The sequence below is a fragment of the Pseudomonas sp. BRG-100 genome (genome assembly GCF_000737955.1).
Classification (GTDB): Bacteria; Pseudomonadota; Gammaproteobacteria; order Pseudomonadales; family Pseudomonadaceae; genus Aquipseudomonas; species Aquipseudomonas synxantha_A.
On record NZ_JPRX01000001.1, the window covers coordinates 3288636 to 3345138 of the forward strand.

A 56503-nucleotide genomic window follows, 5' to 3' on the forward strand; every position below is an offset into this window, starting at 1 on the left:
TGTCACCAACGATTTTCATCGGTTCCTGTGGCACACCGTGGACGTAAGTCTGTTCCCAGATCTTGCCGCTACGGCGAACGGTGAGAATCAACTCTTCGGACAGAGCGTTCACTACCGACACACCTACACCGTGCAAACCGCCGGATACTTTATAGGAGTTGTCGTCGAATTTACCGCCGGCGTGGAGCACGGTCATGATGACCTCTGCCGCCGAAACGCCTTCTTCTTTGTGCACGTCTACCGGGATGCCACGACCGTTGTCACGCACGGTAATGGACTCATCCGGGTGGATGATAATGCTGATGTCGTCGCAGTGACCGGCCAGAGCTTCGTCGATGGAGTTATCGACCACCTCGAACACCATGTGGTGCAGACCGCTACCATCATCGGTGTCGCCAATGTACATACCGGGACGTTTGCGTACGGCATCCAAACCTTTCAGCACTTTAATGCTGGTCGAGTCGTACGTGTTTTCTTCGCTCATGCCTTCACTCCCGATGGTCGTGGGTCTGGGTGATACGGCCTTGTTCCACGTGGAACAAAGCGACTGGCGTTTCCGTCTGCCAGCCTTCCCTCAATAATTCGTGGTCTACACAGGTAATGAATACCTGGCAGCGTAAGTCTTCCAACAAGCGGCATAGCGAACGGCGGTGCTGTTCGTCGAGCTCCGACGGCAAGTCATCCACCAGATAAATACACTGACCGCGCCTTGCCTGGCTAACCAAGTGCCCTTGCGCAATACGCAGCGCACACACCACCAACTTCTGCTGGCCGCGGGACAAAATATCCGCAGCATTATGTGCACCTAATCTAAGGCGCAAATCAGCGCGTTGGGGGCCGGCCTGGGTGTGTCCGATTTGCTGATCCCGCTGCAGGGACGTCGCAAGCACAGCACTGAGCTCACGGTCTTTATCCCAACCTCGGTAGTAACTCAGCGTCAGCCCCTCGAGGTCCAACAACTCGCTCAAGGTCTGCTCAAAGACTGGTTTCAAGGCTTTGATATAGGCACGACGGTACTCATCTATTTCGTCGCTGGCCAGGCATAGCTCTCGGTCCCAGGCTGCTTGCGAAGCGGCGTCAAGTGTACCATGCCGCAGCCATGAGTTCCGCTGCCGCAGGGCCTTCTGCAGGCGCTGCCAAGTGGCCATGAAGCGGGGTTCCACGTGGAACACACCCCAATCCAGAAATTGGCGGCGGATTTTCGGTGCACCTTCCAACAGGCGGAAGCTGTCGGGGTTGATCAACTGCAACGGCAGAATTTCTGCCAGTTGTGCGGCACTGCGCGCATTTTGCCCGTCGATACGAATCTGAAACTCCCCGCCGCGATCGCGGGATATCCCCAGTGCACTCTGACCACCTTCCGCCAACTCGACTTGGCCAAACACTGTACACGCCAACTGTTCGTACTGAATCACCGGCAACAGGCGGGCACTGCGGAAGGAACGGGCCAGCCCCAACAAGTGGATAGCTTCCAGCACACTGGTTTTGCCACTGCCGTTGGCGCCATGGAGGATATTGATGCGGGGGGAAGGGGAGAAGGTCACCGGGTGCAGATTACGCACCGCGGTGACAGAGACGCGACTAAGGGACATCTAGCTTCTGCTGAGCATGATTACAGGCGCATCGGCATGACAACGTAAGCCGAGTCGTCGTTATCGGATTCTTGCACCAGAGCGCTGCTGTTGGAGTCCGACAGGATCAGGCGAACCTGTTCGGTAGTCATGACGCCCAGCACGTCCAACAGGTAGCTCACGTTAAAGCCGATTTCCAGAGAGCCGCCGTTGTAGTCGACGCCCACTTCTTCTTCTGCCTCTTCCTGCTCCGGGTTGTTGGCCTGGATTTTCAATTGGCCGTTGGCCAATTGCAGGCGAATACCACGGTACTTTTCGTTCGACAGAATCGCAGTACGGCTGAACGCTTCACGCAAGGCCTGGCGATCGCCAATCACCAGCTTGTCGCCACCTTTAGGCAACACACGCTCGTAATCCGGGAACTTGCCGTCAACCAATTTGGAGGTGAAGGTGAACTCACCAGTGGTCGCGCGGATATGGTGCTGACCCAACACGATGCTGACATTGCCGTCCGGCTCGGTGAGCAAGCGCGCCAACTCAAGGATACCTTTGCGCGGAACGATCACCTGGTGACGATCAGGCTGGCCGATATCGGCACGCATCGAGCACATCGCCAGACGGTGACCGTCAGTGGCAACCGCACGAATGATGCCTTCGGATACTTCCAGCAACATGCCGTTAAGGTAGTAGCGCACGTCCTGCTGGGCCATGGCGAAGCTGGTGCGCTCGATCAAGCGACGCAGCTTGCTTTGCTCCAGGCTGCACGTCAGCGAGCCTGGCCCTTCTTCTACGGTTGGGAAGTCATTGGCCGGCAAGGTCGACAGAGTGAACCGGCTACGGCCAGCCTTGACCACCAATTTTTGCTCATCGACCTTGATGTCAATCAGCGCATCGTTGGGCAGGCTTTTGCAGATGTCCATCAGCTTGCGCGCCGGCACAGTGATTTCGCCGGGTTCGGCGGGCTCTTCAAGCTGCACACGACCAACCAGCTCGACTTCCAGGTCGGTACCGGTCAAGGACAACTGCTGGCCTTCGACCACCAGTAATACGTTGGAGAGCACCGGCAAGGTCTGTCGGCGCTCGACGACGCCTGCGACCAGTTGCAGGGGTTTCAACAGGGCTTCGCGTTGAATGGTGAAATGCATGGTCTAGTCCCTTGCCTTAATAAGCTGCGCTGGTGTCATCACGTAGTCAGTGTACGCAGCAGGTTCTTGTAGTCCTCGCGAATATCCGCGTCGGATTCCTTAAGTTCGTTGATTTTGCGGCAGGCGTGCAAGACCGTGGTGTGGTCCCGACCGCCAAACACATCGCCGATTTCCGGCAGGCTGTGGTTGGTCAGCTCCTTGGAGAGAGCCATAGCCACCTGACGCGGGCGTGCAACCGAGCGCGAACGGCGCTTGGACAGCAGGTCGGAAATCTTGATCTTGTAGTACTCGGCCACGGTGCGCTGGATGTTATCCACACTCACCAACTTGTCCTGCAGGGCCAACAAGTCTTTCAGGGATTCGCGAATCAACTCGATGGTGATATCACGGCCCATGAAGTGCGAGTGAGCGATGACCCGCTTGAGCGCGCCCTCCAGCTCACGCACGTTGGAGCGAATGCGTTGGGCAATAAAGAAGGCAGCGTCGTGAGGCAGATCAACCTTTGCCTGATCGGCCTTCTTCATCAGGATCGCAACCCGGGTTTCCAGCTCCGGCGGTTCCACCGCAACGGTCAGGCCCCAGCCGAAACGCGACTTCAGGCGCTCTTCCAAGCCTTCAATTTCTTTCGGGTAACGGTCACTGGTCAAGATGACCTGCTGGCCACCTTCGAGCAGGGCGTTGAAGGTGTGGAAAAACTCTTCCTGGGAACGTTCCTTGCGAGCGAAGAACTGAATGTCATCGATCAGCAAAGCATCAACGGAGCGGTAGAAACGCTTGAACTCGTTGATCGCATTGAGCTGCAGGGCCTTGACCATGTCAGCCACGAAGCGCTCCGAATGCAGGTACACGACCTTGGCGTTCGGGTTCTTCTTTAATAGGTGGTTACCTACGGCGTGCATCAAGTGCGTCTTACCCAAGCCAACGCCACCATAAAGGAAGAGCGGGTTGTAACCGTGCTTGGGGTTATCGGCGACTTGCCAGGCAGCTGCACGGGCCAGCTGGTTGGACTTGCCCTCGACGAAGTTCTCGAAGGTGAAGGTGCGGTTCAGATAACTGGTGTGCTTGAGCCCACCCTCAACCTGCACAGTGCGCTGTTCGGCACGAACGGGAGCCTGCTGGGAGCTGGCGCCTGCCATCGGATCGAAGCTGTCGCGAGACGGTTCTTCATGCTCTGGCGCATTTTTTTGCGCAGAGGATTTGGACGACGTTGCAGCAGGTGCAGTAGAAGCAGCAACCGGTGCCGCTGCCGCCTGGGCTTGCGATGCCGCTGCAGCCAAAGGCGCGTTCGGCGCAGCACGGGGTGCTGAGCTACGTTTGCTGCCTATTAATAAGGAGAGCACGGGCGCGAGGCCATTGCCATGTTCATCGAGCAATTCGAGAACGCGGCTCAGGTACTTCTCATTGACCCAGTCGAGAACAAAACGATTGGGTGCGTAGACACGCAACTCGTCGCCTTCGGCTTCGACCTGTAGCGGACGGATCCAGGTGTTGAATTGCTGGGCAGGCAGCTCATCGCGCAAAAGCTCCACGCACTGCTGCCAAAGTTCCACTGACACGGATATCCCCTAAGTTGAAAGCCGGTGAGGCAAAAACAGCCGCCATTGTAGCGACCAGCCGCCCACTTATCCACATGTAGGTTGCTCACAGGGCACCCAAAATCAATGTGTTAACCGCAGAAAAGGCGACCAATGGTCTGTGCATAAGCTCTGTGGATAAACCACCCTGAGCTCGTTGCACAAGTGGGGGCAAAAGTCTGTGGGTAACCGGCCTGTGGATAACAACCCATTCCACGCACAGCTTATCCGATAGCGCAGCACAGGCAGAGCACTGCTTCTCCCCCGTGTTGTCATTCTCTGTACAGCGCGCAGAATAAGGGCTAAAGGCAGTTATCCACAGATGATCGCCTGGCTAGCTTTTATAAGCTTTACAGAAAAGCTTTAAATAACTTCCTTCTTTATTTTTATATCTATGGCATGGCGGATGAAAGCAGAACGGCTCGGAAGGCGGCAAAGATCTAATTGAAGGAAAAGCTGGTTGGAAATTGACCTAGAGGCTTGCTTTCTCTAGAATCGCCGGTCTCTTAAAACGGGGGCCATTCCGGCCCGTTGTGGACGAACCAGGTAACAACGCCATGAAACGTACTTTCCAACCAAGCACCATCAAACGCGCCCGTACTCACGGCTTCCGTGCTCGCATGGCTACCAAGAACGGCCGTGCTGTCCTGTCGCGTCGCCGCGCCAAAGGTCGTGCGCGTCTGGCAGTTTGATAATCCGGTACTGGTGGTGAGTCAGGACTTCAGTCGGGAAAAGCGTCTGCTTACCCCCCGGCATTTCAAGGCAGTCTTTGACTCCCCCACCGGCAAGGTTCCGGGGAAAAATCTCCTGCTCCTTGCGCGTAACAACGATCTTGATCACCCCCGTCTCGGGCTGGTGATTGGCAAGAAGAGCGTCAAGCTCTCCGTTGAGCGCAATCGCCTCAAGCGTCTGATGCGCGAATCGTTTCGCCTCCACCAGGACACTCTGGTTGGTTGGGATATTGTTATCGTCGCGCGCAAAGGCTTGGGTGATGTAGAAAACCCCGAATTGATTCAGCATTTCGGCAAGCTCTGGAAACGTTTGGCTCGTACCCACAAGCCAGCACCAGCAGTCAGCACCGAAACTGTAGGGGTAGACAGCCTTGATGCGTAAACTGGCAATCGTTCCGATCCAGTTTTATCGCTATGCCATTAGTCCTCTGATGGCCAGCCACTGTCGTTTCTACCCCAGTTGTTCCTGCTACGCGTTAGAGGCCATAGAAAATCATGGTCTTCTGCGCGGTGGCTGGCTGACCTTTCGTCGTTTAGGTCGCTGTCATCCGTGGAATCCCGGTGGTTATGACCCGGTTCCACCTATCCCTACCTCCCGTTCTTCTTCGATGGCCGAGTAATCATGGATATTAAACGCACAATCCTGATCGTCGCCCTGGCAATCGTGTCCTATGTCATGGTCCTTAAATGGAACCAGGACTACGGCCAGGCTGCCCTGCCGACTCAGAATGTTGCTACCAATCAGGCTGCGCCGGCTATTCCGGACACCCCGCTGGGTAAAAATGCGTCCGCGAGTGCCGATGTTCCCAGCGCGAATGGCGAGACAAGTGCCCCGTTAGAAACGCCAGTGGTCACCAACAAAGACCTCATCCACGTGAAAACGGATGTGCTCGACCTGGCTATCGACCCACAAGGTGGTGATATTGCACAGCTGAAGCTGCCGCTTTATCCACGTCGCCAGGATCATCCGGATGTTCCGTTCCAGCTGTTCGATAACGGCGGTGAACGTACTTATCTGGCGCAAAGCGGCCTGACCGGCACCAATGGTCCGGATGCACGTGCTACCGGTCGTCCGGTTTATTCGACCGAGCAAAAGACTTATCAACTGGCAGACGGCCAGAACCAGTTGAACGTCGACCTGAAATTCAGCCTCGACGGCGTCAACTACATCAAGCGTTTCAGCTTTACCCGTGGTTTGTACGATCTGAAGGTCACTTACCTGATCGACAACACCAGCGACAAAGCCTGGAGCGGCAACCTGTTTGCCCAGCTCAAGCGTGACGCCAGTTCCGATCCGTCTTCCAGCACCGCCACCGGCACCGCGACTTACCTGGGCGCCGCCCTGTGGACAAGTAACGAGCCGTACAAAAAAGTGTCGATGAAAGATATCGACAAGGGCACGCTGAAAGAAACCGTCCAGGGTGGCTGGGTAGCGTGGCTGCAGCACTACTTCGTGACCGCCTGGATTCCGAACAAGGGTGACGCGAACCTGGTTCAAACCCGCAAGGACAGCCAGGGCAACTACATCATTGGGTTCACTGGCCCGGCGTTGACCGTCGCTCCAGGTGCCAAGGCTGAAACCAGCGCTACCCTGTACGCCGGTCCTAAAAGCCAGGCCGTATTGAAAGAGTTGTCCCCAGGTCTGGAACTGACTGTGGATTACGGCTTCCTGTGGTTCATTGCCCAGCCGATCTTCTGGCTGTTGCAACATATCCACAGCATCGTCGGCAACTGGGGCTGGTCGATCATCTTCCTGACCATGCTGATCAAGGGGATCTTCTTCCCACTGTCGGCAGCCAGCTACAAGTCGATGGCGCGTATGCGTGCCGTTGCCCCGAAACTGGCGGCACTGAAAGAACAACATGGCGATGACCGGCAGAAAATGTCGCAGGCCATGATGGAGCTGTACAAGAAAGAGAAGATCAACCCGCTGGGTGGATGCTTGCCTATTCTGGTACAGATGCCGGTGTTCCTGTCGCTGTACTGGGTACTGCTGGAAAGCGTGGAAATGCGCCAAGCGCCGTTCATGCTGTGGATAACTGACCTGTCGATCAAGGACCCGTTCTTTATCCTGCCGATAATCATGGGCGCGACCATGTTTATCCAGCAGCGTCTGAACCCAACCCCGCCGGATCCGATGCAGGCCAAGGTAATGAAAATGATGCCAATCATCTTCACCTTCTTCTTCCTGTGGTTCCCTGCTGGCTTGGTACTGTACTGGGTGGTCAACAACGTGTTGTCGATCTCTCAACAGTGGTACATCACACGTAAGATCGAAGCGGCTACCAAAAAAGCCGAGGCGTAATTTACTCTGTGGATAACCACTCAAGACGCCCCCTAGTGGGGCGTTTTGCTTTCCGTCACTTTTGTTCTGGAACCTGCTGATGAGCGCACCTCGTGAAACCATCGCTGCTGTCGCCACCGCTCAGGGCCGAGGCGGAGTCGGTATCGTTCGAATTTCCGGCCCCTTGGCGGGCGTTGCGGCCATGGCAATCAGTGGCCGAGAGCTGAAACCCCGTTATGCCCATTACGGCCAGTTTCTGGATGCTGACCAAAGCGTATTGGACGAGGGCTTGGCGATCTATTTTCCGGGACCCAACTCTTTCACCGGTGAAGATGTCCTGGAATTACAGGGGCACGGTGGTCCTGTGGTCCTGGATATGCTCCTGCAGCGTTGCTTGCAACTGGGTTGCCGCTTGGCACGGCCTGGGGAATTCAGCGAACGGGCATTTCTGAACGACAAGCTCGATTTGGCCCAAGCCGAAGCGATTGCGGATTTGATCGAAGCCAGTTCTGCACAGGCTGCACGTAACGCTTTGCGCTCATTGCAGGGGGCTTTTTCCCTGCGTGTGCATAACTTGACCGAGCAATTGATCAGCCTGCGTATTTACGTCGAAGCGGCGATTGATTTTCCCGAAGAAGAAATCGACTTCCTCGCGGATGGCCATGTGTTGGCGATGTTGGATAAGGTCCGTGAGGAATTATCCACAGTCCTGCGTGAAGCCGGGCAGGGCGCGTTGCTACGCGATGGCATGACGGTGGTGATTGCCGGGCGGCCCAATGCCGGAAAATCCAGCCTGCTCAACGCCCTGGCAGGGCGCGAGGCGGCGATCGTCACCGAGATTGCCGGCACTACCCGGGATATCTTGCGCGAACATATCCACATCGACGGCATGCCGCTTCACGTCGTCGACACCGCCGGGCTGCGCGACACCGACGACCAGGTGGAAAAAATTGGTGTGGAACGCGCGCTCAAGGCTATCGGGGAAGCCGATCGTGTGTTGTTGGTCGTCGATGCCACGGCACCGGAAGCTGTGGATCCTTTTGCGCTGTGGCCAGAATTCCTTGAGCAACGGCCTGACCCGGCCAAAGTCACCTTGATTCGTAACAAGGCCGACCTGACGGGTGAAGCGATTGCCCTGCAAACCAGTGAGGATGGCCATGTCACTATCAGCCTGAGCGCCAAAGCGGCAGGTGACGGCCTGGAATTGCTGCGTGAGCATCTCAAGGCCTGCATGGGCTATGAACAGACCTCGGAAAGCAGCTTCAGTGCACGTCGCAGGCATCTTGAGGCACTGCGCCATGCCAGTGCCGCCTTGGAGCACGGCCGGGCGCAGCTGACCTTGGCGGGTGCTGGGGAGCTGCTGGCTGAAGATTTACGTCAAGCACAGCAACTGCTGGGAGAAATTACCGGCGCGTTCAGCTCGGACGATTTGCTGGGCAGGATCTTCTCCAGCTTCTGCATCGGTAAATAGACCTTCGTTGTCCACAGACAGGCCATTCGCGCCTGTCTGTTCAGCCCGTTTCAGGGCAACCCAATCCATTTTTTGACTGACTCGCCGAGCAATCGGTGTTTTTCCGTGCGCGCTATTCGCCTCGGCTGGTACTTTTCTGTGGATTAAACCCTGTGAGTAACCGCGCCTGTGCCCAGTTGATAACAGGGCTTGAAACCTGAGTAAAAACCCGTCTGTGGATAACCATCACTTTAATCCACAGGCTTAAAGCACTTATCCAAGGGCCTCATTGGCACATGACCACAGACTTTTGAATCGCTGTACACATTGAATATAAAGGGCTGTAGAGATCTATCCACAGAAACGTTGCTCAGTAGAAATAAACATAAAAACAAAGATTTAATAAATTTCTCTCTTTTAATTTCTATTGTCTGTGATTCATCCACAGCTGGTTAAATTTTGTGCAAAGGGTTCTTTAGGAAGGGCGAAGTCCCTATACTTGCCGTCATAGCTCTAAAACTCTTTCAACAGACAATTCCTGATTACCTACATAAGCAGGCACGAGGTGCGTGGTGGATTTCCCTTCCCGTTTTGAAGTGATCGTCATCGGCGGCGGTCATGCCGGTACCGAGGCAGCACTGGCGTCAGCACGCATGGGCGTAAAAACCCTGTTGCTTACGCACAACGTGGAAACCCTCGGTGCCATGAGTTGCAACCCCGCTATTGGCGGGATTGGCAAAAGCCATCTGGTCAAGGAAATCGATGCCCTTGGCGGTGTAATGGCGATGGCCACCGACAAAGGTGGTATTCAATTTCGCGTGCTAAACAGCCGTAAAGGCCCGGCCGTAAGGGCTACCCGAGCCCAGGCCGACCGCATCCTGTACAAGGCAGCGGTGCGCGAAACCCTGGAAAACCAGCCGAACCTGTGGATATTTCAGCAGGCTGCCGATGACCTGATCGTCGAGCAGGACCAGGTACGCGGTGTCGTCACGCAAATGGGTCTGCGTTTTCACGCAGATTCGGTAGTACTGACCACAGGGACGTTCCTCGGCGGACTTATCCACATCGGTATGCAAAATTATTCCGGTGGTCGCGCTGGTGATCCTCCGTCGATTGCCCTGGCAAAACGTCTGCGTGAACTGCCGCTGCGCGTCGGCCGCTTGAAAACCGGTACCCCGCCACGCATTGACGGGCGCTCTGTGGATTTCTCGGTGATGACCGAGCAAGCCGGCGATACGCCGATCCCGGTGATGTCGTTCATGGGTTCCAAAGAACAGCACCCCAAACAGGTCAGTTGCTGGATTACCCACACCAACGCCCGTACCCACGAAATCATTGCCGCGAACCTTGATCGTTCGCCGATGTATTCCGGAGTAATCGAAGGCATTGGCCCGCGGTATTGCCCGTCGATCGAAGACAAGATCCACCGCTTTGCCGACAAGGAAAGCCACCAGGTCTTTATCGAACCCGAAGGCTTGACCACTCACGAGCTGTACCCCAACGGGATTTCCACCTCGCTGCCGTTCGATGTGCAGATCCAGATCGTGCAATCGATTCGCGGTATGGAAAATGCGCACATCGTGCGTCCCGGCTACGCCATCGAGTACGACTACTTCGACCCGCGTGATCTGAAATACAGCCTGGAAACCAAGGTGATCGGGGGTTTGTTCTTTGCTGGCCAAATCAACGGGACCACCGGTTACGAAGAAGCCGGCGCCCAAGGTTTGCTGGCCGGAACCAACGCGGCATTGCGTGCACAAGGCAAAGACAGCTGGTGCCCGCGTCGTGATGAAGCGTACATCGGCGTATTGGTCGATGACCTGATCACCCTGGGCACCCAGGAACCGTACCGCATGTTCACTTCCCGCGCGGAATACCGTCTGATCCTGCGCGAAGACAACGCCGATCTACGCCTGACTGAAAAAGGTCGCGAGCTGGGCCTGGTCGATGACGCGCGCTGGGCTGCCTTCTGCAAAAAACGTGAAAGCATTGCGCTTGAAGAGCAACGCCTGAAAAGTACCTGGGTTCGCCCAGGCACCGAGCAGGGCGACGCGATCGCGGAAAAATTCGGCACGCCGTTGACCCATGAGTACAACTTGCTCAACCTGCTTTCCCGTCCGGAAATCGACTACGCTGGTCTGGTTGAAGTGACAGGCCAGGGCGCAGAAGACCCACAAGTCGCCGAACAGGTGGAGATCAAGACCAAGTACGCCGGTTACATTGATCGCCAGCAGGACGAAATCGCTCGCCTGCGCGCCAGTGAAGATACCAAGTTACCTGTGGATATCGACTACACCGGGATTTCCGGGCTGTCGAAAGAAATTCAAAGCAAGCTGGGGATAACTCGGCCTGAAACACTCGGGCAGGCTTCACGTATCCCTGGCGTGACCCCAGCAGCTATTTCGCTGTTGATGATTCATTTGAAAAAACGCGGCGCGGGCCGTCAGTTGGAGCAAAGCGCTTGAGTTCGTTGGTCACCTCGCAACACGCCGAAGAGTTATCCACAGGGGCGCGCCAGTTGGGCGTAGCGTTGACCGAGGTCCAGCATGAGTTACTGCTGGGCTACCTGGCCCTGTTGATCAAATGGAACAAGGCCTACAACCTGACCGCGGTGCGTGATCCAGACGAAATGGTCTCGCGCCATCTGCTCGATAGTCTCAGTGTGATGCCGTTCATCGAAAACGGTCGTTGGCTGGATGTCGGCAGCGGCGGCGGGATGCCTGGTATTCCGCTGGCCATCCTGTTTCCCGAGTCGCAAGTGACCTGCCTGGACAGCAACGGCAAGAAAACCCGCTTCCTGACCCAGGTCAAACTCGAACTCAAGCTGGACAACCTGCACGTTATCCACAGTCGCGTCGAAGCCTTTACGCCTGAACAGCCTTTCCACGGAATTGTTTCCCGGGCGTTCAGCAGCATGGAGAACTTCAGCAACTGGACTCGCCATCTAGGCGATCGCGACACGCGCTGGCTGGCAATGAAGGGCGTCCATCCAAGCGACGAGCTGTTAGCATTGCCGGCAGACTTCCACCTCGATAGCGAACACGCCTTGGCCGTCCCCGGTTGCCAAGGCCAACGCCATCTGCTGATACTGCGCCGCACGGCATGATTGGGAACACAAGCAAGAATGGCTAAGGTATTCGCGATTGCGAACCAGAAAGGTGGTGTGGGTAAAACCACCACCTGTATCAACCTCGCAGCATCCCTGGTCGCCACCAAGCGTCGGGTGCTGTTGATCGATCTCGATCCACAGGGCAACGCCACCATGGGTAGCGGTGTGGATAAACACGGCCTTGAAAACTCGGTCTACGATTTGCTGATTGGTGAATGTGACCTGGCCCAGGCCATGCACTATTCCGAGCACGGTGGTTACCAACTGCTGCCGGCCAACCGCGATTTGACCGCGGCGGAAGTGGTGTTGCTGGAAATGCAGATGAAAGAAAGCCGTCTGCGCAGCGCCTTGGCACCTATCCGCGAGAATTACGACTACATTTTGATCGACTGCCCACCGTCGCTGTCGATGCTCACACTCAACGCGCTGGTTGCCGCCGATGGGGTGATTATCCCCATGCAGTGTGAGTACTTTGCCCTTGAGGGCTTGAGCGACCTTGTGGATAACATCAAGCGTATCGCCGAGTTGCTCAACCCGAACCTGAAAGTTGAAGGCTTGCTGCGGACCATGTATGACCCGCGCCTGAGCCTGATGAACGATGTCTCGGCGCAGCTCAAGGAACATTTTGGCGATCAGTTGTACGACACCGTGATTCCACGCAACATCCGCCTGGCCGAAGCACCAAGCTATGGCATGCCCGCGCTGGCGTACGATAAATCCTCGCGTGGTGCCATTGCCTACCTGGCGCTGGCTGGCGAGATGGTTCGTCGTCAACGCCGCAATTCACGCACCGCTGCAGCCCAGCCAACTTAAGGAATCCCCATGGCCGTCAAGAAACGAGGTCTCGGACGTGGACTGGATGCACTCCTGAGTGGTCCGACCGTCACATCGCTTGAAGAACAAGCGGTGCAGGCCGACGAGCGCGAGCTGCAGCACTTGCCCCTGGACCTGATCCAGCGCGGCAAATACCAGCCACGCCGGGACATGGATCCCCAGGCGCTGGAAGAACTGGCCAACTCGATCAAAGCCCAGGGCGTGATGCAACCGATTGTGGTGCGCCCAATTGGCAGTGGTCGCTTTGAGATCATCGCCGGTGAACGTCGCTGGCGCGCGAGCCAACAGGCTGGCAAGGAAACCATCCCGGCGATGGTGCGTGATGTGCCGGATGAAACTGCCATCGCCATGGCGTTGATCGAGAACATCCAGCGTGAGGACCTCAACCCGATCGAAGAAGCGATCGCGTTGCAGCGTTTGCAGCAGGAATTTCAGCTGACCCAGCAACAAGTGGCCGAGGCGGTCGGAAAATCCCGTGTCACGGTTTCCAACTTGCTGCGTCTGATCGCCTTGCCGGAAGTCATCAAGACCATGTTGTCCCATGGCGATCTGGAAATGGGCCACGCTCGTGCTTTGCTGGGTTTGCCGGAAAATCAACAGGTTGAAGGGGCGCGACACGTTGTCGCACGAGGGCTCACCGTTCGTCAGACCGAGGCCCTGGTTCGCCAGTGGCTCAGCGGTAAACCTGCACCGGTTGAAACCACCAAACCTGATCCGGATATCGCGCGCCTCGAGCAGCGCCTGGCCGAGCGGCTAGGCTCTGCGGTGCAAATTCGCCACGGCAAGAAGGGCAAAGGCCAACTGGTCATCGGATATAACTCTCTCGATGAGCTTCAGGGCGTCCTTGCCCACATCCGCTGAAACATTTGCTTATGTAGCGCGTGATCGGAAATCACTACCCGACAGTTGAATAGGGGCAGAACCGCCCCTATACTCTGCGCGCATTTTGTCGGCACAAATTATGCCAAGTTATTGATTTCCGGCAGCCGACCATTGAGGAGCAAGAGTGATGGAAACCCGCACGCCAAACACGTTGCCGTTCCATCGCTTGGCTGTTTTTCCGGTTTTGTTGGCTCAATTTGTCATTTTGCTGATCGCCGCTTTGGCGCTTTGGTACTGGCATGGAGTCGTAGCCGGATATTCAGGACTCTGCGGAGGCCTGATAGCCTTGCTGCCCAATATGTATTTTGCTCACAGGGCCTTTCGGTTTTCCGGCGCCCGAGCAGCCCAGGCTATCGTGCGGTCTTTTTATGCCGGCGAAGCAGGGAAACTGATTTTGACGGCAGTGCTGTTTGCACTGACCTTTGCAGGTGTGAAGCCATTGGCGCCGCTGGCTGTATTCGGCGTCTTCGTGTTGACCCAACTGGTCAGCTGGTTCGCTCCCCTGCTAATGAAAACAAGACTTTCGAAACCTTAGGGCGTTTGAGGCAACCATGGCAGAAACAACCGCTTCGGGCTATATCCAGCACCACTTGCAGAACCTGACCTTCGGTCAGCTTCCTAATGGCGGCTGGGGCTTTGCCCACACCGCAGCAGAAGCCAAAGAAATGGGTTTCTGGGCTTTCCACCTGGATACTCTGGGTTGGTCGGTCGCATTGGGTCTGATCTTCGTCCTGATTTTCCGCATGGCGGCAAAGAAGGCGACTTCCGGTCAGCCAGGTGCTTTGCAGAACTTCGTTGAAGTATTGGTCGAATTCGTCGATGGCAGCGTGAAAGACAGCTTCCATGGCCGTAGCCCGGTGATTGCACCGTTGGCACTGACCATCTTCGTCTGGGTATTCCTGATGAACGCCGTCGACCTGATCCCGGTGGACTGGATTCCTCAGTTGGCCATGGCGATCTCCGGCGATCCGCACATCCCATTCCGTGCCGTATCCACCACTGACCCGAACGCTACCCTGGGCATGGCCCTGTCGGTGTTCGCGTTGATCATTTTCTACAGCATCAAGGTCAAGGGCATCGGCGGCTTCATCGGCGAACTGACCCTGCACCCGTTCGGCAGCAAGAACATCTTCGTTCAAGCCCTGCTGATCCCGGTGAACTTCCTGCTGGAATTCGTGACCCTGATCGCCAAGCCGATTTCCCTGGCTCTGCGACTGTTCGGCAACATGTATGCCGGCGAGCTGGTGTTCATTCTGATCGCTGTGATGTTCGGCAGCGGTCTGCTCTGGCTTAGCGGCCTGGGCGTAGTACTGCAGTGGGCGTGGGCTGTGTTCCACATCCTGATCATTACCCTGCAGGCCTTCATCTTCATGATGCTGACCATCGTCTATCTGTCGATGGCGCACGAAGAGAACCATTAAGACCAGTCTCGACTAGTCTGATGTCCTTCCCGGTCAAACGGGAAGGTGGCCCAACAGGGCTATGAAACGATTTGTTTTACCGCTTTAAAATCTAAAAAACCTAAACCATACGACGTAAAAGTCGGGAGGAAAGATGGAAACTGTAGTTGGTCTAACCGCTATCGCTGTTGCACTGTTGATCGGCCTGGGCGCCCTGGGTACTGCCATTGGTTTCGGCCTGCTGGGCGGCAAATTCCTGGAAGGCGCAGCGCGTCAGCCAGAAATGGTCCCAATGCTGCAAGTTAAAATGTTCATCGTCGCCGGCCTGCTCGACGCCGTGACCATGATCGGCGTTGGTATCGCACTGTTCTTCACCTTCGCGAACCCCTTCGTTGGTCAACTCGCTGGCTAATCACTCGAATTTTCGAGTGATTGGGGTGATGGACAACGAATGAGCGAGGTGTTGGCGTGAACATTAATGCAACCCTGATTGGCCAATCCGTTGCGTTCTTCATTTTTGTAGTGTTTTGCATGAAGTTCGTGTGGCCTCCGGTCATCGCGGCTTTGCACGAACGTCAGAAGAAGATCGCGGATGGTTTGGACGCTGCCAGCCGTGCAGCTCGCGACCTGGAGTTGGCCCACGAGAAAGTGGGTCAGCAACTGCGCGAAGCTAAAGCACAGGCAGCCGAGATCATTGAGCAAGCCAAGAAACGCGGTAACCAGATCGTCGAAGAGGCTGTTGAAAAAGCCCGCGTCGAAGCTGACCGTGTGAAGGCTTCGGCTCATGCCGAGATCGAACAGGAACTGAACGGCGTCAAAGACGCGCTGCGTGCCCAACTGGGTGCTCTGGCGGTCGGCGGTGCTGAGAAGATCCTCGGTGCCACAATCGATCAAAACGCGCACGCGGAGCTGGTTAACAAACTGGCTGCTGAAATTTAAGCGAGGGCGATCATGGCAGAACTGACCACGTTGGCCCGACCTTACGCTAAGGCAGCCTTCGAGCACGCCCAGGCCCACCAGCAGCTGGCCTCTTGGTCAGCCATGCTCGGCCTGGCTGCAGCAGTGTCGCAAGACGACACCATGCAGCGCGTGCTCAAGGCCCCGCGCCTGACGAGCGCAGACAAGGCCGCCACTTTTATTGAAGTGTGCGGCGACAAGTTTGATGTGAAGGTGCAGAACTTCATCCACGTCATTGCCGAAAACGACCGTCTCCCGCTATTGCCGGAGATCGCCGCTCTGTTCGACCTGTACAAGGCCGAAGCAGAGAAATCGGTAGACGTTGAAGTGACCAGTGCTTTCGCATTGAACCAAGAACAGCAAGACAAACTCGCCAAGGTTCTCAGTGCACGACTCAATCGGGAAGTGCGCCTGCAAGCTTCGGAGGACGCATCCCTGATTGGTGGTGTTGTTATCCGTGCCGGCGACCTGGTTATCGATGGCTCGATTCGCGGCAAAATCGCGAAACTTGCCGAAGCATTGAAATCTTGAGTTTGAAGGGGCAGCAGAGCAATGCAGCAACTCAATCCTTCCGAAATAAGTGAAATTATCAAGGGCCGCATCGACAAGCTCGATGTGACCTCCCAAGCCCGTAACGAAGGCACTGTCGTCAGCGTATCTGACGGCATCGTGCGGATTCACGGTCTGGCCGACGTAATGTACGGCGAGATGATCGAGTTTCCGGGCGGCGTCTACGGTATGGCCCTCAACCTGGAGCAAGACTCCGTAGGTGCCGTTGTATTGGGCGCGTACACCAGTCTGGCTGAAGGCATGAGCGCCAAGTGCACAGGCCGCATCCTGGAAGTTCCGGTTGGTAAGGAACTGCTGGGTCGCGTAGTCGACGCACTGGGTAACCCTGTTGACGGTAAAGGTCCACTGGGCAACACCGAGACCGATGCGGTCGAGAAAGTTGCTCCAGGCGTGATCTGGCGTAAGTCGGTAGACCAGCCTGTACAGACTGGCTACAAGGCTGTCGATGCCATGATCCCGGTCGGCCGTGGCCAGCGTGAGCTGATCATCGGTGACCGTCAGATCGGTAAAACCGCTCTGGCGATCGACGCGATCATCAACCAGAAAGACAGCGGCATTTTCTGCGTCTACGTAGCCATCGGTCAGAAGCAATCGACCATCGCCAACGTGGTTCGCAAGCTGGAAGAAAACGGCGCCCTGGCCAACACGATCATCGTGGCTGCCAGTGCTTCGGAATCTCCTGCGCTGCAATTCCTGGCACCGTACTCCGGTTGCACCATGGGTGAATTCTTCCGCGACCGCGGTGAAGACGCGCTGATCGTTTATGACGATCTGTCCAAGCAAGCAGTGGCTTACCGCCAGATTTCCCTGCTGCTGCGCCGTCCACCAGGCCGTGAAGCCTACCCAGGCGACGTGTTCTATCTCCACTCCCGTCTGCTGGAGCGCGCTTCCCGCGTTTCGGAAGAATACGTAGAGAAGTTCACCAACGGCGCAGTGACCGGCAAAACCGGTTCCCTGACCGCACTGCCGATCATCGAAACCCAGGCTGGCGACGTTTCCGCGTTCGTTCCGACCAACGTGATTTCCATCACTGACGGTCAGATCTTCCTGGAATCGGCCATGTTCAACTCCGGGATCCGTCCTGCTGTGAACGCCGGTGTTTCGGTATCCCGTGTGGGTGGTGCCGCTCAGACCAAGATCATCAAGAAGCTCTCCGGTGGTATCCGTACCGCTCTGGCTCAGTACCGTGAACTGGCGGCATTCGCCCAGTTCGCTTCTGACCTGGACGAAGCGACCCGTAAGCAACTTGAGCATGGTCAGCGCGTTACCGAGCTGATGAAGCAGAAGCAATACGCCCCAATGTCGATCGCTGACATGGCGTTGTCGCTGTATGCCGCTGAGCGTGGGTTCCTGACCGACGTTGAAATCGCCAAGGTCGGCAGCTTTGAACAAGCGCTGATTGCTTACTTCAACCGCGATCACGCCGAATTGATGGCGAAGATCAACGTGAAGGGTGACTTCAATGACGATATCGACGCTGGCATGAAAGCCGGTATCGAGAAGTTCAAGGCCACCCAAACCTGGTAAGCCGCAGCGGGAGCCGCAAGGCTCCCGCTTGCTAACCTGATAGGTGTTACATGGCAGGCGCAAAAGAGATTCGCAGTAAGATTGCGAGCATCAAAAGCACGCAAAAAATTACCAGCGCCATGGAAAAAGTGGCGGTCAGCAAAATGCGCAAGGCACAAATGCGCATGGCTGCTAGCCGTCCTTATGCGGAGCGTATCCGCCAGGTAATTGGGCATCTGGCCAACGCCAACCCGGAATACCGCCACCCGTTCATGATCGAGCGCGCCGTCAAGCGTGCAGGTTATGTGGTAGTGAGCAGTGACCGTGGTTTGTGCGGTGGTCTGAATACCAACCTGTTCAAGGCCCTGGTCAAGGACATGGCGGTAAACCGCGAAAACGGCGTCGAGATCGATCTGTGTGTGGTGGGTAGCAAGGGTGCGGCCTTTTTCCGCAACTTCGGCGGTAACGTCGTTGCAGCTATCAGCCATCTGGGTGAAGAGCCGTCGATCAATGATTTGATCGGCAGTGTGAAGGTGATGCTGGATGCGTACCTGGAAGGCCGTATTGACCGCCTTTCCGTGGTATCCAACAAGTTCATCAACACCATGACCCAGCAGCCAACCGTGGAGCAATTGATTCCACTGGTGGCGACTCCGGATCAGGAACTCAAGCACCACTGGGACTACCTCTACGAACCAGACGCCAAAGAGCTGCTTGATGGCTTGATGGTGCGCTACGTGGAGTCGCAGGTGTACCAGGCGGTGGTCGAGAACAACGCAGCTGAACAAGCGGCGCGGATGATCGCGATGAAAAACGCTACCGATAACGCCGGTGATCTGATCAGCGATTTGCAGCTGATCTACAACAAGGCGCGTCAGGCTGCGATCACCCAAGAGATCTCGGAAATCGTCGGCGGCGCTGCCGCGGTTTAACGGTTCAAATATTCAGAGGATCCAGCTATGAGTAGCGGACGTATCGTTCAAATCATCGGCGCCGTTATCGACGTGGAATTTCCACGCGACAGCGTACCGAGCATCTACAACGCGCTGAAAGTACAAGGCGCGGAAACTACCCTGGAAGTTCAGCAACAGCTGGGCGACGGCGTAGTTCGTACCATTGCGATGGGTTCCACCGAAGGCTTGAAGCGCGGTCTGGACGTTGTCGACACTGGCGCTGCCATCTCCGTACCGGTCGGTAAAGCGACCCTGGGCCGGATCATGGACGTACTGGGCAACCCGATCGACGAAGCTGGCCCGATCGCTACCGAAGAGCGCTGGGGCATTCACCGCGCAGCACCTTCGTTCGCAGAACAAGCGGGCGGCAACGACCTGCTGGAAACCGGCATCAAGGTTATCGACCTGGTTTGCCCGTTCGCCAAAGGCGGTAAAGTCGGTCTGTTCGGTGGTGCCGGTGTAGGCAAGACCGTAAACATGATGGAACTGATCCGTAACATCGCCATCGAGCACAGCGGTTATTCCGTGTTCGCCGGTGTGGGTGAGCGTACTCGTGAGGGTAACGACTTCTACCACGAGATGAAGGACTCCAACGTTCTGGACAAAGTGGCACTGGTTTACGGTCAGATGAACGAGCCGCCGGGAAACCGTCTGCGCGTAGCACTGACTGGCCTGACCATGGCCGAGAAGTTCCGTGACGAAGGTAACGACGTTCTGTTGTTCGTCGACAACATCTACCGTTATACCCTGGCCGGTACTGAAGTATCCGCACTGCTGGGCCGTATGCCTTCTGCAGTAGGTTACCAGCCGACCCTGGCTGAAGAGATGGGCGTTCTGCAAGAACGTATCACTTCGACCAAGGAAGGTTCGATCACCTCGATCCAAGCGGTATACGTACCTGCGGATGACTTGACCGACCCGTCGCCAGCCACCACCTTCGCCCACTTGGACGCCACCGTCGTTCTGTCCCGTGACATCGCTTCCCTGGGTATCTACCCAGCGGTCGATCCACTCGACTCGACTTCGCGCCAGCTGGATCCGAACGTGATCGGCCAGGAGCACTACGACACCGCTCGCGGCGTTCAGTACGTGCTGCAGCGTTACAAAGAACTGAAGGACATCATTGCGATCCTGGGTATGGACGAGCTGTCGGAAGCCGACAAGCAGTTGGTAAACCGTGCTCGTAAGATCCAGCGTTTCTTGTCGCAGCCGTTCTTCGTGGCTGAAGTCTTCACCGGTGCCTCGGGTAAATACGTTTCCCTGAAAGACACCATTGCTGGCTTCAAAGGCATCCTCAACGGTGACTACGACCACCTGCCAGAACAAGCGTTCTACATGGTCGGCGGCATCGAAGAAGCGATCGAGAAAGCCAAGAAACTGTAATCCAGGCGCCCGGCAACGGGCGCTCATCAGGTTGAGGCAATCAGATGGCTATGACAGTCCATTGCGATATCGTCAGCGCGGAAGGGGAAATTTTCTCCGGTCTGGTCGAGTTTGTAACAGCGCACGGCGACTTGGGTGATCTTGGTATCGCCATGGGTCACGCCCCGCTGATCACAAGCTTGAAGCCAGGTCCGATCACTCTGACCAAGCAAGGCGGGGAAAAAGAGGTGTTCTACATCTCTGGTGGTTTCCTCGAGGTTCAGCCGAACATGGTCAAGGTACTTGCCGACACCGTGCAACGTGCTGGCGACCTGGATGAAGCCTCCGCTCAGGAAGCCGTCAAGGCTGCCGAGAAGGCCCTGAACGAAAAAGGCGCAGACTTCGACTACAGCGCTGCTGCAGTTCGTCTGGCCGAGGCTGCAGCTCAGCTGCGCACGCTCCAGCAGATCCGCAAGAAGTAAGCGGCCTTGCCGTTACACTTCATGCGTGATTGATTAAAAAGGGTGGCCTCGGCTACCCTTTTTCTTTTTTTGCAAAACACTTCTTTGGTCTGAACCCGGACCGCCCAGGATTGGTAGCCATTCATGTCTCTTGAAATCGTCATTCTCGCCGCAGGCCAGGGCACCCGTATGCGTTCAGCCCTGCCCAAGGTGCTGCACCCGGTCGCGGGTAACTCCATGCTGGGTCATGTTATCCACAGCGCCCGGCAATTGGACCCGCAACGTATTCATGTGGTGATTGGCCACGGTGCAGACGTGGTCCGTGAGCGTCTGGCTGCGGACGACTTGAATTTCGTATTGCAAGACAAGCAACTGGGCACCGGCCACGCTACCGCGCAAGCCGTGCCCTTCATTACCGCCGACACGGTGCTGATCCTCTATGGCGATGTACCGCTGATTGAAGTAGAAACCCTGCAACGACTGCTCAAGCACGTAGTGCCTGGCCAGATGGGCTTGCTCACCGTTGAGTTGGACGACCCTACCGGCTATGGCCGCATCGTGCGCAATGCCGACGGCAAGGTTGCCGCGATCGTCGAGCACAAGGACGCCAGTGAAGCCCAGCGCGCCATTACCGAAGGCAACACCGGCATTCTTGCCGTACCTGCCGATAAGCTGGGCGACTGGATGAGCCGTCTGTCCAACAACAATGCCCAGGGCGAGTACTACCTCACCGATGTCATTGAGATGGCCGTCAGCGATGGCCTGGTGGTCGCCACTGAGCAGCCCCACGACCCGATGGAAGTGCAGGGCGCCAACGACCGCAAGCAGCTTGCAGAGCTGGAGCGTCACTACCAGTTGCGTGAAGGCCTGCGTCTGATGGCCCAGGGCGTGACCCTGCGTGACCCGGCGCGTTTCGATGTGCGTGGCGACGTAACAGTAGGCCGCGACGTGCTGATCGATATCAACGTGATCCTCGAAGGCCGGGTGATCATTGAAGACAATGTGGTCATCGGCCCGAACTGCGTGATCAAGGACAGCACCTTGCGCAAAGGCGTGGTCGTCAAGGCCAACAGCCATGTCGACGGTGCCGTGATGGGTGAGGGCAGCGATGCAGGGCCGTTTGCGCGCTTGCGTCCAGGTAGCGAGCTGGGGGCCAAGGCCCATGTGGGTAACTTTGTCGAACTGAAAAACGCACACCTCGGCGAAGGTGCAAAAGTCGGTCACCTGACTTACCTGGGCGATGCCGTCATCGGCGCCCGCACCAACATTGGTGCCGGCACCATCACCTGCAACTATGACGGCGCCAACAAGTACCAGACGACGATTGGTGAAGATGTATTCATTGGCTCCAATAACTCGCTGATTGCACCCGTCACCATTGGCGATGGTTCAAATACGGCGGCAGGCTCGACCATCAACCAGGATGTGGATAAGTCCCAGCTGGCGGTAGCCCGCGCCCGTCAACGCAATATCGACGGTTGGAAACGCCCGGTCAAAATCAAGAAGACCTGAGTTGTCCACAGCCTTGGCAGCGTCAAAACTCCAATGTGGAAGGGGGCTTGCTCCCGATAGCGGTGGACCAGTCAACTCATCAGGTGACTGACACACCGCCATCGGGGGCAAGCCCCCTCCCACATTTGCCGGTGTTGTTCGAAAAATAGTTATCGCCCCCGCTTGACGATCTTTCGCCAATAGGTTTTGATTGCCTTCGTTATCTTTCGGAACGAAACTTATCACTGCCATGTCGAAACGAAATACTCCCCAGCGGCGCCACAATATCCTCACCTTGCTCAATGAGCAGGGCGAAGTCAGCGTGGACCAACTGGCCAAGCGTTTCGAAACTTCGGAAGTCACCATCCGCAAGGACTTGGCCGCCCTCGAAAGTAACGGCCTGCTTCTGCGTCGCTACGGTGGCGCAATCACCATGCCCCAAGAGCTGGTGGGCGACGCCGCCCAGCCCATCTCGGCCTACAAGCGTGCCATCGCACGTGCGGCCGTGGTGCGCTTGCGTGAACATGCGCGCATCATCATCGACAGCGGCAGCACCACCGCCGCCATGATTCCGGAACTCGGTCATCAACCCGGGCTGGTGGTTATGACCAACTCCTTGAATGTGGCCCGCGCCCTGAGCGAACTGGAACATGAACCGGTGCTGTTAATGACCGGCGGTACCTGGGACCCGCATTCGGACTCGTTCCAGGGGCAGGTCGCCGAGCAGGTGCTGCGTTCCTACGATTTTGATCAGTTGTTCATCGGCGCCGACGGCATCGACTTGCAGCGCGGCACCACCACCTTCAACGAACTGCTGGGCCTGAGCCGTGTGATGGCTGAGGTCGCCCGTGAAGTGGTGGTGATGGTCGAGTCCGACAAGATTGGCCGCAAGATTCCCAACCTGGAGCTGCCCTGGAGCAGTGTCCATACCCTTATTACCGATGATCGCCTGCCACTTGAGGCCCGCGACCAGATCCAAGCCCGCGGCATTACGCTGATATGCGCGGCAGTCATCTAGGAGAAACACCATGTGTGGAATTGTTGGCGCAGTCGCCGAACGTAACGTAACTGCCATCCTGATCGAAGGCCTCAAGCGCCTGGAATACCGCGGCTATGACAGCGCAGGCGTGGCCGTCTTCACCAACGCCGGCAAGCTGGAGCGTATGCGCCGCCCGGGTAAGGTCAGCGAGTTGGACCAGGCTCTGGCCGGCGAGCCTCTGGCGGGTCGCCTGGGTATCGCCCACACCCGTTGGGCCACCCACGGCGCGCCGTGCGAACGCAACGCCCACCCGCATTTTTCCGGTGACCTGGCGGTGGTGCACAACGGCATCATCGAAAACCACGAAGTGCTGCGTGAGCAACTCAAGGGCCTGGGCTACGTGTTCACCTCGGACACCGACACCGAAGTGATCGCCCACCTGCTCAACCACAAGCTCAAAGACCACAGTGACCTGACCACGGCCCTCAAGGCCACAGTCAAAGAGCTGCACGGCGCCTACGGCCTGGCCGTGATCAGTGCCAGCCAGCCTGACCGCTTGGTTGCCGCGCGCAGTGGCAGCCCATTGGTAATCGGCCTGGGCCTGGGCGAGAACTTCCTTGCCTCCGACCAACTGGCCCTGCGCCAGGTGACCGACCGTTTCATGTACCTGGAAGAAGGCGATATTGCCGACATCCGCCGTGAAAGCGTACAGATCTGGGACGTTGACGGTCAGTCGGTCGAGCGTGAAGCCGTGCAATACCGCGACGGTGCCGAAGCCGCCGACAAAGGCGAGTTCCGCCACTTCATGCTCAAGGAAATCCACGAGCAGCCATCCGTGGTGCAACGCACCCTGGAAGGTCGCCTGAGCCAGAACCAGGTGCTGGTCAACGCCTTCGGCCCGCAAGCCGCCGAACTGTTCGCCAAAGTGCGCAATGTACAAATTGTTGCCTGTGGCACCAGCTACCACGCCGGTATGGTCGCGCGTTATTGGCTGGAAGAATTGGCCGGTATCCCGTGCCAGGTCGAAGTTGCCAGCGAGTTCCGCTACCGCAAAGTGGTGGTGCAGCCAGACACCCTGTTCGTGACCATCTCCCAGTCCGGCGAAACCGCCGACACCCTGGCTGCCCTGCGCAACGCCAAGGAGCTGGGCTTCCTCGGCAGCCTGGCCATCTGCAACGTCAGCATCAGCTCGCTGGTACGTGAATCCGACCTGACCCTGCTGACACAGGCTGGTCGCGAAATCGGCGTGGCCTCCACCAAAGCCTTCACTACCCAATTGGTAGGCCTGTTGTTGCTGACCCTGTCCCTGGGTCAAGTACGCGGCACCCTCGCCGAGGGCGTCGAAGCCACTCTGGTGGAAGAACTGCGTCGTCTGCCGACCCGCCTGGGTGAAGCCCTGGCCATGGACAGCACCGTGGAAAAAGTCGCCGAGCTGTTCGCCGACAAGAACCACACCCTGTTCCTCGGCCGTGGCGCGCAATACCCGGTGGCAATGGAAGGCTCGCTGAAACTCAAGGAAATCTCGTACATCCACGCCGAAGCCTACCCGGCCGGCGAGCTGAAGCACGGCCCATTGGCCCTGGTGGATGACGATATGCCAGTGGTTACCGTGGCGCCGAACAACGAACTGCTGGAGAAGCTCAAGTCCAACCTGCAGGAAGTACGCGCCCGTGGCGGCCAATTGATCGTCTTCGCAGATGAAAAGGCAGGCATGACCAATGGCGAGGGCACCCACGTGATCAACATGCCGCACATCCACGACACGCTGTCGCCGATCCTCTACACCATCCCGCTGCAGTTGCTGTCGTACTACGTTGCGGTGCTCAAGGGCACCGACGTTGACCAGCCGCGTAACCTGGCTAAGTCGGTGACGGTGGAGTAAGGCTTACTGACGTACCCAAAAGGGGCTGTTTTCAACAGCCCCTTTTTTACGTTTTGGATTCGCTTAATTCAAGGATGCGTACTGATGCAACACCCTTCTGCTACTGTCCACGCACGTTTGCACGATCGTCGGTTTGCGGTCGCGAACAACGCCCAAGGGGTGTCCGGCACCGGCACCGTGTTTCATTACCAAATCGAAGATGGCGTGATTTCGAGCACTTACCACGGTGGCCGGATTCGCGTGGGCACGCAGGTCGGGCGGGTGACCGGTGCAGAGACCATCGAGCTGCTATTTCAGTGCGTAACCCTGGAAGGTGAACTGCGCGCGGGGTGGTCACGTGGCACGGTAGGCGTGGATCACGCCGGGCGCACCACGCTGAGTTTCGTTTGGGGCTGGCTATCGGGTGCGATAGGCGGAGGGGAGTCTAGCTATGTCGAGATCACTGCTGCACCAGTTTCAGACTTTGCTTAAACCCTGAAAGCACCACAAGTCCAAGGTGGGAGGGGGCTTGCTCCCGATTGCGGTGTATCAGCCAGCATAGGCAGTTACTGACAAACCGCTATCGGAGGCAAGCCTCCTCCCACATCTTGATCTTCATTGGTGCTGAAAAAGGGATGGAGTCAGGTCCACCAGTAGCGCACGAGGTGAAAGAAGATCGGCGCCGCGAAGCACACCGAATCCAGCCGATCCAGCATCCCACCGTGCCCTTCGATCATGTGCCCCCAGTCCTTCACGCCGCGGTCACGCTTGATCGCCGACATCACAATCCCGCCGGCAAAGCCCAGCAGGTTGATCAACAGCGCAATCAAGAACGACTGCCACGGGTTGAACGGTGTGGTCCACCACAGCGCCGCGCCGATCAAGGACGACAGCAGAATGCCGCCCACAAACCCCTCCACGGTTTTCGACGGTGACAGGTTAGGCGCGATCTTGTGTTTGCCGAACAGCTTGCCGCATACGTACTGCAGCACGTCCGAAAGTTGCACCACGATCACCAGGTAAGCGATCAACAACAGGTTACGGCCTTCGTAGCCGGGGATGTCCAACGTCAGCAGGGCAGGGACGAAGGACACGCAGAACACCGCGATCATCAGCCCCCATTGCACCTTCGAGGCGCGTTCCAGGAAGTGTGTGCTGTCGCCGCCAAGGGAGGCGAGGATCGGCAGCAGCAGGAACACGTACACCGGGATGAAGATCGAGAACAGCCCATACCAGTCGGCGTAGATCAGCAGGTATTGAAGCGGCAGGGCAAGGTAAAACGCGGCCACCAGCGCCGGATAGTCGCTGCGCCGGGTCGGGGTGAGGGTCAGGAATTCGCGCAGGGCGTAGAACGACACGGCGTAGAACAGCAGGATCACCGCACCGGTGCCGAGCCAGAAGGCGATGCCGATCACCACCACCATCACCCACCAGGCGTTGATGCGGGCGTTGAGGTTGTCGATGACTGCGTTGGGGCTGCCACGGGTGCGCAGCTTGAGGATCAGGCCGATCAGCGAGGCGATGACCAGGATCGCGCCGATGCCGCCGAACAACATCAGGGTTTGGCTATCCATTTCAGGAGTGCTCCGGGGCGAGGGCGAGCAGGGCGTCGCGGGTGCGGGCGAGGAATGCGGCTTTGTCTTCGCCTTCTTCCAATTGCAGGGGGGCACCGAAGCTGGTTGTGCATAACAACGGCAGTGGCAGCACACGCCCTTTGGGCATGACCCGGTTGAGGTTGGCTATCCACACGGGAACCAACTCGGCCTGTGGGTAACTTTTTGCCAGGTGATACAAACCGCTTTTGAACGGCAGCAAGCCATCCTCCAGATTGCGCGTGCCTTCAGGAAAAATGATCAGCGAGTCACCGCCTTCCAGAGCCGCGAGCATGGGCAGCAATGGGTTATCCACAGGCTCTTTGCGCTCGCGGTCGATCAGCACGCCATTGAACACCCGGTTGATGATGTAGCGGCGCAGCGCGCTCTTGTTCCAGTAATCGCTGCCGGCCACCGGGCGTGTGAATTTGCGCAGGTTCTGCGGCAGCGACGCCCACACCAGCACGAAGTCACCGTGGCTGCTGTGGTTGGCGAAATAGATGCGTTGCACCGGTACTGGCCCGCACCCCAGCCACAGGCTGCGAGCGCCGGTCACGGTGCGGGCCATGGAGGTAATCAGCGTGGCGACCACGGGTTCGAACATGGGAATTCCTTATCCGGCGAAAGGCAGCCAAGGGCTGGCGAGGATGACGCCCAAGGTCAGCAGCGCTTGCGCGCCCAGCAACCAGGCTTGTTTACGCAACAGTTTAAGGGCGCCACGGCGGCGTTCGGTCCACGGCCGACCGGCTCGCTTGGACGATTGCAGGCCGAGGGTTTGCAGGGCCTGGTCAAGGTCTGGAGTGCGGGTAACGTCGCGGGCCAGCATGGCGAACAGGTCGGCGTCGAAGGCCACTCGCAGCGCCCAGTACTTTTGCAGCAGGCCCAGCACGATCATCCACAGGGCCAGCAGCAGGCAGATCGTCGAGATACTGGCCAACAACAATTGGGCGAGGCCGAACAGTATGCCGAGCAACGTCAGGCCTGTGGATAACTGATCCAGGGAACGGCCACGGCGTAGCAGGCTGGCAACTATCTGGAGTTCCATATCAGGGTGCATGGTGCAAACCCTCCAACGCTTTACGGTGTGCGGGGTGCAGGACCACAGTGGCCCGTGCTGTACGAATAATAGCCAGTGCTTCATCGACCGTGGCGGCTCGGCCAGTATTCAGCAGCCAGGCGGCGACAGCAGTGGCGCTACGGGAGTAACCGAGGGCGCAGCACACCAGCAAGGGGCCGCTCGTTCGCAGGCGTTCAATGGCGTGTGCGGCTTTCAGGCATTCGTCGGCTGTCGGGGTGACGAGGTCCAGTACCGGCACGCAGGCATAAGCGCGGCCCAGTGGATTAATCGGCAGTTCGGCGCACAGATCGACAATGGCCCTGAACGAGCCCTGCTCGCTGGCCGTAGGAATGCGCCCCAGCCAGACGTTATCCACAATCAGGTCCGGCTGTGGATGTTTGCGTGTCCACAGCCGCGAATTGACCCACGCACCCGCTAAATAAGGCGCATACAACCAGCGGGCTGCAGGCGTAAGGCGGCCATCCGCACGTTTTTGAAAGCCCGACGCGCCGATCACAAGGTAGCTGGCGGTGATCAAACCCAGGGAAACCGCTGGCCACAGCAGCCACAGCCAGCCGCCGCCCAGTACCAGGGCAAGTGCCAGCAGTAATAGCGTGCCCAGCCCGTAGCGCACAGCCAGGCGCCAGCGTTGGGTATCCCGCGTCAACCGCGCACTCAACAATGGGCTCGGGTGCTCCACTGGCCATAACCACACGCACAGCCACCCCGCGAGGGCGCCTGTGGGTAAGTCGATAAAGTGATGTTGATAAGTGGTCAGCACCGAGATGCCGATCAGCGCAAACCAGCCGTGCACCACCCAGCGCCAGCCCCCCTGGATGTGCCGCTGGTACATGACCCACAGGATCACCAGCAGTGCGATATGCAGCGAAGGTGCCTGGTTGAACGGTTTGTCGAAACCGGCCAGCACCGCGAATAGCCAGCCAAACACCCCGTCCAGCTCTGGCCGCTCAAAGGTGAAGCGCAGCGGCCAGATCAGGAAGCAGCTGACGGCAATCACCTGCGCACTCAGCAGGCGCAGTGCATGTTGTTTCAGCTCATGCCGCGTATTGGGCAGCAGCAGAGAGAAGCCGTAGAGCAGGTCGATGGACCAATAGGGCACGATGGTCCAGGCCCAGAACGGCATATGGCTTTCCCAGCCGAACACCAGCGTGCCGACGTCGCTGCGCTGGCTGGTGACCCAGGTGGCGAAGCCGTAGGTGCTGAAAAACAGCGGCGCCAACAGCAGCAGCCAGAGCACCGCTGGTTTCAATAAACCGGGTTCGCGCATGTTCAGATCTTCTGTGCCAGGGACACAGTGAAAATGCCCCACTCATCCACGCGCTGGGTGATCTTGCGAAAGCCCGCGGCTTCAACCAACTGGTCCATTTCCGCCTGGCTGCGCCGACGCATCACCCAGGCCTGGCCCTGGCGGTGGCTGGTGAGCGCGCGGGCAATCAGCTCCAACTGCGGGTGCCACGGCTGCCCGGTGTAGACCAGGTAACCCCCCGGCTCCACGGCGTCGGCCAGCCCCGCCAGTGAACCACCGACCATGGCGTTATCGGCGAACAACTCATACAGGCCAGACACCACGGCCAGGGTCGGCTTGGGGTCCAGGGCGGCCAGGTCAGCGCGGTCGAACGCATCGCCTTTGACGAACTGGGCGATGTCCCCCAAGCCCTTCTCGCGAATCAGCGCGCCACCGTCGCGCACGTTGATGTCGCTGTAGTCGCGCAGCAGGATCGACTCCGGCAACGGCGATACGCCTTGCAAGGCTTCAAGGATGTAACGGCCGTGGCCGGCGGCGATATCGACGATACGGACCTCGCGGTGCGCGTCACGCAGCTTGGTCATGGCCAGACGCAGCAGTTCCTCGACGTTCAACTTGCGCTGGCGAATACCGCGCCAGCCAATGGAGTTGAGGTAGTTGGTGTCGATCATCCGTCCCAGCCCGCCCTTGCCGGTAGGCTTATTGCGATACACGTAGTCCAGCGTGCTGCCGGAGTCGAAACCGGTGTCGAAGCCCAGTTTCACGCCGTCCGACAGGTTCTTGCCCAGGCCCATGCTGGCGCGTGTCATGCGCCAGTAGAGGTCGCGCAGGGAATTGCGTGGCAGTGGCGCGGCGAGGGATTCGGATTCGGCGCACGTGGCGCCAAGTTTGTCGGCGTCCAGTAGAGAGGCGCGGTCCAGCGGGTGTACGAAGTTCTGCAGGATAAAGCGTTTGGCGCTGCTCACGGCCACGGCTCGGTCACGTTCACCGAGGGTGTCGTGGAAAAACCCAGGGAGGATATGCAGCTCTTTTTTCAGGCTGCCGAGGCGGTCGAAAAATTGCTGCTGGGGTTTACGGTGCACCACAAAATCGGAGCCGGAGATAAGCAACTGGGTCGGCACCTGGATCGCCTGGGCGTCGGCTACAACCCGGTCGGCCGCTTCGTACAGACCCAGCAGCACATTCACCGAGATGGCTTTGGTGATCAGCGGGTCGCTGTCGTAGGACGCCACACGTTCCGGGTCATGGCTGAGGAACTTGGCCTTGACGTAGCTGTTGACGAAAAAGTTGCCGCGAAACCTGCGCATCAAGGCCAGGCCCGGGCGGGCGAAGGGCACGTACAGCTTGACCTTGAAGGCGGGCGAGGCGAGCACCAGGGCGCGGATTTTTGGCGCGTAATCGTGGACCCAGGTGGCCGCGATCACCGCGCCGACGCTTTGGGCGATCACGGCGAGGTTTTGCTCTTCGATGCCGTAGGTGGCGCCGATATGGTCGCAGAAGGTCTGCACATCACGGGCACTGGTGGCAAAGCTGGGGCTGTCGCCGCGCTCGCCGGGCGATTGGCCGTGGCCGCGGGCGTCCCAGGCGAAGAAATCAAACCCCGGCAAGTCCAGTTCATCCACCAGGTGGGCAATACGTCCGGAGTGCTCATGGCCGCGATGGAACAACAGGATTGCCTTGCGCGGCCCGGCGTCTGCCGTGGCCGGCCAGTGCCGGTAGAAAAGCTCGACGCCATCATGGGTACTGAAGGTGTGCTCTTGCTGTTCGCGCATCGCAAATTCCTTATGCAGAAGGGGGAGTTTGTGGCTGTTCTTTGAGGCCCTGGCGCACCCGGTTGACCAAGGTATAGGCGAGCATGGCGGCGACCAGCCACATCACCGCCTCGACCCAACCGGCGCCGAGCCAGCCCAGCGCCACGCCGGTGGCCAGTACACCCAGTACAAAAGCCCGATCACTCTTGCCCATCGGCCCGTCATAGCGACGCGATGCGCCCACCATCGGCCCCATCACACCGGCGTACTCGCTGAAGACCGCAAGCAGTGTCACCAGCACCACCGGCACCGGGCTCACGCCGGGGATCAGGGCAAAGGGCAGGATCAGCGCGCTGTCGGCGATCACATCGCACAGTTCATTGAGGTAAGCGCCGAGGCGTGACTGCTGGCCGAATTCTCGAGCGAGCATGCCGTCGATGGCGTTGAGGGCCATGCGCACGATCATCCATAAAGGGATCAGCGCAAACAGCCAGAGGTGTTGGGCGAAGCCTGCGATCAACAACCCCACCAGCAGGGAAATAACGCCGGCCAGCACGGTGATCTGGTTGGCGGTGGTGCCGTTGTCGTAGAGGCGCTGCACAAGCGGGCGCAGCAGGTTTTGAAACCGCGGTTTGAGTTGGTAGATGGAAATCATGGGGTGGCGCTTCCTTGTCCGTGAACCCGCGAAAAGCTGTTTCGGAGTGTGCCGATTAATCGCAGCCGACACCAGTGATGGCTCGTGTTTATAGGGGGTTAGTCACACTCCAGAGAGCACAGCAAAACAAATGTGGGAGGGGGCTTGCCCCCGATTGCGGTGTATCAGTAACTAATCAGTCGACTGACACACTGCTATCGGGGGCAAGCCCCCTCCCACAAGGGATTCAGAGTGGATGCAAAAGCGAACAAAAATTTCACGCTTCGTGTTATATCGTAACGAATTGTGTGCAAGTGGGCATTGAGCGGATGCAGGTGGATTTAGAAGCTGACGGCGCCTCCGTAGAAGGCCTGGCGCGTTTTCAGCAAGGGCTGTTCCATGCCCGTCGGTTACGCCAAGCGGGTATCAGCCTGACGACCCTGGCGATCAGCGGATGGGTGTTGGCGCTGTTCGTGGCGTTGTTTGCGCCACTGTCGATCTGGCCGGTGGTGTTGATCAACTGCGCTTCGGCCCTGCTGCTGTTGGTGGCCGGGTTGCAGTCGGCCTGGTGGGTGGCTGATTGGCGTGCCCAGGCGCTGGAGGTGCCGAGCGCTGAGTTGATTGAGCAACCCATTGAGCCCACTGCCTGGCACAAGGGGCTGATCAACCGTTTCGGCAACGGCCTGCTGGCGCAGGTTGGCGCACCGGTGCTGTGGTTGGCGGGCTGGTCGTTGCTGGCGTTGGTCAGCGTTATCCAGTTCTGGAACCTGGCCTTGCCTGCTGCGGCCATCGGTCAGTCCGCCAGCATCGGTGCGGCGCTGGCATTGGGGCTGGCTTTTGGCTTGCTGGTGTTCGAGCGTCGCCTGGCCCAGGAAACCGCCGCCCAGTGGCCGGAAGCTTCACAGCTGGCGCAGTTGAGTCGGGTGGCGATTATCTGCCTGGTGCTGAGTGCCATCTGCCTGTTGTTTGCCAATGCCGAGTCGGTGTGGCCGCTGCGTCTGGCGACACTCGTCGGCCTGTTGCCGGCGCTGGTGGCGCTGGAGTTCCTGCTGCGGGGCGTGCTGTCGCTGTTCAGCCCGCGCCAGCCGCGCCTTGAGCCGCGCTTGATGGCGCAGAGTTTTATCGCCGGCCTGCTGCGTTGGCCGCCACAACCGTTGCTGGCGTTGCAGCATGAATTGCACAACCGTTTTGGCATCGACCTGCGCCAGATCTGGGCCTTCACCTACATGCGCCGGGCTTTCCTGCCGGTGTTGCTGGTGGTGCTGACGGTAGGTTGGGCGCTGACCGGCGTGCATGAAGTCCCCCTGCAAGGGCGTGGGATTTATGAGCGCTTCGGCAAACCGGTCGAGGTGTTCGGCCCCGGCCTGCATACGGGTTTGCCGTGGCCGCTGGGTCGCGTACTCAACGTGGAGAACGGCGTGGTGCATGAGTTGGCGACCAGCGTCAGCGAAGCCGCCACACCGGAGCTGGCCGCTGCCGAAGGCCCGGCGCCGTTGATTGCCAACCGCCTGTGGGACGCCAGCCATGTGAATGACAAATCCCAGGTCATCGCCAGCAGCAGCGGCGATAAGCAGGGCTTCCAGATCGTCAACATGGACGTGCGATTTGTCTACCGCATCGGCCTCACCGACCAGGCTGCGCTTGCCGCCACTTACAACAGCGCGGACATACCCACCCTGATCCGCAGCACCGCCAGCCGCATCCTGGTGCATGACTTTGCCTCGCGCACCCTCGACGAATTGCTCGGTGAACAACGCACCAGCCTCGCCGAGGAGATTGGCCGAACGGTGCAAGCAGACCTGCACACCCTCGACAGCGGGGTGGAGATCCTCGCCACGGTGGTTGAAGCGATCCACCCACCGGCTGGCGCCGCCAATGCTTACCACGGTGTGCAAGCCGCCCAGATCGGCGCCCAGGCACTGATCGCCCGTGAACGTGGCGCGGCCAGCGAGCAGACCAACCAGGCGCTGCTGCAAGCCAGCACCGTCCGTGATCAGGCCCAGGCCGGCGCCCGCGAAGTGAATGCCGGCGCCCAAGCGGCGAACCTGCGCTTTGCCGCCGAACAAAAAGCCTATGCCGCTGCGGGCCAGGCTTTCGTGCTGGAACAGTACCTGAGCCAACTGAGCCTGGGCCTGGCCCACGCCAAGCTGCTTATTCTGGATCATCGTTTGGGCGCCGACAGTGCGCCGACGATTGATCTGCGTTCTTTTACTTTGCCCGCCGATCCACTGGCGCCGCGCAAAGCCGTTCAATAAGGAGTCTGTCTGTTGAGCGCTCATTCTCACGATCACGGTCATCACCATCATCACGGCCACCACCATCACCACCATGGTGATGAACAAGCGGCCGGGCCTTTCCCTTGGCGGCGCATGGCCTGGGCGGCGTTACTGGTGCTGTTTGCCGTGGCAGCGGCGAGCCTGGTGCAGGTGCGCTCCGGCGAGGCCACGGTGATTACCCGCTTCGGCAACCCCGCGCGAGTGCTGTTGGAGCCGGGCCTGGGCTGGCGCTGGCCGGCGCCATTCGAAGCGGCGATCCCGGTGGACCTGCGCCTGCGCACCACGTCCAGCGGCTTGCAGGATGTGGGCACCCGCGATGGCCTGCGGATTATCGTGCAGGCCTATGTGGCGTGGCAGGTGCAGGGCGATGCCGACAATGTGCAGCGCTTCATGCGCGCAGTGCAGAACCAGCCGGACGAAGCGGCGCGGCAGATCCGCACCTTCGTCGGCTCGGCGCTGGAAACCACGGCGGCCAGCTTTGACCTGTCCAGCTTGATCAACACCGACGCCAGCCAAGTGCGCATCGCCGATTTTGAAGCGCAGTTGCGCCAGCAGATTGATCAACAATTACTCGCCACCTACGGCGTGCGCGTGGCGCAGGTCGGCATCGAGCGCCTGACATTGCCTTCGGTGACACTCACCGCCACGGTTGATCGTATGCGCGCCGAGCGGGAAACCATCGCCACTGAACGCACCGCCGTGGGCAAGCGCGAAGCGGCGCAAATCCGCTCCGCTGCCGAGCGTGATGCGCGCATTGTGCAGGCCGATGCGACGGTGAAAGCCGCCGATATCGAAGCGCAATCGCGGGTAGAAGCCGCGCAGATTTATGGCCGTGCCTACGCGGGTAATCCGCAGCTGTACAACCTGCTGCGCTCGCTGGATACCTTGGGCACGGTGGTCACGCCGGGTACCAAAATCATCCTGCGCACCGACGCCGCGCCGTTCCGCGCCCTGGTGGATGGGCCGAAGGACATCCAGCCATGAGCGAACGCGGCAGTCCCGACAGCCCTTGGATTCAGGCCGGGCGCCTGACCTTCCTGGCGCTGTACGCGGTCACTGTGTTGGCGGCGTTGGCCTGGGCCTTTTCCAATGTGCGCCAGATCGACCCGCAGAATCGCGCGGTGGTCCTGCACTTCGGCGCCCTTGATCGCATTCAGAACGCCGGGCTGTTGCTGGCCTGGCCGCAGCCGTTCGAGCAGGTGGTGTTGTTGCCGGCGGCGGACCGGGTGATCGAGCGCCGAGTGGAGAACCTGCTGCGTTCCGATGCGGCGTTGCAGGCTGATCGCGTGGCCAGTTTCGCTACGCCGTTGAGCGATGCCCTGGCCGGTTCCGGCTACCTGCTGACCGGCGATGCCGGGGTGGTGCAGTTGGATGTGCGGGTGTTCTACAAGGTGACCGAGCCCTATGCCTTCGTGTTGCAGGGCGACCACGTGTTGCCCGCGCTGGATCGGTTGGTGACGCGCAGTGCCGTAGCCCTGACGGCAGCGCGGGATCTGGACACCATCCTGGTAGCACGCCCGGAACTGATCGGCAGCGACAACGGCGCCACCGAACGCCGCGAGCGCCTGCGCGGCGATCTGGTGCAAGGCATCAATAAACGCCTGGCCGATTTGGCCGCCAGCGGTTTGGGCCTGGGCATCGAAGTCACCCGTGTCGATGTGCAATCGAGCCTGCCGGGCCCGGCGGTGAATGCCTTCAACGCAGTGCTGACTGCCAGCCAGCAAGCGGATAAAGCGGTGGCCAACGCCCGCACCGAAGCGGAAAAACTCACCCAGACCGCGAATCAGGAGGCTGACCGCCAGGTGCAAGTCGCCCACGCCCAGGCCAGCGAACGCTTGGCCAATGCCCAGGCGCAAACCGCTACCGTCGCCAGCCTCGCCCAGGTCAAAGACCCCGGCTTGCTGTTGCGCCTGTACCGCGAACGCCTGCCGAAGATTCTCGGCCAGGCGGGTTCCGTGACCACCGTCGACCCCAAAGACGACTCCCGCTTGATCATCCAGGGAGCCGAACAATGAGCGCACCCATGCTGACCTCGGCCGAACAGCGCAGCGCTGCCCGGCAATTGACCCTGGCCATGCTCGCCCTTGGGTTGCTCGTGCTGGGCCTGGTATGGCTCTGGCTGGCGCCGGATCAGAACGGCGTGAGCCAATTGCTGCTGGGGGTGGCATCGCTGTTGGTGGCGGTGCCGGTAATGCGTTCGGCCTGGTACAGCCTGCGCTTTCCCAGCTTGCACGGCATCACTGACCAACTGATTGCCCTGGCCATGCTTGGCGCTTGGGCCACCGGCGATCTGCTCACCGCCGCGTTGTTGCCGATCATCATGATCTTCGGCCATGTGCTGGAAGAGCGCAGCGTGATCGGCTCCCAGGAGGCGATCCATGCCCTGGGCAAACTCACCCGCAGTCACGCCCGTTTGGTACAGGCTGACGGAACCATCACCGAAGTGGATAACGCCACGCTGAACCCCGGTGATATCGTCGAAGTGCGCGCCGGCGACCGCGTGCCGGCCGATGGCGTGGTGCTGTCCGGCCAGGCGAGCCTGGACACGGCACCAATCACCGGTGAGTCGGTGCCGTTGGAAGCCAGCGCGGGTGTGCAGGTGTTTGGTGGCGCGATCAACCTTGATGGTCTGCTGCGCCTTGAAGTGACGCGCACTGGCAACGAATCGACCCTGGGCAAAGTCATCGCACTGATGCAGAACGCCGAGCGCTCCAAGCCGCCGATCACGCGGCTGCTGGAGCGTTATGCCGGTAGCTATATGGTGTTGGTGCTGTTGCTGGCGGCGGTCACCTGGTTCGTCACCAACGATGCGCAGGCGATGCTGGCGGTGCTGGTGGCGGCGTGCCCGTGTGCCTTGGTGCTGTCGGCGCCGGCCACGGCGATTGCCGGGATCGCCGTGGCGGCGCGTCATGGGATTCTGATTCGCAGCTCGGCGTTTCTCGAAGAATTGGCTGACCTGACCTCGTTGGTGGTCGACAAGACCGGCACCCTGACCTTTGGCACCCTGCGTTTGCAGTCCATCGAGACCACCGCACCGGATCGCCAGGAGCTGCTGAACCTGGCGGCCAGCCTCGGCTCGGCGAGCAGTCACCCGGTCAGCCGAGCGTTGGCGGGGTTGGCGACTCAGGAGCAGTTACTGGCGCTCTCCGACATTCGCGAGCGTCAGGGCCTGGGCGTGGTCGCACAGACCGAACAGGGCGAAGCGGCGCTGGGGCGGCCGGAGTTGTTCGAACAATTGGGCATCGTCACCCGCGGCGTTCCCAACCATGACGGCCCTATTGCCGGGTTGGCGTTGAACGGCGATTTCCTGGCCTGGCTGTTGCTGGCCGACAGCGTCAAGCCGGAGGCGCGCCAGGCCCTGCAAGAGTTGCGTGATTTGGGCCTGGGCCGCCAGTTGCTGCTGACCGGCGACCGCCAAAGCGTGGCCGACAGCCTGGCGCTGGAGGTGGGCATCAGTGATGTCGAAGCCCAAGCCTTGCCGGAAGACAAGCTCAACCGCGTGCTGGGTGAAATCAGCAGCGGCTTCCGGCCGATGGTGGTGGGCGATGGCATCAATGATTCGTTGGCGCTCAAGGCCGGTGTGGTTGGTGTGGCGATGGGGGCGGGCGGTGCCGATATCGCACTCGCATCGGCGGACGTGGTGTTGATCGGCAGCGACTTGCGCCGCCTGGGTACCTGCGTGCGCTTGAGCCGCCAGTGCCGGCAGACGTTGCAGGTGAACGTGATCATCGGCCTGGGCTGGACGTTGGCCATTGTGGTGTTCGCGGCCTTTGGCTGGCTGGGCGCGGCGGGTGCCATGATTGCGGCGGTGCTGCATAACCTCAGTACCTTGCTGGTGCTGGGTAACGCTGGGCGGTTATTACGCTTCCAGGAGCCGCTGTTGAAGCTTGATGAATAATTTCAGAAATATTTGCACACGGCTGTAACGCCGATGGGGGGCCTCACTCTAGTGGTGTGTCGAGACTGAACAATCCGTTCGGACCGACTTCACCACTGATCATGAGGAATACAACAATGAGCATTAAATCCGCTGCTGCTGGCGCCGCCCTCGCGATGGCTGCCGCCACTATGTTTGCCGGTGTGGCCACTCAGGTACAAGCCGCAGACGCCACCGTTCACTGCTACGGCGTGACCTCCTGCAAAGGCATGAACGACTGCAAAACCAAGGACCACGCGTGCAAGGGCCAGGGCGAGTGCAAAGGGATGGGCTTCAAGGCCATGACTAAATCGGCCTGCGACGCCGCTGGCGGTAAAGTCGGCGAGTAACCGGCAAACGAGTGCAACCGCGGCGGCTGCCTGCCACCGCTGCGGACACTTTGCCCAGGAGTGAGTCATGTCCGCGTCCCTTCCAAGTCTGGGTTACGGCCTGGGTTTACGCAGTGAGTACTACCACCAGATCCTTGAACAGTCGCCGCCTGTGGATTGGTTCGAAGTGATCTCCGAGAATTATCTGGTGCAGGGCGGCAAAGCCTTGTACTACCTGGATGCGATAGCCGAGCGTTACCCCGTGGTAATGCACGGGGTGTCCTTGTCCATCGGTGGGCCCCATGCCCTCGATACCGATTACCTTGCGCAAATCAAACAGCTCTCCGAGCGCATCCAGCCGGCCTGGATTTCCGATCACCTGTGCTGGAGCCGCGGCAGCGCGCATCAGCTGCACGATCTGCTGCCGCTGCCCTACACCGAAGAAAGCCTCTATCACGTGGCCGGTCGTGTGCGTCAGGTGCAGGACGTGTTGCAGCGCCCGCTGGTGCTGGAAAACGTCTCCAGCTATGTGCGCTCCAAGGCTGATGAGTTCACCGAGTGGGAGTTCCTCAACGCTTTGGCCCACCTGAGCGGGTGCCAGTTGCTGCTGGACGTGAACAATGTGTATGTGAGTGCGCGTAACCATGGCTTTGATGCCTGGACGTTTATCCGCAACCTGCCGCCCGAGAGCATCCGCCAACTGCACCTGGCCGGGCATATGGACTACGGCGACTATGTGGTCGACACCCACGACCATCCTGTGTGCGACCCGGTGTGGGCGCTTTACCAGCAGACCCTGGAGCATTTGGGGCCGGTGTCGACGCTGTTGGAGCGCGATGATCATTTCCCGCCGTTCGAAGAATTGCTCACTGAGTTGAGCAAGGCCCGCGAGCTGGCAGCCAGTGCCCTGGCCAGGAAATCGCTATGCGCCTGATCGACTGGCAATTGGCTTTTGAAGAGCACCTGTTATCTGAACCTTGCGCGGCCAACAGCAGCTTTGCCGCCACCTTGCTGGGGGGGCCGACCCTGGATGTGGACACCGGCCTGGCGATTTACCACAACGCCTATCTGTCGCGATTGAAGGAAGTGCTGTGCCATGACTTCAGCGCTATCCGATACTGGCTGGGTGATGATGAATTTGCCGCGCTGAGCGAAGCCTACGTTCGCCGTTATCCCTCGGCCCACTACAGCCTGCGTTGGCTAGGTGAGCGCTTTTCGATGTTTATCCTTGAGCACTTGGTCGCAGAACAAAGTGCGCCGCTGGCTGAATTGGCGCGCCTGGAGTGGGCGTTTACCCTGGCGTTCGATGCACCCCAGGGGACGCCGCTGACCGTGAATGACATGGCGCAATTGGCGCCTGGGGACTGGCCGGCGCTACAGGTAAGCCTGGCGCCTTCAGTGCAGCATTTGCTGTGCCGTTTCAACACGGTGGCGATCTGGCGAGCCAGCAAGGACGCATCGGGTTTTCCCGGCAGCCAGGCGCTGGACCCGATGCAAATCTGCCTGGTATGGCGTCATCAGAATGTGTGTCACTACCGCAGCCTGGAGCCTGACGAAGCCTGTGCACTGGCAGGGATGGTGACTACCGGCTGGAATTTTTCAGAACTGTGCGCAGAGTTGGCAGTCACTTATTCAGAGGGTGCGTCGCTGCAATCGGCCACATGGCTGAAACAGTGGATCCAGGACGGTTTGCTCGAACTCCGAGCCCCATAGAGACGTGCTATTAAATCGATAGCCTCCTACTTTGTCTTCGGATGGTCTACCCTCAGTCCAGACGTCTGAAACAAGGGGGGATTACTCATGCTCGCGCAACTTCCACCGGCCTTACAGAATCTTCAGCTACCGTTGCGTCTGCGACTCTGGGACGGCCATGAATTCAACTTGGGTCCTGAGCCCAGTGTGACGATTGTGGTCAAGGACCCCACGGTCGTGTCCAGGTTGACCCATCCAACGCTCGATTCACTGGGTGAAGCCTTCGTCGAAGGCAAACTGGAGCTGGAAGGTTCCATCACCGAGGTGATCAGGGTATGTGACGAGTTGAGCCACGCCTTGATCGATGACGACGAAGGCAGCCGTCCGGTGCGCTCGATCCACGACAAGGCCACCGACGCGGCGGCCATTTCCTACCATTACGACCTGTCCAACGAGTTCTATCAGCTATGGCTGGATCAGGACATGGCGTATTCCTGCGGTTATTTCGAAACCGGCAGCGAATCCATCGACCAGGCCCAGCAAGACAAATTCCGTCACCTGTGCCGCAAACTGCGGCTGCAGCCGGGCGAGTACCTGCTCGACGTGGGGTGTGGTTGGGGCGGGCTTGCGCGGTTTGCGGCGCGGGAATTCGGGGTCAAGGTGTTTGGTATCACCTTGAGCAAGGAACAGCTGGCGCTGGCCAGGGAGCGGGTAAAAGCCGAAGGCCTGGAGGATCAGGTCGATCTGCAATTGCTCGACTACCGCGACCTGCCCCAGGACGGCCGCTTCGACAAAGTGGTGAGCGTGGGTATGTTCGAACACGTCGGCCACGCCAACCTGGCGCAGTACTGTCAAACGCTGTTCGGTGCCGTGCGTGAAGGCGGCCTGGTGATGAACCATGGCATTACCGCCAAACACACCGATGGTCGCCCAGTGGGCCGAGGCGCTGGGGAGTTTATCGAGCGCTACGTATTTCCCAACGGCGAACTGCCTCACCTGGCGATGATGACTGCCGAGATCAGCGAGGTCGGGTTGGAAGTCGTGGATGTCGAAAGTTTGCGCTTGCACTACGCCCGCACGTTGGACCATTGGAGCGAGCGCCTGGAAGACAATCTGGAAGCGGCGGCGAAGATGGTGCCGGAGCAGGCGCTGCGCATCTGGCGGCTGTACCTGGCCGGTTGCGCTTATGCGTTTGCCCGGGGCTGGATCAACTTGCACCAGATATTGGCGGTCAAACCCCATGCCGATGGTGGTCATGAACTGCCGTGGACGCGGGAAGATCTCTACCGCTGACCCGATTTTCCAGAACACTGAAGATCCAAATGTGGGAGGGGACTTGCCCCCTCCCACATTTTCCCTGCGTTGTCTGTTAGAGGATCGGTGAGATCAAGCGCGCCACCCGCATCCCCAACTGCTGCAGGCGTCGCGTCTCGCGGCTTTCTTCCTGACTGACTTCATGGGACAGGGCAAAATCGTCCAGCAGCATGTGTTCAACCTGGCTGGCGAAAGCCTCATCCACTGTCAGCAACATCACTTCGAAATTCAGTCGGAACGAACGGTTGTCCATGTTGGCGCTGCCAATGGCGCTGATTTCGCTGTCTACCAACACCACCTTCTGATGCAGAAACCCGGGCTTGTAGCGGAACACCCGCACACCTGCGCGCACGGCTTCGATGGCGTAAAGGCTGGAGGCGGCATATACGATACGGTGGTCGGGCCGCGATGGCAGCAACAGGCGCACGTCCACCCCGCGCAATACCGCCAGGCGCAGTGCGGCGAATACGGCTTCGTCGGGGACGAAGTACGGGCTGGTAATCCATACCCGCTCGGTCGCGGCGTGGATGGCCTCGACGAAAAACAGCGAGCAGGTTTCATAGGGGTCTGCCGGGCCACTGGCGAGCAGTTGGCAGAGCACGCCGTCTTCGGGGTAGGCATCCGGCAGGATCAGCGGCGGCAGTTGCCGCGCCGCCCAGAACCAGTCTTCGGCAAACGACTCCTGAAGGCAGGCCACCACTGGGCCGGTGACCTGTACATGGGTATCGCGCCATGGCGCCAGCGGCGGCTTTTTGCCCAAGTACTCATCGCCCACATTGTGCCCGCCGACAAAGCCGGTGATACCGTCCACCACCACGATCTTGCGATGGTTACGGAAGTTGACCTGGAAACGATTGAGCCAGCCGCTGCGGGTGGCGAACGCCTTGACCTGCACCCCGGCGTCGCGCAGCGATTGTACGTAGCGATGGGGTAGGGCGTGGCTGCCGATGCGGTCGTACAGCACATAAATGTCGACGCCCTGGGCGGCCTTTTCCTTCAATAGCACCTGCAATTGGCGGCCAAGCTCATCGTCATGGATGATGAAAAACTGGAACAGCACGGCGGTCCTGGCGTTGCGAATCGCCTCGAAAATCGCGCCAAAAGTAGCCTCGCCATTGATCAACAGGCGCACTTCATTATTGGCCAGACACGGCATGCGCCCGAGCTTGGGCATGGCTCGCAGGGAGGCATAGGCACTGGAGTTGCGCGCCGCGAGCGCTTCCTCTACCCACGGGCGCCAATTCAGTTCGGCGATCGCCGTGTGCATTTCCTGGTTGGCCTGGCGACGGGCCTGGATGTACGCGTCGAAGGTGCTGCGGCCGAAGATCAGGTAAGGGATCAGCGTCAGGTAAGGCATGAACATCAGCGACAAGGCCCAGGCGATCGAGCCTTGGGCGGTGCGGACGGTCAGTACCGCGTGAATTGCGGCGAGGCTCCCGAGAACGTGCAGCGTGGCAATGAAGTAGGCGAGCAGGTGCGGGCCAAAGAAATCCATGAACGACGTAACTCCAGGCAGTCCAGTGCGTAACAGACCATGAACCGCTGCGAATGTCGCTATTTTATTTGCCGTGCAACACTGGCCGCTTTACGACGTCTAACGCCGACAATTACCCAGGAGTTACCCGATGAATGCTCGTCTGCTAGGTTTGGCCATGGTTGTTGGGTTGTCGCTGCCGGTGGCGGCGCAGGCGCAGATGCTGGCGCCGGGCTTGTGGGAATTGACCACCAGTAATATGAAAGTCGATAACCAGGACCTGCCGGACCTGTCGCTGATCCTCGGTCAGCTCAAGCAACAAATGACTCCTGAACAGCGCGCCATGCTCGAAAAGCAAGGCATCAACATGGCCGGTAAGGGTGTGCAGGTGTGCCTGACCCCAGCCCAGGTTGCCACCGATTCCATCCCGCTGACCGACCCGCAATCGGGCTGCAAGCAGGAAGTGACTGACAAGACCGGCAACCAATGGAAGTTCCGTTTCAGCTGCCCCAAAGCCCAGGGCACTGGTGTAGCGACCTTCCAAAGCCAGAAGGAATTCACCACCACCGTCAACGGTACGTTCAATGCCACCGGCATCCAGCAGAAGGGCAGCCTGGACAGCCACGCTCAGTGGCTGGGCAACGATTGCGGTACGGTCAAACCCCGCGCTTAACGCAGAAAATGCAGGGGCAAGCCCTGGCAACTGTCGACCACCTGGCCGTTGTGCCAGGCCAGGTGGCCGGACACCAGCGTGGTGCTCACGCTGTGACGAAAGCTGCGCTCTGCAAAGGGAGTCCAGCCGCAACGGGCGAGAATCGGTTGGCTGCTGACCGGTTTGCCCTGAGGCTCAGGTTTGATCAACACCAGATCGGCCCAATAGCCTTCACGCAGGTAACCGCGATCAGGAATGGCAAACAGGTCGGCCACACGATGACTGGTTTTCGCCACCAGTGTGGTCAGAGGCAAATGCCCGTCGGCCACCAACTCCAATAGTGCCGGCAGGGCGTGCTGCACCAGAGGCAAACCCGAGGGTGCTTCACGATAGCCCAATTGTTTTTGCGCCCAGGTATGCGGCGCATGGTCAGTGCCAATCACATCCAGACGATCACTTAATAACGCCAGGCGCAGCGCGTCGCGGTCGGCGCGTGTCTTGATGGCCGGGTTGCATTTGATCTGGTGGCCGAGGCGGTGATAGTCGCGATCGTCGAACAGCAGATGATGCAGGCAGACCTCGGCGGTGATGTGTTTTTCGGCCAGGGGCTTGTCTTCGAACAACGCGAGTTCACGGGCGCTGGTCAGGTGCAGCACGTGCAGTCGCGTGCCGTGGCGCTGGGCCAGTTCCACGGCATACGATGACGAGCGATAACACGCTTCGGCGTCGCGGATCAGTGGATGAGCGACAGCGGGAATGCGCTCGCCAAAACGCTCGCGCAAGCGTTGCTCGTTGGCCAGGATGCTCGGAGTGTGTTCGCAGTGCGCGAGCAGAATGGTCGGCACGTCGGCAAACAAACGTTCCAGAATACGTGGGTCGTCCACCAGCATGTTGCCGATGGAGGCGCCCATGAACACTTTGACTCCAGCCACTTCACAGGGGTCGAGGCCGGCGACGATATCCAGATTGTCGTTGCTTACGCCAAAGTGAAAGCCGTAGTTGGCCACTGAGTGCAACGCAGCACGGTGCTTCTTATCGGCCAAGGCTTGCAGGTTCAAAGTGGCTGGCTGGGTGTTGGGCATGTCCATGAAGCTGGTGATACCGCCGGCCACCGCGGCACGGGATTCGCTGTAGAAACTGCCTTTGTCTGGCGCGCCGGGTTCGCGAAAATGCACCTGGTCATCGATCATTCCCGGCAGCAACCACTGGCCTTTGGCGTCGATTTCCACCGGTTCGTCAGCGCCTTCAATGCTGGCGGCAATCTTCTCGATACGGCCATTGGCGACCAGCACGTCGGCGTCGAATACCTGGCCCTCGTTGACCAGGCGGGCGTTGCGTATCAGCAGGCGACTCATGGTTCAGAACTCGTTTTGCAAGGCTTTGTAGCCGCGCACCAGGTCGACGTTGGTGCGTGCCACGTCTTCGGAAAACTCCGAGGCACTGACACTCACCGGCGGGAATTGCGACAGGTCGGTGTTAGGCCCGATGCGGGTGGTGGAGGGCACGTAGAAGGCCTCGGGCAGGTCGCGGCCATCGACCACCGAGTTGTGGCGCACCACGCAGCCATCGCCGACGGCGCAATTGAACAGCACGCTGTTGAAGCCGATGAACACGCGGTCGCCAACTGTGCAGGGGCCATGGACGATGGAACGGTGGGCGATAGAGGTGAACTCGCCAATGGTCACCGCCGCGCCGGACTTGGAGTGGATCACCACGCCGTCCTGGATATTGGAGTTCGCGCCGATCGTGATCGGGTCCATGGTGCCGCTGGCATCGACTTCGTCGGCGCGGATCACGGCGTACGGGCCGACGAAGACGTTCTCGCCGATGATGACCTTGCCGCAGATGATCGCGGTCTTGTCGACGTAGGCTGACTCGGCAATTACCGGCAGGTCACCTGAAGGGTTTTTGCGGATCATGGTTTGCTCAACGCCGCGCACAGGGTGTTCAGGTTGTATTCGAACAGCCCGATAAAGGTGCTGGCCGGGCCTTGAGCGGCGAGGGCGTCGGAGTACAGCGTGCCGCCTATCTGCGCGCCGCTTTCATCGGCAATCTGCTTGAGCAGGCGCGAGTCCTTGATGTTTTCGATAAACACGGCTTTGACCTTGTCTTTACGGATCTGGGTGATCAGCGCGGCGACTTCGGCGGCCGACGGGTCACGCTCGGTAGACAAGCCCTGGGGCGCGAGGAATTGGATGCCATACGCCTGGCCCAAATAGCCGAAGGCGTCATGGGAGGTGACGATGCGGCGGTTGCCTGAAGGCAGTGCAGCGAACTTGGCTTTGGCCTCAGCCAGCAGGCTGTGGATTTGCTTAAGGTAAGCCTGGCTGTTGCGCAGGTAGTCGGTTTTATTGGCAGGGTCGGCGGTCACCAATGCCTTGGTGATGTTGCTCACATAAATTTCGGCGTTGGCCAGGTTGTGCCAGGCGTGTGGGTCGGGAATGGTCTCGCCGTCTTCCTCCATGGTGTGCGAGATCACGCCTTTGCTGGCGGTGACGACCGTAGCGGTGGTTTCAGTGCTGGTGACCAGGCGATCCAGCCACGGCTCGAAACCTAGACCGTTCTTGATGATGACCTTGGCCTTGAGCAGCGCTTTGGCGTCATCCGGTGTGGGTTCATAGGTATGAGCATCGGCGTCCGGGCCGACCATGTTGCTGATCTGAATATGGTCGCCACCGATCTGGTGGGTGATGTCATCGAGAATACTGAAGCTGGTGACTACCTGGAGTTTGTCTGCGGCGTGAGCCATCGACAGCGGCAGCAACAGACTGAACAACACAAGAAGAGCGCGCATCGGGAAACACCTCATGAGGATGTAGGCAAAGGTGGGCGGCGCAATAAGCCATGCACCGGACCGAATACCACGGACAACACATATCCAGCGCCCGCCACCAACACGATCGCCGGGCCGCTGGGCAGTGAGTAGTAGAACGACAGCAGCAAACCCAGCCACACCGACAGGCATCCCAGCACCGCCGATACCGCGATCAACACCGGCAGGCGTCGGCTCCAGAAGCGTGAAGCGATGGCCGGCAGCATCATCAAACCCACCACCATCAGTGCGCCGATGGCTTGAAAACCGATCACCAGGTTCAGCACCACCAGGGTCAGGAACAGGCCGTGGGCCAGTGGGCCAAGGCGGCTGACGGTTTGCAGGAACAGCGGGTCAAGGGTGTCGAGCAGCAGGGGTTTGTAGATCAGTGCCATGGCGATCAGGCTGAAGCTGGACACCCAGAGCATTCCGGTCAGTGTGGTTTCGTCCACGGCCAGGGCGGAGCCGAATAACAGGTGCAGCAGGTCCAAGCGTTTGCCGGCGATGCCAAGGATCAGTACTCCGGCCGCGAGCGAAATGGGGTAGATGGCGGCGAGGCTGGCGTCTTCGCGCAGGCCGGTGCGGCGGGTGATCCACGCCGCCAGGCCGGCCATGCTCAGGCCTGCGCCGAGGCCGCCGAGGGTCAGGGCGGGCAGGCTTAGCCCTGCGAGCCAGAAGCCCAGTGCGGCGCCCGGCAGAATGCCGTGAGCCACGGCGTCACCGATCAGGCTCATGCGTCGCAGGATCAGGAACACGCCCAAGGGGGCGGTGCTACATGCAAGCACCAACCCGCCGATCAGTGCGCGGCGCATAAACACGAAATCCTGAAATGGCATCCACAAGTGAGCGGTGAGGTGCATCAGGCCACCTGCATCTGTGGTTGCGGGCGGATCAGCTCTTTGCTGGGGCCGAACACGCAGCCGGTGTTTTTAAGCTGCAGCACGTGCTGGGTGTGGTGACGCACGGACGCCAAGTCATGACAGACGACCACCAGCGTGCGGCCTTGGTTGTGCCAGGTATGGATGTGTTTCCAGCACAGTGCCTGGCCGTCTTCGTCGAGGGCGGCGTGGGGTTCGTCGAGCAGCAGGATGGGGGAGTCGGCCAGGCTCATACGGGCGAGCAGGGCGCGTTGCAGTTCGCCACCGGATAACGCCATCAGCGGGCGCTGTTCCAAACCGCTGAGACACCAGTCGTCCAGTACGGCGTGCAGGCGCTCGTTGCGTTCATGTGAATTCAGCTGGGTGCCCCAGAAGCCGGCAGCCACCAACTCTTGCAAACTGATCGGAAACTGACGATCCAGGTGCTGTTGCTGGGGCAAGAACGACAAGCCGCCGCGACGTGGAACATCGACACGCACCTTGCCCGTCAGCGGCTTTTGCAACCCGGCGATCACTTTGACCAGGCTGCTCTTGCCGGTGCCATTGGCGCCGATAATCCCTGTGAGGCTACCTTTTTCCAGCGTCAGGTTCAGCGCCGGCGTCAGTGGTTGGCCGGGGGCGCCCCAGCGCAAAGCATGGCAGGTAATCATGCAAAGTCTCTCGTCCAACGGCTTTCAGCCACCGCATCGTGGGCGTGCAGGCTTTCAGCGTGGATCACTTTGAGGTGGAAGGCTTTGACGGCATCCGAGCGCTTCAAGGCGAGGTTCAAGCGGCGAGCGGCATCTTCGCAGAACATGAGGTTCTGTCCGTTAGCCAGGGCGAACGCTTGTTCATCCGCACGTTTCACCGCGGTTTGTACGGCAGTGCCCAGAGCTGCTTCGGCAGCGTTGATCAAGTCGACTATCGCCAGATCGTCACCCTGCAGTTGAACGTTTAACTGCGCGGTACTGCGTTGGCTATGGGGCGTGGCCACAATACCGTCGGTGCTGCCCAGCCAGCTCAACACGTCTTCACGCTGCAGAGATGTGTGGGCAAAATCTTCGAGAAACTGCTGTTGAATCAGCTGTCTGGCCAGGGCAGCGGAGCAAGGGCACGTTGAGGAATAAGTAACGTCAATTTTTAGTTCCACGTGGAACATCTGATTTTCCAGACGCGCTTCGATGCTGACCGGATAGCTTTTCCAACCCTCCAAAGGGCTGACCAACGCGGGGCGTTTTAACAACAAATGTGTGTGAATACGCAGGTAGGCGTTCTTAGATAAATCTTCATGTGTGTCGAGAAAACGCTGCAGTACATTACGCAAAAGTGCAGATGTAAGGGGTTGCTGTTCGAGCATTTCCAACGCCAGGTAGAGGCGTGACATATGAATGCCACGGGCCGTGCCGTCGTTCAGGCTTACGCCCGCATCGGCGGTAGCGGCCAGGTGTTGGCCGCCGAGCAGCACAGGCAGGGCAATGCCGCACATGCCCACCCAGTCGAGTGGCAAGGCTTGGCGTGAAGCCTGCGCGGCGATATCCGGCAGAGTCAGCGCATTCATGAGCAGGTCCATCGTTGGAAATGATTGGTCATGTTATAGTATAACAATAACTGCCACGATGAAATTTCTGTCCCAGCCTTTGTTCAGTCCTGTCGAGTAGGGATGCTCCTTTATCTGCGGTATATGTCATGTACAGACGTCAGCTCCTTAACCTACTGCTTGTCTGCCCCTTGTTCACGTTGCCTTTGGGGGCCTACGCCACGCAGATCCGCAATGCGCGGCTGTGGCGTTCGGACGATAAGCTGCGGCTGGTGTTCGACCTTAGCGGCCCGGTGCAATACAAGACGTTCTCCCTGACGTCGCCGGACCGCCTGATCATCGACTTGAGTGGCGCCGGCCTCAGCGGCGACTTTTCCCAACTGGCGCTGAAGAACAGTGGGATTACCTCGATCCGCTCCGGGCATTTCGGCAAGAGCGATACGCGTATCGTCCTGGATTTGGTCGCGCCGATGCAGCTCAACAGTTTTGTGCTGCCGCCCCAGGATGGCCAAGGCCATCGCCTGGTACTGGACCTGACCAACGCCACGCACGCGCCCCGTCAAATCGCTGCTGACCCGGCGCCCTTGGTGGTGCCGGTGGACAAGGCGCATCCCAAACGCGACATCATTGTGGTGGTTGACCCCGGCCATGGCGGCAAAGACCCGGGCGCCGTCGGCTCCAAGGGCCAGCGCGAAAAAGATGTGGTGCTGTCGATCGCCCAGTTGCTGGCGAAACGTTTGAAACGTGAAAAAGGTTTTGCCGTAAAGCTGGTGCGCAACGACGACTTCTTCGTACCGCTGCGCAAGCGCGTGGACATCGCCCGCAAGTACAAGGCCGATATGTTCATCTCGGTGCACGCCGACGCCGCGCCACGGCTTACTGCATCGGGCGCTTCGGTGTATGCGTTGTCGCAAGGCGGTGCCACTTCTGCCACGGCGCGGTTCATGGCTCAGCGCGAAAACGGCGCAGACCTGTTGGGCGCCACCACGTTACTCAATCTGAAGGACAAAGACCCGATGCTGGCCGGGGTAATCCTCGACATGTCCATGAACGCCACCATCGCCTCCAGCCTGCAACTGGGCAGCGCGGTATTGGGCAGCCTGCAAAGCATCACCAGCCTGCATCAGAAGCGGGTGGAACAGGCAGGGTTCGCGGTGCTCAAGTCACCGGACGTGCCTTCGATCCTGGTGGAGACCGGGTTTATCTCCAATGCACGGGACGCCCAGCGGCTGGTGACGGCGCGTCATCAACAAGCGGTGGCGGATCGGCTTTTTGAAGGGTTGAAACAGTACTTCCAGAAGAACCCGCCCATCAACAGTTACATGGCTTGGGTGCAGGAACAGCAGAAAACCCAGGCTTAACAGCCGGTCATTCGGTTACAGGTGAACTTGGCGCTGGCGCCGCCTGAACTGGAAAACCGGTTGATGGTGGTCCAGCCCACGCGACGTGTGTAGCCAACCCACGCCTCGCCATCCGATGCCAACCCGGTGAAGAACGTCAGTTGCCCGTAGCGGCTATTGGTCTGTGCCCAATAGCGTTTGCCGATCACTTCGAAACCGCGCAGGTAAGTGATGTTGCCCGCAGTCGCCACGCTGTAGGCATTGCCCAGCGGGTCCACGCAAGCCAGCAGGGTGGCGCTGCGGGTGCAGTTGGCCAACGGGCTTGGGACTTGGGCGCAGGCAGGTCCTGCGGTTGCCAATAGCAGGGCGCACAGCACGTATCTCATCGTGTTTCTCGGGGGGCGAAAGTGATCAAGCATTGCGCCCTTCGTCGTGAGGAGCAAGGGAAGTTGGCTTATTTGTATTGTTATACTATAACATAAATGCACAGCCCCACCCGTGAACCGTTTCCCATGACCGAACAAGAATTGCTGGCCCAACCGGCTGCTGACTACATGAATGAAGCCCAACAGCGCTTCTTCCGCGAACTGCTGCTGGCTCAGCGCAATGAACTGCAGGCCCGTATCGACACGCAGTTCCAAGTGCTGCGCGAGCAGGAAACCAATAGCGACCTGGCGGATATCGGCAGCGCTGAAGAGCAGCGCCAGTGGCAGTTGCGCCTACTGGAGCGGGAAAAAAAGCTGTTGGACAAGATCGACGATGCCCTGGAGCTGCTGGCCCGCGGTGAATACGGATGGTGCCGTGAAACCGGCGAGCCCATCGGCCTGCAACGCCTGCTGCTGCGCCCCACCGCAACCCTGTGTATCGAAGCCAAAGAACGTGAAGAGCTGCGCGAACGCCATAAACGGGCAGTTTGACCGGCCAACCCTGATGAGGAATACCTGATGCCCAATCGTCTCCCCGTGACCGTGTTGTCCGGCTTTCTCGGCGCCGGTAAAAGCACACTGCTCAACTATGTCTTGCGCAACCGCGACAACCTGCGGGTGGCGGTGATCGTCAACGACATGAGTGAAATCAACATCGACGGCAGCGAGGTGCAGCGCGACGTCACGCTCAATCGTGCCGAAGAAAAACTGGTGGAAATGAGCAACGGCTGCATCTGCTGCACCTTGCGTGAAGACTTGCTGGAAGAAGTCGCCAAGCTCGCCAAGGAAGGGCGTTTCGATTATCTGCTGATCGAATCCACCGGTATCTCCGAGCCGCTGCCCGTGGCCGAAACCTTCACCTTTCGCGATGAAAACGAGCAAAGCCTGGCCGACATTGCACGCCTGGATACCATGGTTACCGTGGTCGATGGCATGAACTTTCTGCTCGACTACCAGGCCGCCGAAAGCCTGGCTTCCCGCGGCGAAACGCTGGGTGAAGAAGATGAGCGCTCTATCACTGACCTGTTGATCGAACAGATCGAATTCGCCGACGTCATCCTGATCAGCAAAATCGACCTGATCAGCAGCCGCGAGCGTGAAGAATTGATGGCCATCCTCGAGCGCCTCAACGCCCAGGCGGAAATCATCCCGATGGTCATGGGCGAGGTGGCGCTGCACAAGATCCTCAACACCGGCCGTTTCGACTTCGAACGCGCTGCCCAGGCGCCGGGTTGGTTGCAGGAGCTGCGCGGTGAGCATGTACCGGAAACCGAAGAATACGGTATTGCCTCCACCGCTTACCGTGCGCGCCGCCCCTTCCATCCACAGCGGTTTTTTGACTTTATCGATCGCCCTTGGGTGAACGGCAAACTGTTGCGCTCCAAGGGCTTCTTCTGGTTGGCCAGCAAACATCAGGACGCCGGCAGTTGGTCCCAGGCTGGTGGCTTGATGCGCCATGGCTTTGCCGGACGCTGGTGGCGCTTTGTGCCCAAAAGCCAATGGCCCCAGGACGAGGAAAGCGTGGCGGCGATCATGGGCAACTGGCAACTGAGCACGGGGGACTGCCGCCAGGAGCTGGTGTTTATCGGGCAAAACATCGACTTCAACCTGATGCGTGCGGAACTGGATGCCTGCTTGCTCAATGATGAAGAAATGGCCCTGGGTGTCGAAGGTTGGCGCCAGCTGCCTGATCCTTTCGGCCCTTGGTATGAGCAGGTCGCCTGATGCTGGCCCCGGTTATCCCCCTGCGCCCCGTGATCCGCCAGACGTGTGGGCAAACTCCGTTGGCACTGTCCGATATCCTCGAAGATGGCGTCAACCTGGCGCTGTGGCAACGTCAGTTGCCCCTGCATATCGCCGAGTTCGGCGCCTTGCTGGTGGCGCTCAATGAGCCGCTCGCCGAATCCCTGGTGATTGAGCTCGACAACGAGGACGCTGTGCCGAACTTGCAGGGCCTGGCATCCAGTTGTCGCGATCTTGAGGGTTACGAAGGTTTTATCGCCGATGTGTCATGGCTGGTCAGTGCATTTGCCTGCCTGCTCGGCGCCAAGCGTATTGGCGTACGTTTGCGGCTGTTGGACAAGGCCATGTGCCCGCGTTTTCACGTTGATCATGTGCCGGTTCGGCTGATCACCACCTATGCCGGTATCGGCAGCCAATGGTTGCGCGAAGGTGTGATGGATCGCCGCAAACTGAGCCAGGCGGACGCCGAACCTACCGAGCGTATCGAGCAGATCCACTGCGGTGAGGTGGCGCTGCTCAAGGGCACCAAATGGCACGGTAACGAAGGGCATGGCCTGATCCATCGTTCGCCAGCGCTCAAGGCCGATGAGCGCCGGTTGATCCTGACGCTGGATTGGCTGGCATAACCGCGTAGGATCAAACGCTCTACACGGCCAGAATGATGTTTCCAATGTTGCAGAACATACCCACCCATGTGATTGCCGGCCCATTGGGCGCCGGCAAGACCAGCCTGATCAAGCACCTGCTCGCTCAGCGCCCGGCCAACGAGCGTTGGGCGGTGCTGATCAACGAATTTGGCCAGATCGGCCTGGACGCTGCCTTGCTGACTCAAGACGCTGACGGCGTCGCCTTGGGCGAGGTAGCGGGTGGCTGCCTGTGCTGTGTGAATGGTGCACCGTTCCAGGTAGGCCTGGGCCGTTTGCTGCGTAAGGCCAAACCGGATCGGCTGTTTATCGAACCTTCAGGTTTGGGTCATCCCGCGCAGTTGCTCAAACAACTGCGGGAAGCGCCATGGCAAGACGTGCTGGCCGTGCAGCCCAGCGTGCTGGTGCTGGATGCCCAGGCGTTGGCAGCAGGCAAGCCCTTGCCGCAGGCACAGCAAGCGGCGCTGGCAAGTGCTGGCCTGCTGGTGTTGAACAAGGATGAGGCCCTGAATGCCGCGCAGCGTCAGGCGATTGAACGGCAGTTACCCGATTGCGCGATTTACTGGACACGCCAGGCTCAGCTGCCAATCGACCAGTTGCCGGGCTTGAATGCGCAGGCCCAAGCGGCTGTGGATAACTTGGCGGCGCCTGAAGGCCTCGCGCAAATGCCTGCCATCTGGAGCGATCCTGCCTTGCCCATCTGTTTGAGCCAGGGCCAGGAGGGGGGGTGGAGTATCGGCTGGCGATGGCACCCCAGCCAGCAATTTGATGTCAGCCGTCTGCATCGCTGGCTATCAGGCCTCGACTGGCATCGTGCCAAACTGGTTATCCACAGCGGCGAAGACTGGGTCTCGGCCAACGCTGTGGATAACAGCGTTTTAACCTGGCAACCTAGCGAATGGCGACGGGATTCACGTATCGAATTGATCTTCAGCGAACCACGGGACGTGGCCGCATTGCAGGCGGCGCTGGCAGCCTGCCGCTACTGACGGTTCTTGGTGGCGTGGTCCTGGCGCCATTGGCTCAATTCGATCACTTCGGCGCTAGGCAGTGGCTCCTTGGCTTCGAACGGGTAGGGTGCCAGTTCGATCTGCGCACTGTGGGCGCCGAATTGGGTGATCGTCCCGGCATGGCGGGTCTCCCCGGTCACGGTGAATTCGAAATTATAGACGCGTGCCAGGCGCCGCCGGCCATTGGCATCCTTGACGAAACCAATGCGTTTGAGCGCAACCGCACCATCGAGCAATTCGATATCAAGCTTGGCGCAATGCTGCTTGACCCGCTCCAGTGCCCGCTCACGCAGGCCGTGGTTGTGCCAAACCCAGGCGGCGCCAGTCGCCAGCAGCATCAGCACGAAGATGTTTCCCAGGGTCAGCATTCCATGAACTCCAACAAAGTGAGAGCAGCTTAACTGCGTCGCCGGTCTGTCGTACAGGCTGCGTTTAGTCGCATACTGCGCGGCCAGAATTTCAACGGCTTTACGGAAATCTCCCGCATGAAACGCACACCTCATCTGCTTGCGATCCAGTCTCATGTGGTCTTTGGCCACGCCGGAAACAGCGCCGCCGTGTTCCCCATGCAGCGTGTGGGAGTGAATGTCTGGCCGCTCAATACGGTGCAGTTCTCCAACCACACTCAGTATGGACAGTGGGCGGGCGAAGTGTTGGCGCCGCAGCAAATTCCGGCCCTGGTAGAAGGCATTGCCGCGATTGGTGAGCTGGGCAACTGTGACGCGGTGCTGTCCGGCTACCTGGGCAGCGCCGATCAGGGCCGTGCAATCCTTAGCGGCGTGGCCCGTATCAAAGCGATCAATCCGAAGGCGCTGTACCTGTGCGACCCGGTGATGGGCCACCCGGAAAAGGGTTGCATCGTGCCACAGGAGGTCAGCGATTTCCTGCTCGATGAGGCTGCGGCCATGGCAGATTTCCTGTGCCCCAACCAATTGGAACTGGACAGCTTTGCCGGGCGCAAGCCGCAATCGCTGTTTGATTGCCTGGCCATGGCCAAGGCGTTGCTGGCCCGCGGGCCCAAAGCGGTGCTGGTCAAGCACCTGGACTACCCAGGCAAACTGCCGGAAGGTTTTGAAATGCTGTTGGTGACGGCTGAGGGCAGTTGGCACTTGCGTCGGCCGCTGCTGGCGTTCCCGCGTCAGCCGGTGGGTGTGGGTGACCTGACGTCGGGCCTGTTCCTGGCGCGGGTGCTGTTGGGCGATAGCCTGGTGGCAGCCTTTGAATTCACCGCCGCAGCGGTGCATGAAGTGCTACTGGAGACCCAGGCCTGCGCCAGTTATGAACTGGAACTGGTGCGGGCCCAGGACCGTATTGCCCACCCTCGTGTGCGCTTCGAAGCCACACCGATCAGTTTGTAAGCACAGGGAGCCCGTGGGTTTACAAATTACGGCGCGTCGGCTTTGATCTCCCGGTAACGCTTTTCCAGCTCCTGACGAATCTGCCGACGCTGCTGGGCCTGCACAAAGCGGCGCTTGTCCTCGCTGTTCTGCGGTTGCAGCGGCGGCACGGCGGCAGGTTTGCGCTGGTCGTCCACGGCCACCATGGTAAAGAAACAGCTGTTGGTATGGCGCACCGAGCGTTCACGGATGTTCTCGGTCACCACCTTGATGCCCACTTCCATCGACGTATTGCCGGTGTAGTTGACCGACGCGAGGAAAGTCACCAGTTCACCGACATGGATCGGTTCGCGAAAAATCACCTGGTCCACCGACAGCGTGACCACATAACGACCGGCATAACGGCTGGCGCAGGCGTAGGCCACTTCGTCGAGGTACTTGAGCAGCGTGCCGCCGTGGACATTGCCTGAGAAGTTAGCCATGTCAGGGGTCATCAGTACCGTCATCGACAGCTGGGCGTTTCCGGGTTCCATAGCACACTCACGGGTTGTAGGCATTGGTTGGGGGGAGGGCACCTCTGCGGGTGCTGGAGTCTTTGCAGCGCCATCCCTAACGGGACGCTGGTGGGCAGCTTGCCGTCACGCGTGCATCGATCTGTTTCCATATATTGCACCGGCTTTTCAGCAGAAGTCGCGGTGTTAACCTTCAAAAGCCCATCTCAGGGCATTTCTTACGATCAAGGCAGACTTTTCCTTCCGCTCTTTGCGACCGTACAAAGGCGGCCGGAAGTGGGAAAAGCGCTGGTACCTCAAGGAGTCCCTCGCCATGCACGCCATCAGCTTTATCCAGGACCTGGCCGTGATCATGCTGGTGGCAGGGGTTGTGACCATCCTGTTTCACCGCCTCAAGCAGCCGGTGGTGCTGGGCTACATCGTCGCTGGCTTTATTATCGGGCCGCATACCCCGCCGTTTGGCCTGATCCACGATGAAGACACGATCAAGACCCTGGCTGAGCTAGGGGTGATTTTCCTGATGTTCTGCCTGGGCCTGGAGTTCAGCCTGCGCAAGCTGTTCAAGGTGGGCGCCACGGCGTTTATCGCGGCCTTCCTGGAAATCGTCCTGATGATCTGGATCGGCTATGAGATTGGCCGCTGGTTCGACTGGAGCACCATGGACTCGCTGTTCCTCGGCGCGATCCTGGCGATCTCCTCGACCACCATCATCGTCAAGGCCCTCAATGACCTGAAGATGAAAGACCAGCGTTTCGCCCAGCTGATTTTCGGGGTATTGATCGTCGAGGACATTCTCGGCATCGGCATCATTGCCCTGCTGTCGAGCATCGCCGTCAGTGGCACGGTCAGCTCAGGCGAAGTGTTCTCCACGGTCGGCAAACTCTCACTGTTCATGATCGTCGCGCTGGTGATCGGCATTTTGCTGGTGCCGCGCCTGCTGGCCTACGTGGCCAAGTTTGAAAGCAACGAAATGCTGCTGATCACCGTATTGGGCCTGTGTTTCGGCTTCTGCCTGCTGGTGGTGAAGCTGGAGTACAGCATGGTGCTCGGCGCCTTCCTGATTGGCGCGATCATGGCTGAATCCCGTCAGTTGATTAAGATTGAGCGCTTGATCGAACCCGTTCGCGACATGTTCAGCGCGATCTTCTTTGTGGCAATTGGCTTGATGATCGACCCGCAGATCTTGCTGCAATACGCGTGGCCGATCGCCGT

The 56503-nt window shown here is 59.3% G+C and carries 58 protein-coding genes (2 of these 58 only partly in view); 38 read left to right on the plus strand and 20 right to left on the minus strand.

The genetic code is table 11. The features are described from left to right. The 4 genes in view from gyrB to dnaA are tightly spaced (at most 38 nt apart) and all read right to left on the minus strand, a layout consistent with a single transcriptional unit that may run on beyond the window. Positions 1–484: the 5' portion of a DNA topoisomerase (ATP-hydrolyzing) subunit B gene (gene gyrB, locus JH25_RS12890; RefSeq protein ID WP_005783347.1), read on the minus strand. The gene continues 1934 nt to the left of window position 1, outside the view; only the first 484 of its 2418 coding nucleotides appear in the window; its start codon is at positions 482–484; its stop codon lies off the left edge, out of view. 4 nt (positions 485–488) lie between these two features. Continuing rightward, the gene (gene recF / locus JH25_RS12885; protein ID WP_032878606.1) at positions 489–1592 is read right to left on the minus strand and encodes a DNA replication/repair protein RecF; all 1104 of its coding nucleotides are present in this window, start codon (positions 1590–1592) and stop codon (positions 489–491) included. Between the two features lie 20 nt (positions 1593–1612). Continuing rightward, positions 1613–2716: a DNA polymerase III subunit beta gene (gene dnaN / locus JH25_RS12880; RefSeq protein WP_005783345.1), complete on the minus strand. Its 1104-nt coding sequence runs from the start codon at positions 2714–2716 to the stop codon at positions 1613–1615. 38 nt (positions 2717–2754) lie between these two features. Next, a complete protein-coding gene (gene dnaA / locus JH25_RS12875) occupies positions 2755–4272 on the minus strand; it encodes a chromosomal replication initiator protein DnaA (protein ID WP_032878608.1) in 1518 nt (505 codons plus the stop codon). A gap of 575 nt (positions 4273–4847) precedes the next feature. On the opposite strand from dnaA, the gene rpmH reads away from it, so the two are divergent. The 22 genes from rpmH (at position 4848) to JH25_RS12775 (ending at position 25612) form a co-directional block, all read left to right on the plus strand. Then, positions 4848–4982: a 50S ribosomal protein L34 gene (gene rpmH, locus JH25_RS28115; RefSeq protein WP_003213577.1), complete on the plus strand. Its 135-nt coding sequence runs from the start codon at positions 4848–4850 to the stop codon at positions 4980–4982. Between the two features lie 13 nt (positions 4983–4995). Continuing rightward, complete coding sequence (gene rnpA / locus JH25_RS28120; RefSeq protein ID WP_020302575.1) at positions 4996–5403, plus strand: ribonuclease P protein component; 408 nt, start codon at positions 4996–4998, stop codon at positions 5401–5403. After that, positions 5396–5641 carry a membrane protein insertion efficiency factor YidD gene (gene yidD, locus JH25_RS28125; RefSeq protein WP_019816912.1) on the plus strand — a complete coding sequence of 82 codons (246 nt, stop codon included), beginning with the start codon at positions 5396–5398 and terminating at the stop codon, positions 5639–5641. Before rnpA ends, yidD begins: the two co-directional genes overlap by 8 nt. A gap of 2 nt (positions 5642–5643) precedes the next feature. Continuing rightward, positions 5644–7326 (plus strand): membrane protein insertase YidC, encoded by a 1683-nt coding sequence (gene yidC / locus JH25_RS12865; RefSeq protein WP_032878610.1) that lies wholly within the window; start codon positions 5644–5646, stop codon positions 7324–7326. 79 nt (positions 7327–7405) lie between these two features. Then, complete coding sequence (gene mnmE / locus JH25_RS12860; RefSeq protein ID WP_032878611.1) at positions 7406–8776, plus strand: tRNA uridine-5-carboxymethylaminomethyl(34) synthesis GTPase MnmE; 1371 nt, start codon at positions 7406–7408, stop codon at positions 8774–8776. A gap of 551 nt (positions 8777–9327) precedes the next feature. After that, on the plus strand, positions 9328–11220 hold the full coding sequence (gene mnmG, locus JH25_RS12855; RefSeq protein ID WP_005792607.1) for a tRNA uridine-5-carboxymethylaminomethyl(34) synthesis enzyme MnmG: 1893 nt from the start codon (positions 9328–9330) through the stop codon (positions 11218–11220). Beyond that, positions 11217–11861, plus strand: coding sequence for a 16S rRNA (guanine(527)-N(7))-methyltransferase RsmG (rsmG, locus tag JH25_RS12850; protein ID WP_032878612.1), 645 nt, complete (start codon positions 11217–11219; stop codon positions 11859–11861). Before mnmG ends, rsmG begins: the two co-directional genes overlap by 4 nt. Positions 11862–11879: 18 nt before the next feature. Further along, positions 11880–12677, plus strand: coding sequence for a ParA family protein (locus JH25_RS12845; RefSeq protein WP_005792605.1), 798 nt, complete (start codon positions 11880–11882; stop codon positions 12675–12677). A 9-nt stretch (positions 12678–12686) separates the two neighbouring features. After that, positions 12687–13559, plus strand: coding sequence for a ParB/RepB/Spo0J family partition protein (locus JH25_RS12840; RefSeq protein ID WP_032878614.1), 873 nt, complete (start codon positions 12687–12689; stop codon positions 13557–13559). Between the two features lie 148 nt (positions 13560–13707). Beyond that, on the plus strand, positions 13708–14115 hold the full coding sequence (locus tag JH25_RS12835; protein WP_010565865.1) for a F0F1 ATP synthase subunit I: 408 nt from the start codon (positions 13708–13710) through the stop codon (positions 14113–14115). Positions 14116–14131: 16 nt separating this feature from the next. After that, positions 14132–15001 (plus strand): F0F1 ATP synthase subunit A, encoded by an 870-nt coding sequence (gene atpB, locus JH25_RS12830; RefSeq protein WP_003195886.1) that lies wholly within the window; start codon positions 14132–14134, stop codon positions 14999–15001. 133 nt (positions 15002–15134) lie between these two features. Continuing rightward, the gene (atpE, locus tag JH25_RS12825) at positions 15135–15392 is read left to right on the plus strand and encodes a F0F1 ATP synthase subunit C (protein WP_002555987.1); all 258 of its coding nucleotides are present in this window, start codon (positions 15135–15137) and stop codon (positions 15390–15392) included. A 56-nt stretch (positions 15393–15448) separates the two neighbouring features. Then, positions 15449–15919 (plus strand): F0F1 ATP synthase subunit B, encoded by a 471-nt coding sequence (locus tag JH25_RS12820; RefSeq protein WP_003195835.1) that lies wholly within the window; start codon positions 15449–15451, stop codon positions 15917–15919. A 12-nt stretch (positions 15920–15931) separates the two neighbouring features. Beyond that, positions 15932–16468 carry a F0F1 ATP synthase subunit delta gene (locus tag JH25_RS12815; protein ID WP_003195833.1) on the plus strand — a complete coding sequence of 179 codons (537 nt, stop codon included), beginning with the start codon at positions 15932–15934 and terminating at the stop codon, positions 16466–16468. Between the two features lie 21 nt (positions 16469–16489). After that, the gene (gene atpA, locus JH25_RS12810; protein ID WP_003195831.1) at positions 16490–18034 is read left to right on the plus strand and encodes a F0F1 ATP synthase subunit alpha; all 1545 of its coding nucleotides are present in this window, start codon (positions 16490–16492) and stop codon (positions 18032–18034) included. A gap of 50 nt (positions 18035–18084) precedes the next feature. Further along, entirely contained in the window at positions 18085–18945 is an 861-nt protein-coding gene (gene atpG / locus JH25_RS12805) for a F0F1 ATP synthase subunit gamma (RefSeq protein ID WP_005792602.1), read from the plus strand. A 27-nt stretch (positions 18946–18972) separates the two neighbouring features. Beyond that, complete coding sequence (atpD, locus tag JH25_RS12800; protein ID WP_003195827.1) at positions 18973–20349, plus strand: F0F1 ATP synthase subunit beta; 1377 nt, start codon at positions 18973–18975, stop codon at positions 20347–20349. Between the two features lie 44 nt (positions 20350–20393). Next, positions 20394–20810: a F0F1 ATP synthase subunit epsilon gene (locus JH25_RS12795; RefSeq protein ID WP_005792601.1), complete on the plus strand. Its 417-nt coding sequence runs from the start codon at positions 20394–20396 to the stop codon at positions 20808–20810. A 123-nt stretch (positions 20811–20933) separates the two neighbouring features. After that, positions 20934–22301 carry a bifunctional UDP-N-acetylglucosamine diphosphorylase/glucosamine-1-phosphate N-acetyltransferase GlmU gene (gene glmU / locus JH25_RS12790; protein ID WP_032878616.1) on the plus strand — a complete coding sequence of 456 codons (1368 nt, stop codon included), beginning with the start codon at positions 20934–20936 and terminating at the stop codon, positions 22299–22301. A gap of 229 nt (positions 22302–22530) precedes the next feature. Then, positions 22531–23298, plus strand: coding sequence for a DeoR/GlpR family DNA-binding transcription regulator (locus JH25_RS12785; RefSeq protein ID WP_032878617.1), 768 nt, complete (start codon positions 22531–22533; stop codon positions 23296–23298). Between the two features lie 10 nt (positions 23299–23308). Beyond that, entirely contained in the window at positions 23309–25141 is a 1833-nt protein-coding gene (glmS, locus tag JH25_RS12780; RefSeq protein ID WP_005792598.1) for a glutamine--fructose-6-phosphate transaminase (isomerizing), read from the plus strand. A gap of 84 nt (positions 25142–25225) precedes the next feature. Then, complete coding sequence (locus JH25_RS12775) at positions 25226–25612, plus strand: hypothetical protein (protein ID WP_032878619.1); 387 nt, start codon at positions 25226–25228, stop codon at positions 25610–25612. Between the two features lie 149 nt (positions 25613–25761). On the opposite strand, the gene JH25_RS12770 is transcribed toward JH25_RS12775, so the two are convergent. Genes JH25_RS12770 through JH25_RS12745 form a run of 6 tightly spaced genes read right to left on the minus strand, consistent with a single transcriptional unit; the run spans position 25762 to position 31442 of the window. Beyond that, entirely contained in the window at positions 25762–26694 is a 933-nt protein-coding gene (locus tag JH25_RS12770) for a phosphatidate cytidylyltransferase (protein WP_014720583.1), read from the minus strand. A gap of 1 nt (position 26695) precedes the next feature. Continuing rightward, a complete protein-coding gene (locus JH25_RS12765) occupies positions 26696–27316 on the minus strand; it encodes a lysophospholipid acyltransferase family protein (protein ID WP_032878620.1) in 621 nt (206 codons plus the stop codon). A 9-nt stretch (positions 27317–27325) separates the two neighbouring features. Continuing rightward, complete coding sequence (locus JH25_RS12760) at positions 27326–27769, minus strand: hypothetical protein (protein WP_032878622.1); 444 nt, start codon at positions 27767–27769, stop codon at positions 27326–27328. Then, positions 27759–29057, minus strand: a complete 1299-nt coding sequence (locus JH25_RS12755) for a phosphatase PAP2/dual specificity phosphatase family protein (protein ID WP_032878623.1) — start codon at positions 29055–29057, stop codon at positions 27759–27761. The genes JH25_RS12760 and JH25_RS12755 overlap by 11 nt, the downstream gene beginning before the upstream one ends. A 2-nt stretch (positions 29058–29059) precedes the next feature. Next, positions 29060–30808 (minus strand): bifunctional alpha/beta hydrolase/class I SAM-dependent methyltransferase, encoded by a 1749-nt coding sequence (locus tag JH25_RS12750; RefSeq protein WP_032878625.1) that lies wholly within the window; start codon positions 30806–30808, stop codon positions 29060–29062. Positions 30809–30818: 10 nt separating this feature from the next. Then, a complete protein-coding gene (locus tag JH25_RS12745; RefSeq protein ID WP_032878626.1) occupies positions 30819–31442 on the minus strand; it encodes a CDP-alcohol phosphatidyltransferase family protein in 624 nt (207 codons plus the stop codon). Positions 31443–31750: 308 nt separating this feature from the next. On the opposite strand from JH25_RS12745, the gene hflK (JH25_RS12740) reads away from it, so the two are divergent. The 8 genes from hflK (JH25_RS12740) (at position 31751) to cfaB (ending at position 40927) form a co-directional block, all read left to right on the plus strand. Continuing rightward, positions 31751–33676 carry a protease modulator HflK gene (gene hflK / locus JH25_RS12740; RefSeq protein ID WP_032878627.1) on the plus strand — a complete coding sequence of 642 codons (1926 nt, stop codon included), beginning with the start codon at positions 31751–31753 and terminating at the stop codon, positions 33674–33676. A 9-nt stretch (positions 33677–33685) separates the two neighbouring features. Continuing rightward, positions 33686–34681, plus strand: coding sequence for a protease modulator HflC (gene hflC / locus JH25_RS12735; protein WP_164699557.1), 996 nt, complete (start codon positions 33686–33688; stop codon positions 34679–34681). Next, a complete protein-coding gene (gene hflK / locus JH25_RS12730; protein WP_032878629.1) occupies positions 34678–35712 on the plus strand; it encodes a protease modulator HflK in 1035 nt (344 codons plus the stop codon). The genes hflC and hflK (JH25_RS12730) overlap by 4 nt, the downstream gene beginning before the upstream one ends. Continuing rightward, on the plus strand, positions 35709–37595 hold the full coding sequence (locus JH25_RS12725) for a cation-translocating P-type ATPase (protein ID WP_032878630.1): 1887 nt from the start codon (positions 35709–35711) through the stop codon (positions 37593–37595). Before hflK (JH25_RS12730) ends, JH25_RS12725 begins: the two co-directional genes overlap by 4 nt. Before the next feature lie 116 nt (positions 37596–37711). Beyond that, positions 37712–37963, plus strand: a complete 252-nt coding sequence (gene bufA2, locus JH25_RS12720; protein WP_032878632.1) for a BufA2 family periplasmic bufferin-type metallophore — start codon at positions 37712–37714, stop codon at positions 37961–37963. 67 nt (positions 37964–38030) lie between these two features. After that, the gene (gene bufB / locus JH25_RS12715) at positions 38031–38876 is read left to right on the plus strand and encodes an MNIO family bufferin maturase (protein WP_032878633.1); all 846 of its coding nucleotides are present in this window, start codon (positions 38031–38033) and stop codon (positions 38874–38876) included. After that, positions 38867–39655 carry an HvfC/BufC N-terminal domain-containing protein gene (locus JH25_RS12710; protein ID WP_032878635.1) on the plus strand — a complete coding sequence of 263 codons (789 nt, stop codon included), beginning with the start codon at positions 38867–38869 and terminating at the stop codon, positions 39653–39655. Before bufB ends, JH25_RS12710 begins: the two co-directional genes overlap by 10 nt. A gap of 87 nt (positions 39656–39742) precedes the next feature. Next, entirely contained in the window at positions 39743–40927 is a 1185-nt protein-coding gene (gene cfaB / locus JH25_RS12705; RefSeq protein ID WP_032878636.1) for a C17 cyclopropane fatty acid synthase CfaB, read from the plus strand. Between the two features lie 76 nt (positions 40928–41003). Here cfaB and cls read toward each other — a convergent pair whose 3' ends face one another. Continuing rightward, positions 41004–42443 carry a cardiolipin synthase gene (gene cls, locus JH25_RS12700; RefSeq protein ID WP_005792584.1) on the minus strand — a complete coding sequence of 480 codons (1440 nt, stop codon included), beginning with the start codon at positions 42441–42443 and terminating at the stop codon, positions 41004–41006. 130 nt (positions 42444–42573) lie between these two features. Here cls and JH25_RS12695 point away from each other — a divergent pair, with 130 nt between their 5' ends. Next, complete coding sequence (locus tag JH25_RS12695; RefSeq protein ID WP_005792583.1) at positions 42574–43095, plus strand: DUF3617 domain-containing protein; 522 nt, start codon at positions 42574–42576, stop codon at positions 43093–43095. Here the strand turns inward: JH25_RS12695 and JH25_RS12690 are convergent. The 6 genes from JH25_RS12690 to folE2 are packed head-to-tail and all read right to left on the minus strand — an operon-like array spanning position 43092 to position 48301. Then, positions 43092–44429 (minus strand): dihydroorotase, encoded by a 1338-nt coding sequence (locus tag JH25_RS12690; protein WP_032878638.1) that lies wholly within the window; start codon positions 44427–44429, stop codon positions 43092–43094. The genes JH25_RS12695 and JH25_RS12690 overlap by 4 nt on opposite strands. A gap of 3 nt (positions 44430–44432) precedes the next feature. Then, the gene (locus JH25_RS12685; RefSeq protein ID WP_032878639.1) at positions 44433–44993 is read right to left on the minus strand and encodes a gamma carbonic anhydrase family protein; all 561 of its coding nucleotides are present in this window, start codon (positions 44991–44993) and stop codon (positions 44433–44435) included. Next, positions 44990–45868, minus strand: a complete 879-nt coding sequence (locus JH25_RS12680; protein WP_032878640.1) for a metal ABC transporter substrate-binding protein — start codon at positions 45866–45868, stop codon at positions 44990–44992. The genes JH25_RS12685 and JH25_RS12680 overlap by 4 nt, the downstream gene beginning before the upstream one ends. 11 nt (positions 45869–45879) lie before the next feature. Then, the gene (locus JH25_RS12675; protein WP_032878642.1) at positions 45880–46746 is read right to left on the minus strand and encodes a metal ABC transporter permease; all 867 of its coding nucleotides are present in this window, start codon (positions 46744–46746) and stop codon (positions 45880–45882) included. Then, positions 46746–47414 (minus strand): metal ABC transporter ATP-binding protein, encoded by a 669-nt coding sequence (locus tag JH25_RS12670; RefSeq protein WP_032878643.1) that lies wholly within the window; start codon positions 47412–47414, stop codon positions 46746–46748. The genes JH25_RS12675 and JH25_RS12670 overlap by 1 nt, the downstream gene beginning before the upstream one ends. Further along, positions 47411–48301 (minus strand): GTP cyclohydrolase FolE2, encoded by an 891-nt coding sequence (folE2, locus tag JH25_RS12665; RefSeq protein WP_032878645.1) that lies wholly within the window; start codon positions 48299–48301, stop codon positions 47411–47413. The genes JH25_RS12670 and folE2 overlap by 4 nt, the downstream gene beginning before the upstream one ends. 128 nt (positions 48302–48429) lie before the next feature. Here folE2 and JH25_RS12660 point away from each other — a divergent pair, with 128 nt between their 5' ends. Further along, the gene (locus tag JH25_RS12660) at positions 48430–49641 is read left to right on the plus strand and encodes an N-acetylmuramoyl-L-alanine amidase (protein ID WP_032878646.1); all 1212 of its coding nucleotides are present in this window, start codon (positions 48430–48432) and stop codon (positions 49639–49641) included. Here JH25_RS12660 and JH25_RS12655 read toward each other — a convergent pair. Next, positions 49638–50006: a hypothetical protein gene (locus JH25_RS12655; RefSeq protein WP_032803757.1), complete on the minus strand. Its 369-nt coding sequence runs from the start codon at positions 50004–50006 to the stop codon at positions 49638–49640. The genes JH25_RS12660 and JH25_RS12655 overlap by 4 nt on opposite strands. Before the next feature lie 126 nt (positions 50007–50132). Between JH25_RS12655 and dksA the strand changes: the two genes are divergently transcribed. From dksA to JH25_RS12635, 4 genes are read left to right on the plus strand one after another with little or no spacing between them, the layout of a single operon-like run. Next, on the plus strand, positions 50133–50537 hold the full coding sequence (gene dksA, locus JH25_RS12650; protein ID WP_032881172.1) for an RNA polymerase-binding protein DksA: 405 nt from the start codon (positions 50133–50135) through the stop codon (positions 50535–50537). Between the two features lie 27 nt (positions 50538–50564). Then, positions 50565–51770: a zinc metallochaperone GTPase ZigA gene (gene zigA / locus JH25_RS12645; protein WP_005792573.1), complete on the plus strand. Its 1206-nt coding sequence runs from the start codon at positions 50565–50567 to the stop codon at positions 51768–51770. Continuing rightward, positions 51770–52414, plus strand: coding sequence for a DUF1826 domain-containing protein (locus tag JH25_RS12640; protein WP_032878648.1), 645 nt, complete (start codon positions 51770–51772; stop codon positions 52412–52414). The genes zigA and JH25_RS12640 overlap by 1 nt, the downstream gene beginning before the upstream one ends. Positions 52415–52458: 44 nt before the next feature. Next, positions 52459–53421, plus strand: coding sequence for a CobW family GTP-binding protein (locus tag JH25_RS12635; RefSeq protein WP_032878649.1), 963 nt, complete (start codon positions 52459–52461; stop codon positions 53419–53421). On the opposite strand, the gene JH25_RS12630 is transcribed toward JH25_RS12635, so the two are convergent. Then, positions 53415–53810 (minus strand): DUF3301 domain-containing protein, encoded by a 396-nt coding sequence (locus JH25_RS12630; protein ID WP_005792570.1) that lies wholly within the window; start codon positions 53808–53810, stop codon positions 53415–53417. The genes JH25_RS12635 and JH25_RS12630 overlap by 7 nt on opposite strands. A 117-nt stretch (positions 53811–53927) precedes the next feature. Here JH25_RS12630 and pdxY point away from each other — a divergent pair, with 117 nt between their 5' ends. Next, on the plus strand, positions 53928–54800 hold the full coding sequence (gene pdxY, locus JH25_RS12625; protein ID WP_032878650.1) for a pyridoxal kinase PdxY: 873 nt from the start codon (positions 53928–53930) through the stop codon (positions 54798–54800). 26 nt (positions 54801–54826) lie between these two features. Here the strand turns inward: pdxY and JH25_RS12620 are convergent, their stop codons facing one another. Beyond that, positions 54827–55312, minus strand: a complete 486-nt coding sequence (locus JH25_RS12620; RefSeq protein ID WP_003195747.1) for an acyl-CoA thioesterase — start codon at positions 55310–55312, stop codon at positions 54827–54829. 292 nt (positions 55313–55604) lie between these two features. Between JH25_RS12620 and JH25_RS12615 the strand changes: the two genes are divergently transcribed. Then, positions 55605–56503: the 5' portion of a cation:proton antiporter gene (locus JH25_RS12615; RefSeq protein ID WP_005792568.1), read on the plus strand. 865 nt of this gene lie beyond the right edge of the window; only the first 899 of its 1764 coding nucleotides appear in the window; its start codon is at positions 55605–55607; the stop codon falls past the right edge of the window.

Coding starts and splice junctions, on each gene's coding strand:
- dksA (WP_032881172.1), top strand. CDS start 50,133: ATGACCGAACAAGAATTGCTGGCCCAACCGGCTGCTGACTACATGAAT.
- JH25_RS12775 (WP_032878619.1), top strand. CDS start 25,226: ATGCAACACCCTTCTGCTACTGTCCACGCACGTTTGCACGATCGTCGG.
- JH25_RS12670 (WP_032878643.1), bottom strand. CDS start 47,414: ATGATTACCTGCCATGCTTTGCGCTGGGGCGCCCCCGGCCAACCACTG.
- JH25_RS12710 (WP_032878635.1), top strand. CDS start 38,867: ATGCGCCTGATCGACTGGCAATTGGCTTTTGAAGAGCACCTGTTATCT.
- JH25_RS12770 (WP_014720583.1), bottom strand. CDS start 26,694: ATGGATAGCCAAACCCTGATGTTGTTCGGCGGCATCGGCGCGATCCTG.
- JH25_RS12660 (WP_032878646.1), top strand. CDS start 48,430: ATGTACAGACGTCAGCTCCTTAACCTACTGCTTGTCTGCCCCTTGTTC.
- cfaB (WP_032878636.1), top strand. CDS start 39,743: ATGCTCGCGCAACTTCCACCGGCCTTACAGAATCTTCAGCTACCGTTG.
- yidC (WP_032878610.1), top strand. CDS start 5,644: ATGGATATTAAACGCACAATCCTGATCGTCGCCCTGGCAATCGTGTCC.
- hflK (WP_032878627.1), top strand. CDS start 31,751: ATGCAGGTGGATTTAGAAGCTGACGGCGCCTCCGTAGAAGGCCTGGCG.
- atpE (WP_002555987.1), top strand. CDS start 15,135: ATGGAAACTGTAGTTGGTCTAACCGCTATCGCTGTTGCACTGTTGATC.
- pdxY (WP_032878650.1), top strand. CDS start 53,928: ATGAAACGCACACCTCATCTGCTTGCGATCCAGTCTCATGTGGTCTTT.
- rpmH (WP_003213577.1), top strand. CDS start 4,848: ATGAAACGTACTTTCCAACCAAGCACCATCAAACGCGCCCGTACTCAC.
- JH25_RS12690 (WP_032878638.1), bottom strand. CDS start 44,429: ATGAGTCGCCTGCTGATACGCAACGCCCGCCTGGTCAACGAGGGCCAG.
- JH25_RS12835 (WP_010565865.1), top strand. CDS start 13,708: ATGGAAACCCGCACGCCAAACACGTTGCCGTTCCATCGCTTGGCTGTT.
- JH25_RS12685 (WP_032878639.1), bottom strand. CDS start 44,993: ATGATCCGCAAAAACCCTTCAGGTGACCTGCCGGTAATTGCCGAGTCA.
- JH25_RS12815 (WP_003195833.1), top strand. CDS start 15,932: ATGGCAGAACTGACCACGTTGGCCCGACCTTACGCTAAGGCAGCCTTC.
- mnmE (WP_032878611.1), top strand. CDS start 7,406: ATGAGCGCACCTCGTGAAACCATCGCTGCTGTCGCCACCGCTCAGGGC.
- JH25_RS12840 (WP_032878614.1), top strand. CDS start 12,687: ATGGCCGTCAAGAAACGAGGTCTCGGACGTGGACTGGATGCACTCCTG.
- JH25_RS12760 (WP_032878622.1), bottom strand. CDS start 27,769: ATGCACCCTGATATGGAACTCCAGATAGTTGCCAGCCTGCTACGCCGT.
- folE2 (WP_032878645.1), bottom strand. CDS start 48,301: ATGAATGCGCTGACTCTGCCGGATATCGCCGCGCAGGCTTCACGCCAA.
- atpB (WP_003195886.1), top strand. CDS start 14,132: ATGGCAGAAACAACCGCTTCGGGCTATATCCAGCACCACTTGCAGAAC.
- cls (WP_005792584.1), bottom strand. CDS start 42,443: ATGGATTTCTTTGGCCCGCACCTGCTCGCCTACTTCATTGCCACGCTG.
- atpA (WP_003195831.1), top strand. CDS start 16,490: ATGCAGCAACTCAATCCTTCCGAAATAAGTGAAATTATCAAGGGCCGC.
- glmS (WP_005792598.1), top strand. CDS start 23,309: ATGTGTGGAATTGTTGGCGCAGTCGCCGAACGTAACGTAACTGCCATC.
- hflK (WP_032878629.1), top strand. CDS start 34,678: ATGAGCGAACGCGGCAGTCCCGACAGCCCTTGGATTCAGGCCGGGCGC.
- bufA2 (WP_032878632.1), top strand. CDS start 37,712: ATGAGCATTAAATCCGCTGCTGCTGGCGCCGCCCTCGCGATGGCTGCC.
- recF (WP_032878606.1), bottom strand. CDS start 1,592: ATGTCCCTTAGTCGCGTCTCTGTCACCGCGGTGCGTAATCTGCACCCG.
- glmU (WP_032878616.1), top strand. CDS start 20,934: ATGTCTCTTGAAATCGTCATTCTCGCCGCAGGCCAGGGCACCCGTATG.
- JH25_RS12675 (WP_032878642.1), bottom strand. CDS start 46,746: ATGCACCTCACCGCTCACTTGTGGATGCCATTTCAGGATTTCGTGTTT.
- yidD (WP_019816912.1), top strand. CDS start 5,396: ATGCGTAAACTGGCAATCGTTCCGATCCAGTTTTATCGCTATGCCATT.
- dnaN (WP_005783345.1), bottom strand. CDS start 2,716: ATGCATTTCACCATTCAACGCGAAGCCCTGTTGAAACCCCTGCAACTG.
- atpD (WP_003195827.1), top strand. CDS start 18,973: ATGAGTAGCGGACGTATCGTTCAAATCATCGGCGCCGTTATCGACGTG.
- bufB (WP_032878633.1), top strand. CDS start 38,031: ATGTCCGCGTCCCTTCCAAGTCTGGGTTACGGCCTGGGTTTACGCAGT.
- JH25_RS12745 (WP_032878626.1), bottom strand. CDS start 31,442: ATGATTTCCATCTACCAACTCAAACCGCGGTTTCAAAACCTGCTGCGC.
- JH25_RS12755 (WP_032878623.1), bottom strand. CDS start 29,057: ATGCGCGAACCCGGTTTATTGAAACCAGCGGTGCTCTGGCTGCTGCTG.
- JH25_RS12765 (WP_032878620.1), bottom strand. CDS start 27,316: ATGTTCGAACCCGTGGTCGCCACGCTGATTACCTCCATGGCCCGCACC.
- JH25_RS12635 (WP_032878649.1), top strand. CDS start 52,459: ATGTTGCAGAACATACCCACCCATGTGATTGCCGGCCCATTGGGCGCC.
- JH25_RS12695 (WP_005792583.1), top strand. CDS start 42,574: ATGAATGCTCGTCTGCTAGGTTTGGCCATGGTTGTTGGGTTGTCGCTG.
- JH25_RS12640 (WP_032878648.1), top strand. CDS start 51,770: ATGCTGGCCCCGGTTATCCCCCTGCGCCCCGTGATCCGCCAGACGTGT.
- JH25_RS12785 (WP_032878617.1), top strand. CDS start 22,531: ATGTCGAAACGAAATACTCCCCAGCGGCGCCACAATATCCTCACCTTG.
- JH25_RS12655 (WP_032803757.1), bottom strand. CDS start 50,006: ATGAGATACGTGCTGTGCGCCCTGCTATTGGCAACCGCAGGACCTGCC.
- JH25_RS12630 (WP_005792570.1), bottom strand. CDS start 53,810: ATGCTGACCCTGGGAAACATCTTCGTGCTGATGCTGCTGGCGACTGGC.
- JH25_RS12680 (WP_032878640.1), bottom strand. CDS start 45,868: ATGCGCGCTCTTCTTGTGTTGTTCAGTCTGTTGCTGCCGCTGTCGATG.
- JH25_RS12845 (WP_005792605.1), top strand. CDS start 11,880: ATGGCTAAGGTATTCGCGATTGCGAACCAGAAAGGTGGTGTGGGTAAA.
- atpG (WP_005792602.1), top strand. CDS start 18,085: ATGGCAGGCGCAAAAGAGATTCGCAGTAAGATTGCGAGCATCAAAAGC.
- zigA (WP_005792573.1), top strand. CDS start 50,565: ATGCCCAATCGTCTCCCCGTGACCGTGTTGTCCGGCTTTCTCGGCGCC.
- JH25_RS12620 (WP_003195747.1), bottom strand. CDS start 55,312: ATGGAACCCGGAAACGCCCAGCTGTCGATGACGGTACTGATGACCCCT.
- JH25_RS12795 (WP_005792601.1), top strand. CDS start 20,394: ATGGCTATGACAGTCCATTGCGATATCGTCAGCGCGGAAGGGGAAATT.
- JH25_RS12750 (WP_032878625.1), bottom strand. CDS start 30,808: ATGCGCGAACAGCAAGAGCACACCTTCAGTACCCATGATGGCGTCGAG.
- JH25_RS12725 (WP_032878630.1), top strand. CDS start 35,709: ATGAGCGCACCCATGCTGACCTCGGCCGAACAGCGCAGCGCTGCCCGG.